At 59.7% G+C, this 56,009-nt stretch carries 56 protein-coding genes, 2 tRNA genes and 2 pseudogenes (2 of these 60 running past the window's edge); 40 read left to right on the forward strand and 20 right to left on the reverse strand.

The features are described from left to right. The 10 genes in view from RMV17_RS24645 to RMV17_RS24690 are tightly spaced (at most 52 nt apart) and all read left to right on the forward strand, a layout consistent with a single transcriptional unit that may run on beyond the window. Positions 1-807: the 3' portion of a DUF523 and DUF1722 domain-containing protein gene (locus RMV17_RS24645; RefSeq protein ID WP_311883220.1), read on the forward strand. It extends 156 nt beyond the left edge of the window; only the last 807 of its 963 coding nucleotides appear in the window; its start codon lies beyond the left edge, outside the window; the stop codon is at positions 805-807. Then, complete coding sequence (locus RMV17_RS24650) at positions 807-1,748, forward strand: MerR family transcriptional regulator (RefSeq protein WP_311883221.1); 942 nt, start codon at positions 807-809, stop codon at positions 1,746-1,748. Before RMV17_RS24645 ends, RMV17_RS24650 begins: the two co-directional genes overlap by 1 nt. A gap of 20 nt (positions 1,749-1,768) precedes the next feature. Then, entirely contained in the window at positions 1,769-3,214 is a 1,446-nt protein-coding gene (gene phrB, locus RMV17_RS24655) for a deoxyribodipyrimidine photo-lyase (protein WP_311883223.1), read from the forward strand. Then, positions 3,207-3,629, forward strand: coding sequence for a nuclear transport factor 2 family protein (locus tag RMV17_RS24660; protein ID WP_016987206.1), 423 nt, complete (start codon positions 3,207-3,209; stop codon positions 3,627-3,629). Before phrB ends, RMV17_RS24660 begins: the two co-directional genes overlap by 8 nt. Further along, entirely contained in the window at positions 3,626-4,408 is a 783-nt protein-coding gene (locus RMV17_RS24665; RefSeq protein WP_034156024.1) for an SDR family NAD(P)-dependent oxidoreductase, read from the forward strand. The genes RMV17_RS24660 and RMV17_RS24665 overlap by 4 nt, the downstream gene beginning before the upstream one ends. Then, the gene (locus RMV17_RS24670; protein WP_311883229.1) at positions 4,405-5,652 is read left to right on the forward strand and encodes an FAD-dependent oxidoreductase; all 1,248 of its coding nucleotides are present in this window, start codon (positions 4,405-4,407) and stop codon (positions 5,650-5,652) included. Before RMV17_RS24665 ends, RMV17_RS24670 begins: the two co-directional genes overlap by 4 nt. Then, positions 5,649-6,464 carry a DUF1365 domain-containing protein gene (locus tag RMV17_RS24675; RefSeq protein WP_311883232.1) on the forward strand — a complete coding sequence of 272 codons (816 nt, stop codon included), beginning with the start codon at positions 5,649-5,651 and terminating at the stop codon, positions 6,462-6,464. The genes RMV17_RS24670 and RMV17_RS24675 overlap by 4 nt, the downstream gene beginning before the upstream one ends. Continuing rightward, entirely contained in the window at positions 6,451-7,716 is a 1,266-nt protein-coding gene (locus RMV17_RS24680) for a cyclopropane-fatty-acyl-phospholipid synthase family protein (protein ID WP_311883233.1), read from the forward strand. The genes RMV17_RS24675 and RMV17_RS24680 overlap by 14 nt, the downstream gene beginning before the upstream one ends. Then, the gene (locus tag RMV17_RS24685) at positions 7,709-8,200 is read left to right on the forward strand and encodes a DUF2878 domain-containing protein (protein ID WP_311883235.1); all 492 of its coding nucleotides are present in this window, start codon (positions 7,709-7,711) and stop codon (positions 8,198-8,200) included. The genes RMV17_RS24680 and RMV17_RS24685 overlap by 8 nt, the downstream gene beginning before the upstream one ends. 52 nt (positions 8,201-8,252) lie before the next feature. Next, positions 8,253-8,558 (forward strand): YkgJ family cysteine cluster protein, encoded by a 306-nt coding sequence (locus RMV17_RS24690; protein ID WP_007912865.1) that lies wholly within the window; start codon positions 8,253-8,255, stop codon positions 8,556-8,558. A 132-nt stretch (positions 8,559-8,690) separates the two neighbouring features. On the opposite strand, the gene RMV17_RS24695 is transcribed toward RMV17_RS24690, so the two are convergent. The 6 genes from RMV17_RS24695 to hemA form a co-directional block, all read right to left on the reverse strand. Next, on the reverse strand, positions 8,691-9,209 hold the full coding sequence (locus RMV17_RS24695) for an acyloxyacyl hydrolase (protein WP_034156029.1): 519 nt from the start codon (positions 9,207-9,209) through the stop codon (positions 8,691-8,693). A 112-nt stretch (positions 9,210-9,321) separates the two neighbouring features. Further along, entirely contained in the window at positions 9,322-10,113 is a 792-nt protein-coding gene (murI, locus tag RMV17_RS24700) for a glutamate racemase (RefSeq protein WP_311883239.1), read from the reverse strand. Continuing rightward, entirely contained in the window at positions 10,106-10,861 is a 756-nt protein-coding gene (locus tag RMV17_RS24705) for a molybdopterin-synthase adenylyltransferase MoeB (RefSeq protein ID WP_034156031.1), read from the reverse strand. The genes murI and RMV17_RS24705 overlap by 8 nt, the downstream gene beginning before the upstream one ends. Beyond that, on the reverse strand, positions 10,855-11,685 hold the full coding sequence (gene prmC / locus RMV17_RS24710) for a peptide chain release factor N(5)-glutamine methyltransferase (RefSeq protein WP_311883242.1): 831 nt from the start codon (positions 11,683-11,685) through the stop codon (positions 10,855-10,857). The genes RMV17_RS24705 and prmC overlap by 7 nt, the downstream gene beginning before the upstream one ends. Then, positions 11,686-12,768, reverse strand: a complete 1,083-nt coding sequence (prfA, locus tag RMV17_RS24715; protein WP_311883244.1) for a peptide chain release factor 1 — start codon at positions 12,766-12,768, stop codon at positions 11,686-11,688. Beyond that, complete coding sequence (hemA, locus tag RMV17_RS24720; RefSeq protein ID WP_007951716.1) at positions 12,765-14,051, reverse strand: glutamyl-tRNA reductase; 1,287 nt, start codon at positions 14,049-14,051, stop codon at positions 12,765-12,767. The genes prfA and hemA overlap by 4 nt, the downstream gene beginning before the upstream one ends. A gap of 182 nt (positions 14,052-14,233) precedes the next feature. Here hemA and RMV17_RS24725 point away from each other — a divergent pair, with 182 nt between their 5' ends. The 8 genes from RMV17_RS24725 to ychF all read left to right on the forward strand — a co-directional run bounded on the left by RMV17_RS24725 (position 14,234) and on the right by ychF (position 21,155). Then, positions 14,234-15,958, forward strand: a complete 1,725-nt coding sequence (locus RMV17_RS24725; protein ID WP_034156034.1) for a tetratricopeptide repeat protein — start codon at positions 14,234-14,236, stop codon at positions 15,956-15,958. Positions 15,959-15,961: 3 nt separating this feature from the next. Then, the gene (gene lolB / locus RMV17_RS24730; protein WP_034156035.1) at positions 15,962-16,579 is read left to right on the forward strand and encodes a lipoprotein insertase outer membrane protein LolB; all 618 of its coding nucleotides are present in this window, start codon (positions 15,962-15,964) and stop codon (positions 16,577-16,579) included. Between the two features lie 3 nt (positions 16,580-16,582). Continuing rightward, a complete protein-coding gene (ispE, locus tag RMV17_RS24735) occupies positions 16,583-17,434 on the forward strand; it encodes a 4-(cytidine 5'-diphospho)-2-C-methyl-D-erythritol kinase (RefSeq protein WP_311883249.1) in 852 nt (283 codons plus the stop codon). Between the two features lie 36 nt (positions 17,435-17,470). Beyond that, positions 17,471-17,545: transfer RNA gene (locus RMV17_RS24740), tRNA-Gln, on the forward strand. 45 nt (positions 17,546-17,590) lie between these two features. Next, positions 17,591-18,532 (forward strand): ribose-phosphate pyrophosphokinase, encoded by a 942-nt coding sequence (locus RMV17_RS24745; protein ID WP_003171603.1) that lies wholly within the window; start codon positions 17,591-17,593, stop codon positions 18,530-18,532. Between the two features lie 141 nt (positions 18,533-18,673). Beyond that, positions 18,674-19,276 carry a 50S ribosomal protein L25/general stress protein Ctc gene (locus RMV17_RS24750; RefSeq protein WP_034156037.1) on the forward strand — a complete coding sequence of 201 codons (603 nt, stop codon included), beginning with the start codon at positions 18,674-18,676 and terminating at the stop codon, positions 19,274-19,276. A gap of 171 nt (positions 19,277-19,447) precedes the next feature. Beyond that, complete coding sequence (gene pth / locus RMV17_RS24755; protein ID WP_116031475.1) at positions 19,448-20,032, forward strand: aminoacyl-tRNA hydrolase; 585 nt, start codon at positions 19,448-19,450, stop codon at positions 20,030-20,032. A 22-nt stretch (positions 20,033-20,054) separates the two neighbouring features. Next, entirely contained in the window at positions 20,055-21,155 is a 1,101-nt protein-coding gene (gene ychF, locus RMV17_RS24760) for a redox-regulated ATPase YchF (RefSeq protein WP_034156038.1), read from the forward strand. 183 nt (positions 21,156-21,338) lie between these two features. Here ychF and RMV17_RS24765 read toward each other — a convergent pair whose 3' ends face one another. After that, positions 21,339-22,556 (reverse strand): MFS transporter, encoded by a 1,218-nt coding sequence (locus RMV17_RS24765; protein ID WP_129395496.1) that lies wholly within the window; start codon positions 22,554-22,556, stop codon positions 21,339-21,341. Positions 22,557-22,977: 421 nt separating this feature from the next. Between RMV17_RS24765 and RMV17_RS24770 the strand changes: the two genes are divergently transcribed. Continuing rightward, positions 22,978-25,035: a methyl-accepting chemotaxis protein gene (locus RMV17_RS24770; RefSeq protein ID WP_311883262.1), complete on the forward strand. Its 2,058-nt coding sequence runs from the start codon at positions 22,978-22,980 to the stop codon at positions 25,033-25,035. On the opposite strand, the gene RMV17_RS24775 is transcribed toward RMV17_RS24770, so the two are convergent. After that, the gene (locus tag RMV17_RS24775) at positions 25,028-25,930 is read right to left on the reverse strand and encodes a LysR substrate-binding domain-containing protein (protein ID WP_311883264.1); all 903 of its coding nucleotides are present in this window, start codon (positions 25,928-25,930) and stop codon (positions 25,028-25,030) included. The genes RMV17_RS24770 and RMV17_RS24775 overlap by 8 nt on opposite strands. Before the next feature lie 226 nt (positions 25,931-26,156). On the opposite strand from RMV17_RS24775, the gene RMV17_RS24780 reads away from it, so the two are divergent. The 6 genes from RMV17_RS24780 to RMV17_RS24805 all read left to right on the forward strand — a co-directional run bounded on the left by RMV17_RS24780 (position 26,157) and on the right by RMV17_RS24805 (position 31,768). Next, positions 26,157-27,275 carry an ABC transporter ATP-binding protein gene (locus RMV17_RS24780; protein WP_311883266.1) on the forward strand — a complete coding sequence of 373 codons (1,119 nt, stop codon included), beginning with the start codon at positions 26,157-26,159 and terminating at the stop codon, positions 27,273-27,275. A gap of 15 nt (positions 27,276-27,290) precedes the next feature. Further along, a complete protein-coding gene (locus RMV17_RS24785) occupies positions 27,291-28,211 on the forward strand; it encodes an ABC transporter permease (protein ID WP_158960221.1) in 921 nt (306 codons plus the stop codon). Further along, positions 28,211-29,017, forward strand: a complete 807-nt coding sequence (locus RMV17_RS24790) for an ABC transporter permease (protein ID WP_007912916.1) — start codon at positions 28,211-28,213, stop codon at positions 29,015-29,017. The genes RMV17_RS24785 and RMV17_RS24790 overlap by 1 nt, the downstream gene beginning before the upstream one ends. Before the next feature lie 27 nt (positions 29,018-29,044). Then, positions 29,045-30,091 (forward strand): extracellular solute-binding protein, encoded by a 1,047-nt coding sequence (locus RMV17_RS24795; RefSeq protein ID WP_311883271.1) that lies wholly within the window; start codon positions 29,045-29,047, stop codon positions 30,089-30,091. Positions 30,092-30,151: 60 nt separating this feature from the next. Beyond that, the gene (locus tag RMV17_RS24800) at positions 30,152-31,606 is read left to right on the forward strand and encodes an amidase (protein ID WP_311883273.1); all 1,455 of its coding nucleotides are present in this window, start codon (positions 30,152-30,154) and stop codon (positions 31,604-31,606) included. Between the two features lie 85 nt (positions 31,607-31,691). Further along, positions 31,692-31,768: transfer RNA gene (locus RMV17_RS24805), tRNA-Met, on the forward strand. A gap of 68 nt (positions 31,769-31,836) precedes the next feature. Here the strand turns inward: RMV17_RS24805 and RMV17_RS24810 are convergent. Further along, a complete protein-coding gene (locus RMV17_RS24810) occupies positions 31,837-32,235 on the reverse strand; it encodes a helix-turn-helix transcriptional regulator (RefSeq protein ID WP_311883275.1) in 399 nt (132 codons plus the stop codon). A 373-nt stretch (positions 32,236-32,608) separates the two neighbouring features. On the opposite strand from RMV17_RS24810, the gene RMV17_RS24815 reads away from it, so the two are divergent. The 3 genes from RMV17_RS24815 to RMV17_RS24825 are packed head-to-tail and all read left to right on the forward strand — an operon-like array spanning position 32,609 to position 34,390. After that, on the forward strand, positions 32,609-33,856 hold the full coding sequence (locus tag RMV17_RS24815; protein WP_311883277.1) for an S-type pyocin domain-containing protein: 1,248 nt from the start codon (positions 32,609-32,611) through the stop codon (positions 33,854-33,856). A 4-nt stretch (positions 33,857-33,860) separates the two neighbouring features. Beyond that, positions 33,861-34,115 carry a bacteriocin immunity protein gene (locus tag RMV17_RS24820; protein WP_108226006.1) on the forward strand — a complete coding sequence of 85 codons (255 nt, stop codon included), beginning with the start codon at positions 33,861-33,863 and terminating at the stop codon, positions 34,113-34,115. A 23-nt stretch (positions 34,116-34,138) separates the two neighbouring features. Beyond that, positions 34,139-34,390, forward strand: coding sequence for a bacteriocin immunity protein (locus RMV17_RS24825; protein ID WP_108226063.1), 252 nt, complete (start codon positions 34,139-34,141; stop codon positions 34,388-34,390). A gap of 75 nt (positions 34,391-34,465) precedes the next feature. Here the strand turns inward: RMV17_RS24825 and RMV17_RS24830 are convergent, their stop codons facing one another. Next, positions 34,466-35,578: a DUF2817 domain-containing protein gene (locus RMV17_RS24830; RefSeq protein WP_311883282.1), complete on the reverse strand. Its 1,113-nt coding sequence runs from the start codon at positions 35,576-35,578 to the stop codon at positions 34,466-34,468. 261 nt (positions 35,579-35,839) lie between these two features. Here RMV17_RS24830 and ggt point away from each other — a divergent pair, with 261 nt between their 5' ends. The 4 genes and pseudogenes from ggt to RMV17_RS24850 all read left to right on the forward strand — a co-directional run bounded on the left by ggt (position 35,840) and on the right by RMV17_RS24850 (position 39,638). Next, positions 35,840-37,672: a gamma-glutamyltransferase gene (ggt, locus tag RMV17_RS24835; RefSeq protein ID WP_311883284.1), complete on the forward strand. Its 1,833-nt coding sequence runs from the start codon at positions 35,840-35,842 to the stop codon at positions 37,670-37,672. A 396-nt stretch (positions 37,673-38,068) separates the two neighbouring features. Beyond that, positions 38,069-38,437 carry a DUF6124 family protein gene (locus RMV17_RS24840; protein WP_034156054.1) on the forward strand — a complete coding sequence of 123 codons (369 nt, stop codon included), beginning with the start codon at positions 38,069-38,071 and terminating at the stop codon, positions 38,435-38,437. A 119-nt stretch (positions 38,438-38,556) separates the two neighbouring features. Next, a pseudogene (locus RMV17_RS24845) lies at positions 38,557-38,763 on the forward strand (type II toxin-antitoxin system HigA family antitoxin); the annotation flags it as partial. Between the two features lie 62 nt (positions 38,764-38,825). Continuing rightward, positions 38,826-39,638, forward strand: a complete 813-nt coding sequence (locus RMV17_RS24850; protein ID WP_311883288.1) for a MerR family transcriptional regulator — start codon at positions 38,826-38,828, stop codon at positions 39,636-39,638. Positions 39,639-39,677: 39 nt separating this feature from the next. On the opposite strand, the gene RMV17_RS24855 is transcribed toward RMV17_RS24850, so the two are convergent. The 4 genes and pseudogenes from RMV17_RS24855 to RMV17_RS30235 form a co-directional block, all read right to left on the reverse strand. Then, on the reverse strand, positions 39,678-40,310 hold the full coding sequence (locus RMV17_RS24855) for a LysE family transporter (RefSeq protein ID WP_311883290.1): 633 nt from the start codon (positions 40,308-40,310) through the stop codon (positions 39,678-39,680). Positions 40,311-40,387: 77 nt separating this feature from the next. Further along, on the reverse strand, positions 40,388-40,987 hold the full coding sequence (locus RMV17_RS24860; protein WP_311883292.1) for a flavin reductase family protein: 600 nt from the start codon (positions 40,985-40,987) through the stop codon (positions 40,388-40,390). Positions 40,988-41,153: 166 nt separating this feature from the next. Further along, complete coding sequence (locus RMV17_RS30230) at positions 41,154-41,714, reverse strand: methyl-accepting chemotaxis protein (RefSeq protein ID WP_371748318.1); 561 nt, start codon at positions 41,712-41,714, stop codon at positions 41,154-41,156. Then, a pseudogene (locus RMV17_RS30235) lies at positions 41,694-42,518 on the reverse strand (PAS domain-containing protein); the annotation flags it as partial. The pseudogene RMV17_RS30235 and the gene RMV17_RS30230, both read right to left, overlap by 21 nt. A 191-nt stretch (positions 42,519-42,709) precedes the next feature. Here RMV17_RS30235 and RMV17_RS24870 point away from each other — a divergent pair. Beyond that, positions 42,710-44,080, forward strand: a complete 1,371-nt coding sequence (locus tag RMV17_RS24870; RefSeq protein WP_311883296.1) for a gluconate:H+ symporter — start codon at positions 42,710-42,712, stop codon at positions 44,078-44,080. A 39-nt stretch (positions 44,081-44,119) separates the two neighbouring features. Here RMV17_RS24870 and RMV17_RS24875 read toward each other — a convergent pair whose 3' ends face one another. Next, positions 44,120-45,433, reverse strand: coding sequence for an MFS transporter (locus RMV17_RS24875; RefSeq protein ID WP_311883298.1), 1,314 nt, complete (start codon positions 45,431-45,433; stop codon positions 44,120-44,122). A gap of 350 nt (positions 45,434-45,783) precedes the next feature. Between RMV17_RS24875 and RMV17_RS24880 the strand changes: the two genes are divergently transcribed. Next, positions 45,784-47,202: a TIGR00366 family protein gene (locus tag RMV17_RS24880; RefSeq protein ID WP_311883300.1), complete on the forward strand. Its 1,419-nt coding sequence runs from the start codon at positions 45,784-45,786 to the stop codon at positions 47,200-47,202. A gap of 36 nt (positions 47,203-47,238) precedes the next feature. Here the strand turns inward: RMV17_RS24880 and RMV17_RS24885 are convergent, their stop codons facing one another. Together RMV17_RS24885 and RMV17_RS24890 are read right to left on the reverse strand one after the other, a co-directional pair. After that, positions 47,239-47,583 (reverse strand): DUF86 domain-containing protein, encoded by a 345-nt coding sequence (locus RMV17_RS24885; RefSeq protein ID WP_175553209.1) that lies wholly within the window; start codon positions 47,581-47,583, stop codon positions 47,239-47,241. Further along, positions 47,580-47,870, reverse strand: a complete 291-nt coding sequence (locus RMV17_RS24890; RefSeq protein ID WP_026000487.1) for a nucleotidyltransferase family protein — start codon at positions 47,868-47,870, stop codon at positions 47,580-47,582. The genes RMV17_RS24885 and RMV17_RS24890 overlap by 4 nt, the downstream gene beginning before the upstream one ends. Positions 47,871-48,017: 147 nt before the next feature. Here RMV17_RS24890 and acpA point away from each other — a divergent pair, with 147 nt between their 5' ends. The 3 genes from acpA to RMV17_RS24905 all read left to right on the forward strand — a co-directional run bounded on the left by acpA (position 48,018) and on the right by RMV17_RS24905 (position 51,733). Further along, positions 48,018-49,721, forward strand: coding sequence for an acid phosphatase (gene acpA, locus RMV17_RS24895; protein ID WP_311883309.1), 1,704 nt, complete (start codon positions 48,018-48,020; stop codon positions 49,719-49,721). Positions 49,722-49,841: 120 nt separating this feature from the next. Then, positions 49,842-51,029 carry a hypothetical protein gene (locus RMV17_RS24900; protein WP_311883311.1) on the forward strand — a complete coding sequence of 396 codons (1,188 nt, stop codon included), beginning with the start codon at positions 49,842-49,844 and terminating at the stop codon, positions 51,027-51,029. 179 nt (positions 51,030-51,208) lie between these two features. Beyond that, complete coding sequence (locus RMV17_RS24905; RefSeq protein WP_034156063.1) at positions 51,209-51,733, forward strand: SET domain-containing protein-lysine N-methyltransferase; 525 nt, start codon at positions 51,209-51,211, stop codon at positions 51,731-51,733. Between the two features lie 7 nt (positions 51,734-51,740). Here RMV17_RS24905 and can read toward each other — a convergent pair whose 3' ends face one another. Further along, on the reverse strand, positions 51,741-52,385 hold the full coding sequence (can, locus tag RMV17_RS24910; RefSeq protein ID WP_007912954.1) for a carbonate dehydratase: 645 nt from the start codon (positions 52,383-52,385) through the stop codon (positions 51,741-51,743). Between the two features lie 141 nt (positions 52,386-52,526). On the opposite strand from can, the gene RMV17_RS24915 reads away from it, so the two are divergent. Beyond that, positions 52,527-52,931 carry a hypothetical protein gene (locus tag RMV17_RS24915; protein ID WP_016983591.1) on the forward strand — a complete coding sequence of 135 codons (405 nt, stop codon included), beginning with the start codon at positions 52,527-52,529 and terminating at the stop codon, positions 52,929-52,931. Between the two features lie 143 nt (positions 52,932-53,074). Here the strand turns inward: RMV17_RS24915 and rimI are convergent, their stop codons facing one another. Both rimI and RMV17_RS24925 read right to left on the reverse strand, forming a co-directional pair. After that, positions 53,075-53,527: a ribosomal protein S18-alanine N-acetyltransferase gene (gene rimI, locus RMV17_RS24920; protein WP_034156064.1), complete on the reverse strand. Its 453-nt coding sequence runs from the start codon at positions 53,525-53,527 to the stop codon at positions 53,075-53,077. Then, positions 53,520-54,269 carry a hypothetical protein gene (locus RMV17_RS24925; RefSeq protein WP_034156065.1) on the reverse strand — a complete coding sequence of 250 codons (750 nt, stop codon included), beginning with the start codon at positions 54,267-54,269 and terminating at the stop codon, positions 53,520-53,522. Before RMV17_RS24925 ends, rimI begins: the two co-directional genes overlap by 8 nt. A gap of 244 nt (positions 54,270-54,513) precedes the next feature. Between RMV17_RS24925 and mksB the strand changes: the two genes are divergently transcribed. Together mksB and mksE are read left to right on the forward strand one after the other, a co-directional pair. After that, a complete protein-coding gene (gene mksB, locus RMV17_RS24930) occupies positions 54,514-55,791 on the forward strand; it encodes an Mks condensin complex protein MksB (RefSeq protein WP_007912967.1) in 1,278 nt (425 codons plus the stop codon). Continuing rightward, positions 55,781-56,009: the 5' end (the start) of an Mks condensin complex protein MksE gene (gene mksE, locus RMV17_RS24935; RefSeq protein ID WP_311883316.1), read on the forward strand. It continues 473 nt past the right edge of the window; only the first 229 of its 702 coding nucleotides appear in the window; its start codon is at positions 55,781-55,783; its stop codon lies beyond the right edge, outside the window. The genes mksB and mksE overlap by 11 nt, the downstream gene beginning before the upstream one ends.

A 56,009-nucleotide genomic window follows, 5' to 3' on the forward strand; every position in this document is an offset into this window, starting at 1 on the left:
ATCGGCCTGGGCATTCCCCGCGAGCCGATCCGCCTCGTCGGTGATCCAGAACATCCTGAAGCCATCGGCACGGTAAACCCTGCGATCAACGTCACTCAGCCTTTGGCCGAATACGGCACAAAAATGGCCGCCGAACTCGATGACATCTGCGGCTACATCTTCATGCAGCAGTCGCCGTCCTGCGGCCTGGAACGGGTCAAGGTCTACCACGCCAATGGCGCCCCGGTGAACGGCGGCGGGCGCGGGATTTACGCTCAGGCGTTCTGCGCACAGCACCCGGATCTGCCGGTGGAAGAAGCCGGGCGCCTCAACGATCCGGTACTGCGCGAGAACTTCATCACCCGCGTATTCGCCTACAGCGAATGGCAACAAGTCCTCGCCAATGGCCTGAGTCGTCGCGCCCTCACCGAATTCCATTCGCGCTACAAATACTTGCTGATGGCGCACAACCCACTGCAATACAAAGCGCTGGGCAAACTGCTCGGCAACATGGCCGACACCGATCCCGTCGAACTCGGCCCACGCTACTTCAGCGAACTGATGGCAGCGCTGAAAAAATGCGCCACGCGCGGCACCCACAGCAATGTCCTGCAGCACATCAGCGGTTATCTGAAACAGGCGATCAGCGCCGAAGACAAACAGGAAATGCAACACGTCATCGGCCAGTACCGCCAAGGCATCGTGCCGCTGGTGGTGCCGTTGACGCTGCTCAAGCATCACTTTCGCCTCCATCCGGATTCGTACATCGCGCAACAGGTTTACCTGCAACCGCACCCGGAAAACCTCAGCCTGCGAAACGCAATCTAATGAACGACAAAATGGATACCAGCGCCCAGGAAGACCTTGGTGCTGATTTTAAAAAAGCCCTCGACGAGGGCTGGCTGCCGATTCGTGAAGTCGCCCGGCAAACCGGCGTCAACGCAATCACCCTGCGTGCGTGGGAACGCCGCTACGGGCTGGTCGTCCCGCAACGCACACCCAAGGGTCACCGGCTGTATTCGGCCGAACATGTGCAGCGAATTCTGACCATCCTTACCTGGCTCAACCGTGGCGTCGCGGTCAGCCAGGTCAAACCGCTGCTCGACACGCCACAGGCGTTCAGCGAAACGGTGGAAAACGACTGGCAACGGTTGCGCCAGACATTGCTGGCGGCCGTCACGCAACTCAATGAACGCAGCCTCGACGACAGCGTCAATCAGGCCATGGCGCTCTACCCGCCACGCACCTTGTGCGGGCAATTGCTGATGCCGCTGCTGGCGGAACTGGAGCAGCGCTGGCAAGGCCAGTTCGGCGCGCAGATGGAGCGAGTGTTCTTTTATTCGTGGTTGCGCAGCAAATTCGGCACACGCATCTACCATAACAATCGTCAGTTACATGACGCCCCGCTGTTATTGATCAATCATTCCGACCTGCCACTGGAACCTCATCTGTGGCTGTGCGCGTGGCTGATCAGCAGCGCTGATTGTCCGGTGCAAGTGTTTGACTGGCCGCTGCCGGCCGCCGAACTGGCACTGGCGGTCGAACATCTGCAAGCCCGTGGCGTACTGCTGTATTCCAGCAAAGCCATGAACCTTGCGCAGTTGCCGAAACTATTGAATGGAGTCAGTTGCCCGAAAATGCTGGTCGGACCAACGGTATGCATCCACCACGCCGAGTTGTCCGTAAGAACTTGCGAGATGGCTGATGTGTTCCTGGCTGAAGACGCGCTTGTAGCGCACCAGGTGCTTGTTCAGCGTGGGCTGATCTAATGGACGCAGTGAGTTCCGACATGCAATTGATCTGGCTGCGCAGCGACTTGCGCCAACATGACAACACTGCCCTCGCGGCTGCCGCAGCGCGCGGCCCGACGGTCGCCGTGTACCTGTTGAGCCCGCAGCAGTGGCTGGAACATGACGATGCGCCGTGCAAGGTCGACTTCTGGTTGCGCAACCTGCGTGAGCTGAGCGCCAGCCTTGGCCAACTCAACATCCCGTTGCTGATTCGCACTGCAACCCATTGGGATAAAGCCCCGGCGGAACTGCTCAAGCTCTGCCGGCAACTGAAGATTGCGGCGGTCCACGTCAATGAAGAATATGGCGTCCATGAAAGCCGTCGCGATGCAGCGGTAGGCGAAACACTAAAGGCCGAGGGCATCACCTTTCACAGCTATCTCGACCAGTTGCTGTTCAAACCCGGCACGGTGCTGACCAAGACCGACAGCTACTTCAAGGTGTTCAGCCAGTTTCGCAAAGTCTGTTACGAACGCCTGCATCGCTCGATGCCTGCGTTGGTCAAGGCCCCAGGTAAACAGGCAAAACTGGCGATAGACAGCGACCCGGTTCCCGACTCCGTCAAAGGCTTCGCCACACCGAGCCAATCCCTGCGCGATCTGTGGCCCGCCGGTGAACAGGAAGCACGACGCCGCCTCGACACCTTCACCGACGTGCAGATCGACTACTACCAAAGTGAACGCGACTTCCCGGCCAAACCCGGCACCAGTCAGCTCTCGGCGTATCTCGCTGCCGGCGTGATCTCACCGCGCCAATGCTTGCACGCCGCCCTGCAAAGCAATCAGGGCGAGTTCGAAAGCGGCAAGGTCGGTGCGGTCACCTGGATCAACGAGCTGCTGTGGCGCGAGTTCTACAAACACATCCTGGTCGGCTATCCACGGGTCTCGCGGCACCGCGCCTTTCGCCCGGAAACCGAAGCCCTCGCCTGGCGTGATGCGCCGGACGATCTCGCCGCGTGGCAAGAGGCGCGCACCGGTCTGCCGATCATCGATGCGGCCATGCGCCAATTGCTCGAAACCGGATGGATGCACAATCGCCTGCGCATGGTCGTGGCGATGTTCCTGACCAAAAACCTGCTGATCGACTGGCGCGAAGGTGAACGCTTTTTCATGCGCCACCTCATCGACGGCGATCTGGCGGCGAACAACGGTGGCTGGCAATGGAGTTCGTCGACGGGCACCGACTCGGCGCCGTACTTCCGCATCTTCAACCCGTTGAGCCAGTCGGAAAAATTCGACAGCGAAGGCCTGTTCATCAAGCACTGGCTGCCGGAACTGGCGGGCCTCGACAAAAAACAAGTGCATAACCCGGCCGACGTCGGTGGTTTGTTCGGCGCGGCGGATTATCCGTCGCCGATCGTCAACCTCAGCACCTCACGCCAACGGGCCTTGGCAGCCTTCAAGAATCTGCCTTCGCGTACGTCTTCAGGAGGTGATGATGAGTGAATTCCTGCGCCGCTTCGCCCGGCAATTTTCAGCGTTGAACAAAGACAACCTGCAAAGCCTGGGCGAGCTGTACAGCGATGACATTCATTTCACTGACCCGCTGCACGAGGTGCAGGGGCTGGCGCAGTTACGCGACTACTTCGGCGAGCTGTACGCCAATGTCAGCGAACTGCGTTTCGACTTTCATGGTTTCGACCAGATCGGCGACTGTGAAGGCTACCTGCGCTGGGTCATGAGTTATCGCCACCCGCGCCTGGCGGGTGGCCGCGTAATTCGTGTCAGCGGCTGTTCGCACCTGCTGTGGCACGACAAGGTTTATCGCCATCGGGATTATTTCGATGCCGGGGCGCTGCTGTATGAACACTTGCCAGTATTGGGCCGGGTCATCGCCTGGCTGAAAAGGAGAATGGGATGAGTCGTACACCTCCACGGCGTTATTGGTTGACCGGGGCCAGCAGTGGCATCGGCGCGGCGCTGGCTGAAGAGATCCTGAAAACCGGTGCGCACCTGGCGGTCAGTTCCCGCCAGATCGCTCCGCTCAAGGTCTTGTCGCAACGCTATCCAGGGCAGGTTTTGGTGGTGCCGGGAGATCTGACCAACAGCCAGACTGTGCGCGAAATCGGCGAGCAGATCATGCAGGACTGGGGTTCGCTGGACTCGGTGATTCTCAACGCCGGCACCTGCGAATACGTGGATGCCAAGCAGTTCGACTCCTCGATCATCGAGCATGTGGTGCGCACCAATCTGCTCGCCAGCAGTTACTGCATTGAGGCCGCGTTGCCACTGTTGCGCAAAGGCACCGCGCCGCATCTGATCGGCATGGCCAGTTCGGTAACCTATCTGCCGTTGCCACGGGCCGAAGCCTATGGCGCCTCCAAGGCCGGTTTGCGTTACCTGTTCGAATCGCTGCGCATTGACCTGGCCGATGAAGGCATTGAAGTCACCGTGGTCAGCCCGGGTTTCGTCGAAACACCGCTGACCGCCAAAAACGATTTCCCCATGCCGTTGAGCTGGCCTGTGGATAAAGCCGCGCGGCACATCTTCGCCAAGCTCAAGGATCGGCCGCTGGAGATCGCCTTTCCGGCGCTGTTCATGGCCGCGTTGTGGCCACTGTCGAAACTGCCGGCACGCGTCCAATTGGCGATCGGCAAGCGTATGGTGCGCAAGTCCCCACCGCTGACGGATCCGACATGAAAATTGCCATCGTCGGCAGCGGGATCGCCGGGCTGACCTGCGCCTACCTGCTCAATCGCCGCCATGAAGTGACGGTGTTCGAGGCGGGCGACTGGGTCGGTGGCCACACGCACACCGTGCCGGTGACCGTCGATGGCCGCCAATATGCCGTGGACACCGGGTTCATCGTGTTCAACGACTGGACCTACCCGAACTTTATCCGCCTGCTCAGCCAGCTTGGCGTAGCGTTCAAACCGACGGAAATGAGTTTCTCGGTGACCGACCCGGACACCGGCCTGGAATACAACGGCAACAATCTCAACAGCCTCTTCGCCCAGCGCAGCAACCTGTTGTCGCCGGGGTTCTGGGGTATGTTGCGCGATATTCTGCGTTTCAATAAAGAAGCCCAGCGCGACCTCGTCGAACTGCGCATCGCCGCCGACACCACCCTCGACGAATACCTCAAGGCCGGCGGTTACGGTGAACGTTTCATCCTGCATTACATCGTGCCGATGGGCTCGGCGATCTGGTCGATGCCGATGGCGGAAATGCTCAACTTCCCACTGCAGTTTTTTGTGCGGTTCTTCAAGAATCATGGGCTGTTGTCGGTCAGTGATCGTCCGCAGTGGCAAGTCATCGAAGGCGGCTCGAGCGCCTATATCGCGCCGCTGACGGCAGCGTTCAAGGAGCGGATTCGTCTCAATTGCCCGGTAACCCGGGTTGATCGTGACGTGCATGGCGTAGTTATCCACAGCCCGGCAGGCCTCGAACACTTCGATCATGTGGTGTTCGCCTGCCACAGCGATCAAGCGTTGAAACTGCTGGCGGTGCCGAGCGATGCTGAACGCGCGATCCTCGGCGCCCTGCCCTACGCCGACAACGAAGTGGTGCTGCACACCGACACCCGTTTGCTGCCGACACGCAAACTGGCCTGGGCGAGCTGGAATTATCGGCTCAGCGGCGCCGGCCACACCCACGCCGCCGTCACCTACGACATGAACATTCTCCAGGGCATTCAGAGCGACACCACGTTCTGCGTCAGCCTCAATCAGAGCGCCGGCATCAGCCCGGACAAAGTGCTCGCCCGTTACACCTACGCCCACCCGCAATTCAGCCTCGCGGCGGTGGCGGCACAAAACCGCTGGGGCGAACTGGATGGCGCGCAGCACACGCATTATTGCGGCGCCTATTGGGCTAACGGTTTTCATGAGGACGGTGTGGTCAGCGCCTTGCGCGTGGCCGCCGCGTTCGGGGAAACCTTATGAACAGCGCCCTGTACAGCGGCTGGATCGGCCATCGGCGCTTCTCGCCGCGCCGCCATGAATTCCGCTACCGGATCGGTTTGCTCTACCTCGATCTCAGTGAACAGGACGCGGTGCTTGCACTGTCGCCACTGGCCGGACGCAGTCGCTTTGCGCCGTTTTCATTTCGCGAAACCGACTATCTCAAGACTTTTACCAGCCGTGGCATGCGCCTGATCGATGCCGTACGCCAGCAGGTCGGCATCGCCATCGGCCATGAACCGCAAGGCTCGATCTGCCTGCTGACCCAAGCACGCAGTTGGGGGTTGTCGTTCAATCCGGTGAGTTTCTTTTATTGCCACGAGGCCGACGGGCAACTGGCGGCGATTGTCTGCGAAGTCACCAATACGCCGTGGCGCGAGCGTTATCACTACGTGCTGCCAGCACGCACGCCCGTCGACCTGCAGGATTTTCATCAGCACTTCGCCGTGGCCAAAGCCTTTCACGTTTCACCGTTTTTGCCGCGCGATCTTGAATACCGTATGAGTTTCAGTCCCGCCGCGCAAAACCTCGGTGTGCACATGGCCGACTGGCAAGGCGAGCACAAACTGTTCGACGCGACGCTCAATCTGCAACGCGAAAGCCTTGATCGCCACAGCCTGCACCGTCACTTGCGGCGCTTTCCGTGGATGACCGCAAAAACTGCCTTGGCGATTTACTGGCAGGCGCTGCGCCTGCTGCTCAAACGCGCACCGCTCTTTGCTCATCAGACTGCCGACGGCAGTTTTCAAACCGCCACTGTGCCTCCCAAGGAGCACCGCCATGAAATCCTCTAGTCTGTCGGTCAGTCGGCTCAGCACCAACGGTTTGACCGGGTCGTTGCTGCGCCGCGGCGTGTTGCGCCAATTGGCGCAGCTCAAACACGGACAATTGCTGGTGGTCGAGGATGGCGAACGGCTGATGTTCGGCACGCCGGGCAGTGCCTTGCTCGGGGAAATCCATGTGCTCGACCCGGCCGTCTGGGGCATGGTCGCGGGCAACGGTTCGATTGGTGCCGGCGAGGCCTTTATTCACGGTTATTGGAGTTCACCGGATCTGACGGCAGTGGTACGCGTATTCGTCAGCAATCTGGACGTGCTCGATGCGATGGAGGGCGGCCTGGCCCGTCTCGGCCGGCCGTTGGTGCAAGGCTTGCACTGGCTCAACCGCAATACGCGCAAGGGTTCGCAGAAGAACATCGCGGCGCACTACGACCTCGGTAACGATCTGTTCGAGCAGTTTCTCGACCCGACCATGATGTATTCGGCGGCGCAGTTCCTTACGCCCGAAGACAGCCTGGAGCAGGCGCAGTTGAACAAGCTGGAGCGGATCTGCCAGAAACTCGCGCTCAAACCCGGCGACCATTTGCTGGAAATCGGCACCGGTTGGGGCAGCATGGCGCTCTACGCCGCACAAAATTACGGTTGCCGCGTCACCACCACGACCCTGTCGAAAGAGCAGTACGCGTTTACCGCGCAACGTATCGAACAACTGGGTTTGCAGGATCAGATCACGCTGCTGCTCAAGGACTACCGCGACCTCAGCGGCGAATACGACAAACTGGTGTCGATCGAAATGATCGAGGCGGTCGGTCACCGCTTCCTGCCGACCTACTTCAAACAATGCGCGCACTTGCTCAAGAGCAACGGCCTGATGCTGATCCAGGCGATCACCATCCGCGAGCAGCGCTATGAACAGGCCAAGCGCGGCGTCGACTTTATTCAGCGCTACATCTTCCCCGGCGGTGCCCTGCCCTGCGTGCAGAAAATGCTCGAAGTGGTCAGCCGCGACACCGACATGAACCTGCTGCACATGGAGGATTTCGGCCTGCACTACGCACGAACCCTGCGCCTGTGGCATGAGAATTTTCGTCGCGCCCATGGCCGTTTGAGCGAGTTGGGTTACGACGATTATTTCCTGCGGCTGTGGGAGTTTTACCTGTGTTACTGCGAGGGCGGCTTCCTCGAACGCACCATTGGCACCGCGCAACTGTTGCTGGCGAAACCGGCCGCGATGACCGCGCCGTTGCTCGGACGCTTCGATGCTTGAGCGTGTCGCCAATGCTGTGCTGTTCCAGATCGGCTGGCTGACCTGCGTGCTCGGCGGCAACAGTTTGTGGTTACTGGTCGCGTTGGCGGTGCTGGTGATTCATCTGCGCTGGATCAGCAGTTGGGCGGCTGAAGGCCGTTTGATTTTGAGCGTGGTGATTGTCGGCACGGCGGTGGACAGTGTGTTGCGTGGTGTCGGGGTGTTCGAGTTTCAGGATCAGTCGCCGCTGATTCCGCTGTGGCTGATGCTGCTCTGGGCACTGCTGGCGACCACGTTGCGTCATTGCCTGGCATGGAGCGCCCGGCCGTGGTGGCTGGCCAGCGTGCTGGGTGCGGTCGGCGGCGCGTTGTCGTATTACGCTGGCGGGCGGCTGGCCGGAGTGCAATTTCCCTATGGCGAGTTACCGACATTGATCGGCATCGGCCTGCTCTGGGCGCTGCTGTTTCCGCTGCTGCATGCGATGGCTCGGCGGCTGGCACACTGAGCGTCTGTCAGACCTTTCACACGCACGGCGGCGACTGCCTTACACTGCCGCCATGAAAACCATTCCCCACCAGCAAATCACCGAGCCTGCGGTCACCTGCTCGACCTGCGCGGCGTGCTGTTGCCAGCTCGAAGTGATGCTGATCACCGACACTGGCGTGCCTGATCGCTTTATCGATACCGATGAATGGGGCGGCGAAGTGATGTTGCGTCTGGACGACGGCTGGTGCGCGGCGCTGGATCGCGACAGCATGATGTGCACGATCTATGAGAAACGCCCGCTGATCTGCCGCGAGTTCGAGATGGGCGCGCCGGAGTGCATTGAAGAGCGCAAAGGCATCACCACTGCCTACCGCTGATTTTTGAGCTCACTGAAAACAACTGTGGGAGCGAGCTTGCTCGCGAAAGCGGTCTTTCATTCAACATCATCGTTGAATATGAAATAGCTTTCGCGAGCAAGCTCGCTCCCACAGGGGTCAAGCGTTTAGCAGTTATAGCGGCATTGTGTAATGCAGCGAATAACTTTCTACACCGTCGTTGCTGCTGGCCAGGCCGGCGTTGGAATAGTGCGTCGCACGAATCCCGACTTCATGCCCGCCATTGAAACGCAGACCAAAACCGAAGCGGTCTTCAAACTGGAAAGAGCCGCCGAGATTGTTGGATTCGTACTTGGTATTGGAGAAAGCCGCGACACCAATCCCCGCCTCCACATACGGTTTGACCGATTGACCGGCAAACTCGTAAACAAATACCGGCGAGAAAGACAGGCTGTTGTTGCTGGAGGTCTTGTCACCTTCCCAGTAGGTGTAAGCCCCGCTCCAGTAACCGGTCAGACGACCGACGTCACTTTGCAGCCAGCTCTTGTCCCAGTCGAAATTCATGCCCAAGCGGTACGTCATGGTCGAATCGCTGGTGGCCCCCACCGCGAACTCCACACCGGCCGCTTGTGCAGTAATACTTTGCCCCATCAGTGCGGCCGCAATCGCGGCCAAGCAGAATAGTCGCTTCACGTTGAAACTTCCTTTTCCGGAACGATCGTTTGGTTTTCTAGATAACTCATCGCTATAGAAGCTAGCGCCTGCTCAGAAGTTCAGCTGAAGTTTTAGTTATTTCACAATTTTTTTACAAGCTGAAGTTTTGCACTTCGTCGGCAATCTGCCCCAGTAACGGCAGGATGTTTTTGAAGTACGCAGGATCGGCGCTGGTCCAGAATCTGACCGGCTGGTTCGGGCCGGCAGCGAGCAAATCGCGCTCCGCCAAAAGCCGCTGAAGTTGCCGTGCTACAGCCGCGCCGGTATCGATCAGGCTGATGTCCGCAGGGAGCATCGACTTGAGCATCGGCTTGAGAAAGGGATAGTGGGTGCAGCCCAGAATGATCGTGTCGCAACCGCTGGCCAACAGTGGCTCGACATAACCTTGCAGCAACTGGCGCAACTCGGCGCTGTGCAGATCGCCGCTTTCAATCAGCTCGACCAGGCCGGGGCATGGCTGGGTGATCACACGCACGTCAGTGGCAAAGCGATCAAGCAAAGCGGCGAACTTGGCGCTCTGCAACGTACCGGTAGTGGCGAGGACGCCGACCACACCGCTGCGGGTCGCGGCAGCGGCAGGTTTGACCGCAGGCTCCATACCGACAAGCGGCCAGTCGGGAAAATCACTGCGTAGATCGGCAACACCCGCGACCGTCGCGGTATTGCACGCGATGACCAAGGCCTTGGCGCCTTGCTCGCGGAAAAACCCGGCCATCACGTTGCAACGCTGGCGAATGAACTCCGGGGTTTTCTCGCCGTAGGGAATGTGCCCGCAATCGGCGACATAGAGCAGCGATTCGTTGGGCAGCAAACGCTGGATTTCCGCCAGCACCGACAAGCCGCCGACGCCGGAGTCGAACACGCCGATCGGCGCTTCACGCATGGCGCGAACCACAGACGCTGCACCCCGGATCGCGCTTGACGCGCAGTTCACGGAAACGCGAACCGAGGGCATCGATCAGCAGCAAGCGGCCAATCAGCGGCTCACCGAATCCGACCAATACTTTCAACGCTTCCAGCGCCTGAAGACTGCCGACCAGGCCGACCAGCGGCCCGACCACACCGGCCTCGCTGCAAGTCAGTTCGGCTTCGCTGCCGTGCCCGTATAAACAGTGGTAGCACGGGCTCTCGGCACGACGCGGGTCGAACACCGACAACTGCCCTTCCAGACGAATCGCCGCGCCGCTGACCAAAGGTTTGCACGCCGCCACACACGCAGCGTTGACCGCTTCGCGGGTGGAGAAATTATCGGAACAGTCGAGCACCAGATCCACCGCCGCCACGGCAGCCGCGAGAGAGTCTTCGTCCAGTGCCTGACGATGGGCGATCAATTGAATCTCTGGGTTGATCGCGCCCAGACGCTTGAGCGCCGAGTCGACCTTGCTCATGCCGACGCTGTCGGTGTCGTGAATGATCTGGCGTTGCAGGTTGGTCAGGTCGACGGTATCGAAATCCGCCAGATGCAATTGGCCGACACCGGCCGCCGCCAGATACAGCGCCACCGGCGCACCAAGGCCGCCGAGACCAACGATCAGCACGCGACTGTCCTTGAGCTTCAATTGCCCGTCGATGTCGATGTGTTGCAGCAGAATCTGCCGGCTGTAGCGCAGCAATTCCTGATCATTCAGCACGGCAGGCGCCCCAGACTGATGCGTTGATGACCGCCCAGATCGGTGCGGCTGTGGACTTCTTCAAAACCGCGCGTCAGCAACAGATCGCGCACGGCTTCGGCTTGATCATAGCCGTGTTCGAGCATCAGCCAGCCAGCGGCCTCCAGATGCTCCGGGGCCTGGGCGACGATCAGACGCAGATCGTCGAGCCCGTCTTCACCGGCGACCAATGCGCTGGTCGGCTCGAAGCGCACATCGCCTTCGACCAGATGCGGATCGGCGGCAGCAATGTACGGCGGGTTGCTGATGATTAACTGAAAACGCTGACCTTCCAGCGCGCTGAACCAATGGCTGCTCAGCACCGTGGCATTGTTCAGATGCAGGCGCTGCCGATTGCGCTCGGCCAAGGCTACGGCTTCGAGTACGCGATCTACCGCAGTGACTTTCCATGCCGGACGCTCGCTGGCCAAGGCCAGGGCAATCGCACCGCTGCCGGTGCCAAGGTCGAGCACTTTGGCTGGAGTCGCGGGCAGCAATTCCAGCGCCGCTTCCACCAGCAATTCAGTGTCCGGGCGCGGGATCAGCGTGTGTGGCGCGACTTCCAGATCGAGTTTCCAGAAACCCTGCTGCCCGAGAATGTAGGCCACCGGCTCACCGCCACGACGCCGTTGCAGGTATTCGGCAAAGGTCAGTGCCGCTTCACTCGGCACGATGCGCTCGGGCCAGGTGTGCAAAAAGCTGCGCGACTTGCCCAGCGCCGCGGCGAGAAGCAATTCAGCGTCCAGGCGCGCGGTGGGCGAGTCCGGCAGTTCGGCGGCGCGCAACAGGCTGGCAATGATGGTCATTTATTCACCTATCGCTGCAAGTTGGTCAGCCTGGTATTCGGCCAGCAATGGCTCGATCACCGCTTCAACGCCACCGGCAAGAATTTCGTCAAGGGAGTACAGGGTCAGGTTGACGCGATGGTCGGTGACCCGGCCCTGGGCAAAGTTGTAGGTGCGGATACGTTCGGAACGGTCGCCCGAGCCAACCAGCAATTTACGCTCGCTGGCGATCGCGTTGGCCGCCGCTGCGGTTTGCTGATCGTTGAGTTTGGCCGACAGCCAGGCCATCGCCCGAGCGCGGTTCTTGTGCTGGGAACGTTCTTCCTGACACTCGACGACGGTGCCGGTCGGTATGTGCGTGATGCGGATCGCCGAGTCGGTGGTGTTGACGTGCTGACCACCGGCCCCGGAGGAGCGGAACGTGTCGACGCGCAAATCCGCCGGGTTGATCTCGATGGCTTCGCGCTCGTCCGGCTCGGGCAACACCGCCACGGTGCAGGCCGAAGTGTGGATACGGCCCTGGGATTCGGTAGCGGGTACACGCTGTACGCGGTGCGCGCCTGATTCGAATTTCAGCTTGCCGTAAACATTGTCGCCTTCGATGCGCGCGATGACTTCTTTATAGCCACCGTGTTCGCCTTCGTTTGCCGAAAGAATCTCGACCCGCCAGCCGCGACGCTCGGCGTAACGCGAGTACATGCGGAACAGGTCGCCGGAGAAGATCGCCGCCTCGTCGCCACCGGTGCCGGCGCGAATTTCGAGGAAGACGTTGCGGCCGTCATTCGGATCCTTGGGCAGCAACATGCGTTGCAGGTCGGCTTCCAGGGTTATCAGCAATTCCTTGGCTTCGCGGACTTCTTCCACGGCCATTTCACGCATGTCCGGGTCGCTGTCCTTGAGCAGCGCCTGCGCGCCTTCAAGATCGCTTTGTACGCCGAGCAGCTTTTTATAGCCTTGTACCACCGGCTCGAGTTCGGCGTATTCCTTGGAATAAGCGCGGAATTTGGCCTGATCGGCAATGACTTCGCCGTCGCCGAGCAGCGCGGTCAGTTCCTCGAAACGGTCCTGGAGGATGTCCAGCTTATTGAGCAGTGACGCTTTCATTGCGGTTTTTTATCCGAAAAGCTATCCGGTGAGCCCTCGAGGGCAAAGAGTTCCTGGGCCATGGCCAGCGCATCGAGGCGGCCTTCGGCAGAAAGCTTTTTCAATTGCACGCTGGGCGCATGCAACAGTTTATTGGTCAGGCCACGGGCCAGTTGCCCGAGCACGTCTTCGGCGTTGCCGCCGTTGGCCAGCAGACGCAGGGCCTTTTGCAGCTCTTCGTCGCGCAGGCGTTCGCTCTGTTGACGATAAGCCTTGAGCACGTCGACCGCCGCCAGCTCACGCAGGCGCACCATGAAATCGTCAGCGCCGACCGAAACCATTTCTTCCGCCGCTTGGGCTGCGCCCTGGCGACTCTTGAGGTTCTCGGCGACCACTTCGTGGAGATCGTCGACGCTGTAGAGGTAAACGTCGTCCAACTCGCCGACTTCCGGCTCGATATCGCGGGGAACGGCGATGTCGACCATGAAGATCGGTTTGTGTTTGCGCAGCTTCAATGCACTCTCGACCGCGCCCTTGCCAAGAATCGGCAACTGACTGGCGGTCGAACTGATAACGATATCGCTGCGTACCAGTTCTGCCGGGATGTCCGACAGCAACACCGCGTGGGCGCCGAACTGTTCGGCCAGCAAACTGGCGCGTTCCAGCGTGCGGTTGGCGACGACGATGCGCTTGACCCCCAGCTCGTGCAAATGGCGGGCGACCAAAGTAATGGTCTCGCCGGCGCCGATCAGCAAAGCCTGACTACGCTGCAAATCACTGAAAATCTGTTTCGCCAGGCTGACGGCGGCAAACGCCACCGATACCGGGTTTTCACCGATGGCGGTGTCGGTGCGCACCTGTTTGGCGGCATTGAACGTTGCCTGAAACAGTCGCCCCAACAGCGGGCCGATGGTGCCGGCCTCGCGGGCCACGGCGTAGGCCGACTTCATCTGACCGAGAATCTGCGGTTCGCCCAGCACCAGCGAGTCGAGCCCGGAGGCGACGCGCATCATGTGACGAACTGCCGCATCATCTTCATGCACATAAGCACTCGCGCGCAGCTCATCGAGGCTTAAATGGTGATAGTCGGCCAGCCAGCGCAACACGATATCGGCAGAAAGCTGATCCTGTTCTATATAAAGCTCACTGCGATTGCAGGTGGAGAGGATCGCAGCTTCGCGGCTGTCGGTCAGTCGGCAGAGCTGCTGCAAGGCCTCCACCAGCTGTTCAGGAGTAAAAGCCACGCGCTCGCGGACGTCTACTGACGCAGTCTTGTGGTTGATACCGAGTGCAAGGAAGGCCATTCAAGGTCGCTGATGGTGACGTGAAGCCGGCAATTGTCCTACTTCGAAAGATTCAGAACAACTACCGCTGACTATTGTCCCAATCGTCAGTCCCTATAATGGGCACAATTGAGTCTCGGTTATGTTTGGCCGAAGGCTTGTGTCATGATGATCCGACCGCAGGTTAGTCGTCCTCTTCCTATATGAATAGATCTTCCGCGTTGCTCCTCGCTTTTGTCTTCCTCAGCGGCTGCCAGGCCTTGGCTCCCGTTTCGCCGGACGGTACGCCGTCGGTTGAAGACACCACGCCCGCGCCTGAAAAGCCCAAGGTTTACAGCTCGTTCAGCGAGGAAACCGTTTTCAGCCTGCTGAGCGCCGAACTCGCCGGCCAGCGCAATCGTTTCGACATTGCCCTGGACAACTACGTGACCCAGGCCATCAATACGCAGGATCCGGGCGTCTCCGAGCGCGCCTTCCGTATCGCCGAATATCTGGGCGCCGATCAACCGGCCCTCGATACCGCGCTGATCTGGGCGAAAAACGCCCCGGACGACCTCGAAGCGCAACGCGCCGCTGCCGTGCAACTGGCGCGCGCCGGGCGTTATGACGACTCGATGGTCTATATGGAGAAAGTCCTGCAGGGCAAGGGCGACACCCATTTCGACTTCCTCGCGCTGTCGGCAGCGGATACCGATCAGGAAACCCGCAACGGTCTGATGAAAAGCTTCGACCGTTTGTTGCAACGTCATCCGAACAACAGCCAGCTGATTTTCGGCAAGGCCCTGTTGTTGCAGCAGGATGGCGACAACAAAGCCGCGCTGGCATTGCTCGAAGACCACCCGCCGGAAGAAGGCGAGATTGCGCCGATCCTCCTGCGCGCGCGCCTGCTGCAACTGCTGAACCGCGGCGACGAAGCGCTGCCATTGCTGCAAAAAAGCATCAAGAAGTACCCGGACGACAAACGCCTGCGCCTGACTTACGCACGCATGCTGGTCGAACAAGACCGCATGGACGACGCCAAAGCCGAGTTCTCCAGCCTTGTTCAGCAATACCCGGAAGACGACGAACTGCGTTACTCGCTGGCCTTGGTGTGCCTTGAGGCCAAAGCCTGGGACGAGGCCAAGGGTTATCTGGAAGACTTGATCGCCCGTGAAAGCCACGTCGATTCGGCGCACCTGAACCTCGGTCGCATCGCTGAAGAACGCAACGATCCGCAAGGCGCGCTCATTGAGTACGCCCAGGTCGGCCCGGGCAATGACTATCTGCCGGCGCAATTGCGTCAGGCCGATATTCTGATGAACAACGGCAAGACCGCAGAAGCGCAAAGCAAACTCGCCGCCCAGCGCGACGAGCAGCCGGACTACGCGATTCAGCTGTACCTGATCGAATCGGAAACCCTGTCGGCCAATAAACAGGACGACAAAGCCTGGAAAGTCTTGCAGCAAGCCTTGCTGCAGTACCCGGACGATCTGAATCTGCTTTATACCCGTGCCATGCTCGCGGAAAAACGCAATGACCTGGCGCAGATGGAAAAAGACCTGCGCCTGATCATCAAGCGTGATCCGGACAACGCCATGGCGCTAAATGCTTTGGGCTACACCCTGTCCGACCGCACCACCCGCTATGCTGAAGCCAAGGCGCTGATCGAGCAGGCGCACCAGATCAATCCGGAAGACCCGGCGGTTCTCGACAGCCTCGGCTGGGTGAATTACCGCATGGGCAATCTGGATGACGCCGAGAAATATCTGCGTCAGGCGCTGGAGCGTTTCCCTGATCACGAAGTCGCCGCACATCTGGGCGAAGTGTTGTGGACCAAGGGCAACCAGCGTGAAGCCAAACAAATCTGGGGCAAATTCCTCAAGGATCAGCCCGACAGCACAATTCTGCGCAGCACCATCAAGCGCCTGACCGGATCCGAGACTCTTTAACTCATGTTTTTGCGCCACGTTATTGTTTTCAGCTTCATCGCCCTGCTCGCCGGTTGCTCGGGTTTTGGCACTCGCGAATCGGTCGAGGGCCACGGCAGCCCGGCTCAGTGGGCCGCGAACAAACAACAGCTGACCGGCCTCGATGGCTGGCAGATCGACGGCAAGATCGGTATCCGTGCGCCGAAAGATTCCGGTAGCGGCACGCTGTTCTGGCTGCAACGTCAGGATTACTACGACATCCGCTTGTCCGGCCCGCTGGGTCGTGGCGCCGCACGCCTGACCGGGCGTCCGGGCAAGGTGTCGCTGGAAGTTGCCAATCAGGGCCGCTATGAATCGCAATCGCCGGAAGCCCTGCTCGAAGAGCAGCTTGGCTGGAAGTTGCCGGTGTCGAATCTGGCCTGGTGGGTGCGTGGCCTGCCGGCTCCGGACAGCAAAAGCCGCCTGAATCTGGATGCCGACAGCCGTCTGGCCAGCCTGGAACAAGATGGCTGGAAAGTCGAATACACCGCTTACACCGAGCAGAACGGTTACTGGTTGCCGGAACGCATCAAGCTGCACGGCACTGACCTCGACGTGACGCTGGTGATCAAGACCTGGCAACCGCGCAAACTGGGGCAATAACCCATGACCGCTGCACGTCTGACCCTACCCTCGCCGGCCAAACTCAACCTGATGCTGCACATTCTCGGTCGCCGTGAAGACGGTTATCACGAGTTGCAGACCCTGTTTCAGTTTGTCGATTACGGCGATGAAATCACGTTTGCCGTGCGTGATGACGGCGTGATTCAACTGCACACCGAATTCGCAGGCGTACCGCATGACAGCAACCTGATCGTGCGCGCGGCGAAAATGCTGCAGCAACAGTCCGACTGTAAGCTCGGCATCGATATCTGGATTGATAAAGTCCTGCCCATGGGCGGCGGCATCGGGGGCGGCAGCTCGAACGCGGCGACGACTTTGCTCGGTCTGAATCATTTGTGGCAACTGGGTTGGGATGAAGATCGCCTGGCCGCACTGGGCCTGACACTCGGCGCCGACGTGCCGGTTTTTGTCCGTGGCCATGCGGCTTTCGCCGAGGGTGTGGGCGAGAAACTGACCCCGGTCGATCCCGAAGAACCGTGGTATCTGGTGCTCGTGCCGCAAGTCTCTGTTAGTACGGCAGAAATTTTTTCCGATCCTTTGTTGACACGTAACACGCCGCCCATTAAAGTGCGCCCCGTTCCCGAGGGAAACAGTCGAAATGACTGCTTGCCGGTGGTTGCAAGGCGTTATCCAGAAGTACGTAACGCATTGGATTTGTTAGGTAAATTTACCGAAGCAAAACTCACCGGAACTGGAAGTTGTGTGTTTGGGGGCTTCCCAAGCAAAGCTGAAGCTGATAAAGTCTCGGCCCTTCTGACAGAGACCCTTACAGGGTTTGTAGCAAAAGGCAGCAACGTTTCGATGTTGCACCGCAAGCTGCAAAGTCTGCTCTAAAGGAACCAGGTGCTCGGCACTTGATGCAACAGATACAGGGGCGTCGCCAAGCGGTAAGGCAGCAGGTTTTGATCCTGCCATGCGTTGGTTCGAATCCAGCCGCCCCTGCCATTTTCTATACTCATCCAGGTTACCCTCAGCCTCTAGGTACTGCGCGTGTCCAAGATGATGGTCTTTACGGGGAACGCTAACCCCGATCTGGCTCGGCGTGTCGTACGTCAGCTGCATATCCCTCTCGGTGACATCTCTGTCGGTAAGTTCTCCGACGGCGAAATTACTGCCGAGATCAATGAAAACGTTCGCGGTAAAGACGTTTTCATTATTCAGCCGACTTGCGCTCCGACCAACGATAACCTGATGGAACTGGTAGTGATGGCTGATGCCTTCCGCCGCTCCTCGGCTACTCGTATCACTGCTGTTATTCCTTATTTTGGTTATGCCCGTCAGGATCGCCGTCCGCGTTCCGCACGTGTGGCTATCAGCGCGAAAGTCGTTGCTGACATGCTTACCGTAGTCGGCATTGACCGTGTTCTCACGGTTGATCTGCATGCTGACCAGATTCAGGGTTTCTTCGATATTCCGGTAGATAACATCTACGGCTCCCCGGTTCTGGTGGATGACATTGAAGATCAGCGCTTCGAAAACCTGATGATCGTGTCCCCGGACATTGGTGGCGTTGTGCGTGCACGTGCCGTTGCCAAATCCCTGGGCGTGGACCTCGGGATCATCGACAAACGCCGTGAAAAAGCCAATCACTCTGAAGTGATGCATATCATCGGTGATGTCGAAGGGCGTACCTGTATTCTGGTCGATGACATGGTCGATACCGCCGGCACTCTGTGCCACGCGGCCAAGGCCTTGAAAGAGCATGGCGCAGCCAAGGTCTTTGCCTACTGCACACACCCTGTGTTGTCGGGTCGGGCCATCGAGAATATCGAAAATTCCGTGCTGGACGAGCTGGTGGTGACCAACACCATCCCGCTGTCCGCTGCAGCACAAGCCTGTGCACGTATCCGTCAACTGGATATCGCACCGGTTGTTGCCGAAGCGGTTCGCCGCATCAGCAATGAAGAATCGATCAGCGCGATGTTCCGTTAAGGGCCCTGCCCTTCTCGAAATGTCTCGTTGACGAAAAGCGCCCCGCCCCGGCATTCCTGTCGGGGCGGGGCTTTTTTGCCCATACCGTGTTCGGCGCTGGTCGCAAACGCCACTCGGTCATGGCTATTTTGGAGATACAAAATGAACGATTTTACTCTGAATGCTGAAGTGCGTTCCGACCTGGGGAAAGGTGCGAGCCGCCGCCTGCGTCGTCTCGCCGCTCTGGTTCCAGCTGTTGTTTACGGTGGCGAAAAAGCCCCTGAATCCATCAGCATGCTGGCCAAAGAAGTTGCCAAACTGCTCGAAAACGAAGCGGCTTACAGCCACGTTATCGAACTGAACGTTGGCGGCAAAAAGCAGAACGTCATCATCAAAGCTCTGCAACGTCACCCGTCCAAGGGTCACGTTCTGCACGCTGACTTCGTACGCGTCGTAGCCGGTCAGAAACTGACCGCTATCGTGCCTGTGCACTTTGTTGGTGAAGAAGCTCCGGTCAAGAAAGGCGGCGAGATCTCGCACGTCCTGAACGAAATCGAAGTAACTTGCCTGCCGAAAGATCTGCCTGAGTTCATCGAAGTCGACCTGTCGGCTCTGGAAATCGGCGCAATCGTCCACCTGTCCGACATCAAAGCCCCTAAAGGCGTTGAGTTCGTTGCACTGGCTCACGGTGACGACAAAGCTGTTGCAAACGTACACGCTCCACGCGTTGCTCCAGAAGCTACCGAAGAAGGCGCAGCAGAGTAATTCACTCTGTCATGCCTGAGTGAGCAAGTAACATCGCGGACTGGAACGTAGCGAGAAAGCGGGCGAGAACGCGGAGTTTACATCCATGGTAAATGAGCATTTTTCGTCCACTTTCGCCGCTTTCCCTGATCGCGGCGATGTTACTCACTACTCAAAGGAAGGGCCCCTATCGTGACTGCCATCAAACTGATCGTTGGCCTGGGAAATCCAGGCGCCGAATACGACCAGACCCGGCATAACGCAGGGGCCCTTTTTGTTGAGCGCATCGCCCACGCACAGAATGTGAATCTTGTGGTCGATCGCAAATATTTCGGCCTGACCGGGCGCTATTCGCATCAGGGTCAGGATGTTCGTCTGCTGATTCCCACCACTTACATGAACCGCAGCGGCCAGGCCGTGGCGGCACTCGCCGGTTTCTTCCGCATCAAGCCTGAAGAAATCCTCGTGGCGCATGACGAACTCGACTTGCCTCCGGGCGTTGCCAAGCTCAAGCAGGGCGGCGGCCATGGCGGTCACAACGGGTTGCGCGACATCATTGCGCAACTGGGTAATCAGAATACGTTCTACCGCCTGCGGCTTGGCATTGGCCACCCGGGCGTCGCCAGTATGGTTTCAAATTTCGTCCTGGGTCGTGCGCCACGCGCCGAACAGGAAAAACTCGATGCCAGCATCGACTTTGCCCTCGGCGTGCTGCCGGATATCCTCGCCGGTGAATGGAACCGCGCGATGAAAAACCTGCACAGCCAGAAGGCCTGACTCTACTCCGAGGGGAAACACCATGGGATTCAATTGCGGCATCGTCGGCCTGCCTAACGTCGGCAAGTCCACCCTGTTCAACGCCCTGACCAAATCCGGTATCGCGGCCGAGAACTTCCCCTTCTGCACCATCGAGCCGAACAGCGGCATCGTGCCGATGCCGGATCCGCGTCTGGAAGCACTGGCGGCTATCGTCAATCCAAAGCGCATCCTGCCGACCACCATGGAATTCGTCGACATCGCAGGCCTGGTAGCCGGCGCCTCGAAAGGTGAAGGCCTGGGCAACAAGTTCCTCGCCAACATCCGCGAAACCGACGCGATCGCTCACGTTGTGCGCTGCTTCGAAGACGAAAACGTGATCCACGTTTCCAACAGCGTTGACCCGAAACGCGACATCGAAATCATCGACCTGGAACTGATCTTCGCCGACCTTGACAGCTGCGAGAAGCAACTGCAGAAAGTCGCGCGCAACGCCAAGGGCGGTGACAAGGACGCCGTGGTTCAGAAGGCTCTGCTGGAGCAACTGATCGCGCACTTCACCGAAGCCAAACCGGCGCGCAGCCTGATGAAGAACATGAGCACCGACGAAAAAGCGGTGATCAAGGGCTTCCACCTGCTGACCACCAAACCGGTCATGTACATCGCCAACGTCGCTGAAGACGGTTTCGAGAACAACCCGCACCTGGACGTGGTTCGCGCCATCGCCGAAGAAGAAGGCGCCATGGTTGTTCCGGTCTGCAACAAGATCGAAGCGGAAATCGCCGAGCTGGATGACGGCGAAGAGAAGGACATGTTCCTCGAGGCCCTGGGCCTGGAAGAGCCTGGCCTGAACCGCGTGATCCGCGCCGGCTACGAAATGCTGCACCTGCAGACCTACTTCACCGCCGGTGTCGAAGAAGTCCGCGCCTGGACCGTCAAAGTCGGTGCCACCGCACCTCAGGCTGCTGGCGTGATCCACACCGACTTCGAGAAGGGCTTCATCCGCGCCGAAGTGATCGCCTACAACGACTTCATCCAGTACAAGGGCGAAGCCGGTACCAAAGAAGCCGGTAAATGGCGTCTTGAAGGCAAGGATTACATCGTCAAAGACGGCGACGTGATGCACTTCCGCTTCAACGTGTAAGCGTTACGCCCAAGAAAAAGCCGCGTTTGATACGCGGCTTTTTTGTGCCTGAAATTTATCGCTGTACACAATTCCCCTGTGGGAGCGAGCCTGCTCGCGAAGAGGGAGTGTCAGTCACATCTCTGCGGATGACACACCGCATTCGCGAGCAGGCTCGCTCCCACAGTTGGGGATTGTGTGGCGTCAGGCCTTTTTGGTGCGCGGCAAGAAGATCGCCAACACGCCAAACAATGGCAGGAACGAGCACAGGAAATACACGTACTCAATCCCGTGCACATCCGCCAGATGCCCGAGCAACGCCGCGCCGATCCCGCCAAAACCAAACATCAAACCGAAGAACACCCCGGCAATCATCCCGACATTGCCCGGCACCAGTTCCTGCGCATACACCACAATCGCCGAAAACGCCGACGCCAGAATGAAACCGATCACAACGCTGAGAACCGTGGTCCAGAACAGGTCAACGTGGGGCATCAGCAACGTGAACGGCGCCACGCCGAGGATCGAGAACCAGATCACCGCTTTACGCCCGATCTTGTCGCCAATCGGCCCGCCGAAGAAGGTCCCCGCCGCCACTGCACCGAGGAACAGAAACAAGTGCAGCTGCGAACTGGCCACCGACAGATCGAACTTCTCGATCAGGTAGAACGTGAAGTAACTGGTCAGGCTGGCCATGTAGAAATACTTCGAAAATACCAACAGCCCCAGCACCACCAACGCACTGGTCACCCTGCCCTTCGACAGCCCGTGAGTCGCTGCCTGACCGGCCTTGAGCTTGAACAGATTCAAGTGATGGGCGTACCAGCGGCTGATGCGGTACAGCACGAACAGCGCAAACACTGCGAACAAACCGAACCACGCCACATTGGCCTGACCGAACGGAATGATGATCGCCGCCGCCAGCAACGGGCCGAACGCTGAACCGGCGTTACCGCCAACCTGGAAGGTCGATTGCGCCAGTCCAAAACGTCCGCCCGAGGCCAGCCGGGCAATCCGCGAGGCTTCAGGATGGAACGTCGAGGAACCGATCCCGATCAGCGCCGCCGCCAGCAGAATCAGCGGGAAACTGCCGACCATCGACATCATCACAATGCCAATCAGCGTGCAGATCGAACCCGCCGGCAACAGCCACGGTTTCGGATGCCGATCGGTGTGATAACCGACCCACGGTTGCAGCAGTGAGGCCGTCAGTTGAAAGGTCAAAGTGATCAAGCCGACCTGAGTAAAGGTCAGGCCGTAATTGGCCTTGAGCATCGGGTAGATCGACGGCAGCACTGACTGGATCAGATCGTTGATCAAATGCGCCAGCGCCACCGCGCCGATGATACGCATCACCAATGGACTGCTTTGCGGAGCAGCGGGCGCCGAGGCAGCGGCGGTCTGAACGTTGCTGATAGCCATGGAAGTTTCCGGACAGCAGATGGGTGCACACAGGCAGGTGCGTCAATGTGCCATTTTTCGGTGCGCCAGCGCCATCCCCTTAGCCAGCTAACTAACTGACCTGACCGAATCATGCAGGAGCTGCCGCAGGCTGCGATCTTTTGATCTTGCCGTTAAAAACACAGATCAAAAGATCGCAGCCTTCGGCAGCTCCTACAAGGGATAGGTGATAGCGCAACGCCATGGTCTGAATCTTGCCTTGTTTCATCCCTTGAACGCGGGCGCCTTACAAAGGCGCCCGACAATGGGAAGTTTCGCTACAGAGCCGGCCTACAGAGCGGGCGAGAGTGAACTTTCGAGGCCTTTTAGCAGGGCACAACATCAACGTCGCACGACCGCGATGCACGCCATTGGTGCGTGGTGTCCAGAGGAGTCATGGGGCATGCAGGCTTTCCTTTCACCGGGGATCAAATTGCTGGGGCGGTTTGGCTTCGCCGGTAAATTCCAGTTGTTGTTTCTGCTGTTCATTCTGCCGTTGGCCGGCAGCCTGTTGATGATCGGCCAGGACTATCGCGACAAGCTCAATCTGATTTCCGGCGAACGTGCTGGCGTGCGTCAGTTGCTCGCACTCGATGCGCTGGACAACCTGCTCGCCGCGCAACGTGACCGTGCCGCCCGTTGGCGCGCCACCGAAACCAATCGCCAACCGACGCCCGCTACCCTCGCCGCCATGGGCGCGTTTGACGCAGTGCAACCGGCAGTTCTGCAAGCCACCACAGATTTGGGCACCGCCCTGAAAAATGAAGGTGCTGAAGGCGAAACCCTCACGCGCTATCAGGCGCTGCAAACCGCTCTGAATGGTCTGGATTCGAAAAGCCTCAGCGGTGTCGGTTGGTGGCCGGACGGTTACGATCGTTTCACCAACGCCCTCAGCGCCCTGCAAGCGTTGCGCGAACAAATCGTCATGGACAATCGCCTGACCCTCGCGCCCTGGCTGGAAACCTATCTGCTCACGCAGATTTCCACGCAGCACGCGCCGGACCTGATCGAACGCGTCGGCCGCCTCGCTGCGGTCGGCCAGGCCTCAGTGGTCTCCGGCCAATTCACCCTGCAAAGCCGATTGCAATTGCGCGACCTGCGCAGCCGCATCGGCGATGCCCGCGAGCAACTGGTGAAAACTGCCACGCTGCTCGAAGCACGCCTGCCGAAAGATCAGCAGAGCTGGGCCAGCCAATACCACGACAGCCTGAAACGCCTCGACAGCGGCCTGAAGGTCCTTGATGACGGCGTGTTCGGCGGCAGCATCACGCTCAAACCGGACGACTTCGAGCGCAGCCTCGACGCCTTACTGACCGACCTCGCCGCCCTGCGCCAGCAATCGCTGGTGTCGCTGGATCAAAGGCTCGACGCCTACCACAGCTCGGCGATCCGTCAGTTCATCCTCGTCGCAGGCATCTTCGGCTGCCTGCTGCTGGCGGCGCTGTACCTGTTCGTCTGCCTGCAAGCCTCGATCCGCCGCAGCGCCAGCGGCATCACCCTGCTCGCCGAAGCTCTGCGCGACGGCAACCTGAGCTTGCAAGTGCCGGTAGTAGGCCGCGATGAGCTGGCAGCGATCAGCACCGCACTCAACGTTGCCGTTGTGCAACTGCGCACGAGCATGCTTGGTGTCGATCACGAAACCTCGCAGTTGAGCCATGCCGTGCGCAGCCTCAACGAGCACTCCAGCGGCGCCCTCGGCGAAGTCGAAGCGCAGCAGTTGCAGATCAGCCAAATCGCCGCAGCTGCCACGCAACTGGCAGCGACGTCGCAAGGCGTGGCGCAGAGTTGCGAGCAAGCGTCCGGCAGCGCTCAGCACACCCGACGCATTGCTGCTGACAGCAGCCGCGACAGCCAGCGCACCACGGCGAGCATTCAGCAACTCAATCAACGCCTGAACGACACCGCTGCTGCACTCGGTCGAGTCAGCGAGCAAGGCCAGCAGATTCAATTGGTCGTCGACACGATTCGCGGCGTCGCCGAACAGACCAATCTGCTTGCGCTCAACGCGGCTATCGAAGCCGCGCGAGCCGGTGAGCAAGGTCGCGGTTTCGCCGTAGTCGCCGATGAAGTGCGCAGCCTGTCGCAACGCACGCAGTCGTCCACCGCACAAATCGCCGGCACGGTCGACAGCTTGCGCGCAACGGTCAACGAAGCCGTGAGTTTGATGGAAGCTGCCTGCGGCCAGGCGCAAACCGATGCCGAATCGGTCACCGGTCTCGGTGAGCGCTTGGGCGAAATCGCCAGCGCCGTGCAGAGCGTCACCGACACCCTGGCGCAGATCGCCACGGCGGTTGAAGAACAAGCGAGTACCGCCGATGAAGTCAGCGGTAATATCCAGCAGGTCGATCAGGCGGCCGTGCGCTTGCTCGAAGGCGCGCGGGCGGTGAATCTTGCCGCAGACACCCTGAGCCAGGGCAGCAAAGCGCTGAGCGACAACACCGCGCGTTTCCGCCTCAGTTGATCACAGCCTCGGGGAAGTCCGCTTCCAGTTCGGCCTTGAGCCATTGAATAAACCACGCCACATCCGCCGAGAGTTCGGCGGACGGCGTCAGCACGCGATAACTCTCAAGCTTCACCTGGGCGTCGACCGCGCGCACCAGTTTGCCGCAGGCCAGTTCATGCCGCACCAGCACCTCGTTGGCCAGCGCGATGCCCTGCCCGCTCTCGGCGACCGACAGCGCGTGGTCATTGTTGACGTAGAGCATGTCGGAATTGAGGTGGATATCGAGGTCGTGCGCGGCGAACCAGAGGTTCCACCATTCGCCGTCATCAACGTGGATCAGTTCGTGGCTGATCAGATCGGCCGGGCTGTTGATCGGTGCGATGCTGGCCAGATAGGCCGGCGTGCAGATCGGGAACACTCGCGGGCAAATCAGCGTTTCCCGTGAGTCGGCATACTGCCCGTCGAGGCCGTAGACGATACCGAGGTCGGCACTTTTTCCATCCACTTCGGTGAAGGTCGAGTTCGGCTCGATCGCCAGTTTCAATCCCGGGCGCAAATGCCGCAGCGCTTCGATCCTCGGCATCAGCCAACGCTTGGCAAAACCCGGCACCACCATGATCCGCAGCCAGCGCTCGGCATCTTTCGGTTGCGCCTCTTTGCCGGCCTCGATGATCAACTGCAAAGCGGCGCTGATCTTGCGGTGATACTTCTCCCCCGCCGGCGTCAGATTGACCCCGCGCGAGGTGCGCTCGAACAATTGAATGCCCAACCAGTCCTCGAGCAATTTCACATGGCGGCCAATCGCAGGCTGGGTCACGTGCAGGGCTTTCGAGGCTTCGACGTAGCTGCCCAAACGGGCGGCGGCATCAAAGGCGCGCACCGCGTTGAGCGGCGGCAAACGGTGGTCGGGCATGATTCCTGGCACCTTCGGCTGTTAAATTAACTAACACCTGCCATGTTTAAATTGAAGTGTCGCGCCGCGCAACCCCTGGCTGATAATCGAGCCACAGCAGAACAAAAAAACAGCTGGTTTCACACCCGAACGCAATCTCGATCCTGCCCAAAAAAATAATATCCATGGCCCGACGGCAACGCTTTTGCAAGCGAGTCGCAGGCGATGGGGGAATCGGAGGTAACGCATGAATGCCCTGCATTCGCTGCAAACGCTGGCGGTCTCGATCCGCTCAGTACGCAAGGTTTACGGTGATCCGCAGACCGGTCCGGTGGCGCTGAAAAGCATCGACCTGGACATCCGCGACAACGAATTCTTCACCCTTCTCGGCCCTTCCGGCTGCGGCAAGACCACGCTACTGCGGATGATCGCCGGGTTCGAATTTCCCACCGAAGGCGAGATCCTGCTCTATGGCGAAAACATCGCTGATCGCCCACCGTTCCAGCGGCCGGTCAACACGGTGTTCCAGCATTACGCGCTGTTCCCGCACATGACCATTGCCGAGAACCTGGCCTTCGGCCTCGAATCACAGCCGATGGGCAAAGTCCTCACCAAAGCGCAAATCACCGAGCGTGTGCGCGAGATGCTGGCGCTGGTGCAGATGGAGCGCTTCGCCAATCGCAAACCGGCGCAGCTGTCGGGCGGTCAGCAACAACGCGTCGCCCTCGCCCGCGCTTTGGCACCGCATCCGAAAGTGTTGCTGCTCGATGAGCCGCTGTCGGCACTCGATCTCAAGCTGCGTCAGGCGATGCGCGAAGAGTTGAAAGCCATCCAGGCCAAGACCGGCATCACCTTCATCTTCGTCACCCACGACCAGGAAGAAGCGCTGACCATGTCCGACCGCATCGCCGTATTGTCCGAAGGCGAAGTGCAGCAGGTCGGGCGGCCGGAAGACATCTACGAACGCCCGCGTAATCGCTTCGTCGCCGACTTCATCGGCGAAACCAACTTCATCGAAGGCTCAGTCACTCGCGTGGAAGACGGCTTGGCCTGGTTCGCCGGGCCTGCCGGGCATCCGCTGCCGGCGCAACCGTGCAGCGACGTGGCAGTCGGCGCCAGCGTGACCTTGTCGGTACGCCCGGAGCGCCTGCATCTGCTGCCGTCCAACAGCGAAAACGCGTTGCCGTGCCGGATCGAAGCGCAGATCTATCTCGGCACCGATCTGCAATATCAGGTCAGCCTCAGCGACGGTTCGCGCCTCACCGTGCGTACGCCAAATTGCGTCGATCAAAGCCTGCGCTTTGCCGTCGGCTCTCAGGCCGGTCTGTTGTTCGACCGTGGAAGCGCCAGCGTCCTGCACGATTGAGCCGGAGGAATTGCCATGCACGCCTTACCGATTGCCAATACGCTGGAACGGCGCAAAGCCTTCCAGAGCTTCCTCGGGGTCAGCCCGGCGCTGATCGCTATCTGTTTGTTTCTGGTGGTGCCGATTCTCATCGTCATCGGCTATTCGCTGATGGAGGCCAACCCCTACGGCGGGGTCAATAAAGTCTTCAGCAGTGACGCCTACACCTCGCTGCTGTTCGAGCGGCAACTGGACGACAGCCTCGCGTTTGCCGACTCGTATTTGATCATCGCGCTGCGCTCGATCGGCATTGCCGGGCTGACCACCATCATCACGCTGCTGATCGGTTTCCCGGTGGCGGTGTGGCTGGCCATGCAGCCGGCGCATCGACGCGGTTTGCTGATTTTTCTGATCACCGTGCCGTTCTGGGCCAACCTGCTGATCCGCACTTACGCGTGGATTCTGCTGCTGCGTAACACCGGGGTGATCAACAACAGCCTGATGGGCATGGGCGTTATCCATGAACCGTTGCAGTTGTTGTACACCGACGGCGCGGTGCTGCTGGGGCTGGTTTACACCTACGCGCCGTTCGTGGTGTTGCCGATTTACGCGACGCTGGAAAAGATGGACATCCGCCTGCTCGAAGCCGCGCAGGACCTGTATGCCGGCCGCGTGCGCACCTTGCGCAAAGTGGTGTTACCGATCGCCAAACCGGGAATTCTCGCCGGCGCCATCCTCACTTTCGTACCGTGCCTGGGCGCGATGATCGCTCCGGAATTGCTCGGCGGTGGCACGCGAATGATGCTCGGCAACCTGATCTTCCGGCAGTTCAGCGATGCGCGTAACTGGCCGTTTGGTGCAGCGCTGTCGCTGGTGCTGATGGCCGCCGTGATGCTGGTGCTGACCGTTTATGCCTTGCGCGCCGAGCGCCAGCGCATCGCCAAAGGAGGTGCGTAATGCTCGCGCTATTCAAACGCAAAGGGCTGGGCGTGCAGGACTTTCCCGGTTTCGGCGGCTTCAGTTTTCTGTTCTATCTGTACCTCTACGCGCCGATCGTGGTGCTGGTGGTGTTCTCGTTCAACGCCAACCAATCGGCCACGGTGTGGACCGGTTTCAGCCTCGACTGGTATCGCGCCGCGTTCGCCAATCAGGCCTTGCGCCAGGCCGCCGGCAACAGCCTGTTGATTGCGGTGTGCGCGAGCATGATCGCCACGGCGATTGCCACCCTCGCCGCCCTCGGCACCTCGCGCGGGGCCAAGTTCAAGGGCCTGCACTTGTCGATGGGCGCGATCATGTTGCCGCTGGTGTTGCCGGAAATTGTCGTCGGTGTGGCGACGCTGGCGCTGTTCTCGACCATCGGTCTTTCGCTGGGTTACGGCAACCTGATCATCGCGCACACGGTGTTCTGCATTCCCTTCGCCTATCTGCCGATTCGCGCGCGGCTGAACGACATGGACCTGTCGCTGGAACAAGCCTCGGCCGACCTCTACGCGGGCCCGTGGCGGACCTTTCGCAAGGTCACTTTGCCGCTGCTGATGCCAGGGATATTTTCCGGGCTGATGCTGGCCTTCATCGTCTCGCTGGATAACTTCGTCATCTCGATGATGGTCTCGCAGGCCGGCACCACGACCCTGCCGATCTTCATTTTCGGCCTGCTGCGGATGGGGGTGACACCCGACGTCAATGCCGTGTCGACGCTGATCCTCGGCGTCTCGGTGCTGTTCGTCAGCCTCTCTTACCTGTTGGGCAAAAAGAACGCCTGAACCTTCTACGACCTGTGGGGAAATAGCATGAGCAAGTGGATAAAAAGCGTCGGCACTGCGTTGTTCCTGACTGTGCCGCTGAGCATGGTCGCGAGTGTTCAGGCCGCCGAGAAACTCAACGTAGTGAGCTGGAGCGGCTATTTTTCGCCGGAAATTCTCGCCAAGTTCCAGAAGCAGACCGGCATCGAAGTCACCGTCGACTCCTACGATTCCAACGAGACGCTGCTGGCGAAATTGAAACAGGGTGGCGCCGGTTATGACGTGGCGATTCCGTCGCACCAGTTCGTGCCGATCCTGATCAAGGAAAACCTGCTCGAACGCTTCGACCCGGTCAAGGAGCCCTACTACGCCAGCGTTGTGGATAACCTGAAAAAACCGAGCTGGGACCCGCAAGGCGCGTATTCGGTGCCGTTCATCTGGGGCACCACCAGCGTCGTGTTGGACTCGGCGCGCTACAAAGGCCCGGCCGACAGCTACAAGGTTTTGTATGAGCCGCCAGCCGAGTTGCAGGGGCGCATCAACATGTTCGACTCGGTCAGCGACATGGTCGACATGGCCAGCCTTTACCTGAACATTCCGCTGTGCAGCGAAGACCCGAAACAGATGCAACAAGTGCTGACTTTGCTCAAGGCGCAGAAGCCGTTCGTGAAGACCTACAGTTCCAAGGCCGGCTCGATTCGCGAGAACCTGGCCTCGGGTGAAATCGACATGTCGATGTTCTGGGGCGGTTCGTCGATGCGTGCCCGCGAGATGAAACCGACGCTGAAATACCTCTACCCGAAAGAAGGCGTACTGGCCTGGGTCGACAACATGGTCATCCCTGCCGGCAGCAAGAATCCGGCGAATGCCAAGGCGTTTATCGCCTTCCTCAGTCAGCCGGAAAACTCGGCGATGACGCAGAACTTCCTCAAGCACCAGAGCCCGATCAAAGGCGTTGAACCGTTCCTCGACGCGGCGCTCAAGGACGCGCCGGAATTGCACATTCCCGAAGGCACTAACGTGGTGTTCAGCAAGACTTGCGGTGAAGGCGCGATCCGCCTCGCCGACCGTCTCTGGACCAACCTGATGCGTTGATATTTACCGCCCCGTCGCACCGGCGGGGCGCTTTTCCAGCCGTCTGAAAGGCCACGTGCAATGAACTCTAATAACATCAGCGAACTGGTCCTGTTGCAGGCCCACGAACTCGCCGAGCGCATCCGCCTGCGCCAGGTTTCCTGCCGGGAAGTGATGCAGACTTACCTTGCCCATATCGAACGTTTCAACCCGTTGGTGAATGCGCTGATCAGTCTGCAATCGCCGGAACATCTGCTGGCTCAGGCCGATGAACGCGATGCCGAACTGGCACGTGGCCAATACCGTGGCTGGATGCATGGCCTGCCCCATGCGATCAAGGATCTGTCGCTGACCCAAGGCATCCGCACCACGCTGGGTTCGCCGCTGTACAAGGACTTCGTGCCTGAGCGCGACGGCATCATGGTCGAGCGGATCAAGGCAGCCGGCGCGATCATTATCGGCAAGACCAACACCCCGGAATTCGGCCTCGGCTCGCAAAGTTACAACCCGTTGTTTGGTGCCACCGCTTGCGCGTATGACCCGAGCAAAACCGCGGGCGGCAGCAGTGGCGGTGCGGCGGCGGCGCTGGCGATGCACCTGGTGCCGGTGGCGGATGGCAGCGACATGATGGGCTCGCTGCGCAACCCGGCGGCGTTCAACAACATCTTTGGTTTTCGTCCGTCACAGGGTCGTGTGCCGTTTGATGACAGTGCCGATCTGTTTTTCGATCAGCTCGGTTACGAAGGGCCGATGGCGCGCAGTGTGAAAGATGCGGCGCTGCTGTTGTCAGTGCAGGCTGGTGGTGATGCTCGAGCGCCGTTGTCCATCGCCGAATCCGGCGAGGCGTTTGCGGCGCCGTTGGAGCGTGAATTCAAAGGTACACGTTTGGGTTGGCTGGGCGATTTCGGTGGTTATCTGCCGATGGAGCAAGGCGTTCTGTCGTTGTGCGAGAAGACCTTTGCTGATTTTGAGAGCCTTGGCTGCCACGTTGAGTCGGTTGAGCCGGGTTTCGCGCCTGAGCGGCTGTGGAGCAGTTGGCGGACGTTGCGGCACTGGATGGTCGCGGGGTCGCTGGGCGCGACGTATGCCGATCCACAAAAACGCGCATTGCTGAAACCGGAGGCGATCTGGGAAGTGGAGAATGGCTTGAAGCTGTCGGCCAGCGAAGTGTTTGCCGCTTCGGCGGTGCGCAGCGATTGGTATCGGGCGATTTCTCGGCTGTTCGAAAAGTACGATTACCTGCTGCTGCCCAGCGCCCAAGTGTTCCCGTTCGATAAAACCGAGCCTTGGCCAACGTCTATCGAAGGCGTGGCGATGGACACGTATCACCGCTGGATGGAGGTGGTCATCCCAGGCACGCTGTCGGGTTGCCCGGTGGCCAATGTTCAGGCCGGATTCAATTCGCACGGTTTACCGATGGGGCTGCAAATCATCGGCAAGCACCAGGCTGACTTCGCTGTCCTGCAATTGGCGCACGCGTATGAACAGGCCAGCCGCTGGTTCCAACGCTGCCCTTCGCCGCTGTTGAGGCAGTGATTTTGATAAACGGTTGAAAGCGTAGAAAAATTTTTAAATTTACGCTTGACGCTTTTCCATTTCAGGGGAATAATGCGCGCCACTTGGCTACATAGCTCAGTTGGTTAGAGCATAGCATTCATAATGCTGGGGTCCGGGGTTCAAGTCCCTGTGTAGCCACCAAGTACTAAAAACGGCTTACCGAAAGGTAGGCCGTTTTTTTATGCCCAGAGAAAAGTCTCGGTAATCTGTTACTTCAAAATATCCTTCTCTTCGTTGCTCGCTTTGGTCGCGGCCTGTGCGATTAGTGCGTCAAGCATCTGTGCAATGACCTTCTGTTGAACCTTCGAAAGCTCATTGATGGACTGCAGCCGCCGATACCACGTCGAGGTCAAGCTGCGTCTGGGCGTCTCCGTGTACGAGGGAACCCCGAGCAGGTCTTCAACAGGCACGCGAAGCGCAAATGCCATCTTCACCAGCGTCGTGACCGGCATGCTGCGGGTGCCCTCCTCGTAGCCCTGAAAGGTTTGCCGGGAAAGACCTAAAGCCCGTGCAAACCGCGTCTGTGTGATTTCGTGAACTGTGCGTAAGTGAGCAATGCGACTGCCCATCGCCATCAGAAAATCGCGGTCCTCATTGGAAATACTCATGACAATGGCCGACTGAAAATAGAGTTGATTGGCAACGGACTCATCCTTTTCATCTGAAATCCATCCTGGAAAAACAACAGAAAACATCCTCAGGTAAAGGCGCGTAAGTTGTCGACCTGAAAAATCTGTAGGAAAAATTCAGACGCGCCCTCCATCCAAAGCGAAAGACTACAAGCACGAAACACCGTTGGTTCATCTGAACCAATCGCCAATCAACAGGCCGAGAGAGCGCTGTAGGAAACAGTTCCGATTCAGGTACGAATTGGATTTTTCGTAAAACCACCCGCCTGAAACTCACCCCATCGGTTTGCCCGAATCCCCCATTGACCGACAAGCTTCCCTGGCTCGATTCAAAGCCATACAGGGAGTTGGCATGGCTCGATTCAAATCTCTCTTCGATGAAGATTGGCCTTGGGAACGTCCGAGATGGAACGGCTCGTGGGCGGCTTGGAATCCGCCTCCCCCGCCGGAGCCGGTGTACGTCGAAAAGGATGAATGGCCAACGCCCAAGCCGCGCGAAGATCAGGTGTTCGCCAAGTCCTGCACTGTGGATAACTGGTGCCGAACGGACGCCGGCACGGCACCCGAACCCACCAGCAACTTCGGCAAGGTCATGGTCGCCGGCGCCATGCTCTTGCCCTCTGCCAGCACCGCTGTCGCGACAGCAATAGGCGCCGATCTGGCCTTGGGGCGTTTGGCGGGCGGCGGAATTCTGCAACAGCGCCTCAACTGGGCAATTCGCGGCGCTGCTGGGCCGGCCAGCGTGTTCGTCCTCGGGATGCTGCCGACCCGCATGGGTGACGGCACGCTGCACACCGACGAACAACTGCGCCGCATGAGCCGCGCCGCCACTCGTGTGCGCTTCCAGTTTCGGCGTGATGCCGAAGGGGTCATGCAGGTTTACGGCATCCACTCCGGCGCTTCGGGCGATGACTCGGTGCGTACTGTCAAAGTCGAGTGGAATACCGACAAGACTGCGATGGAGGCCAAGCTCAACGGCATCACGATTTTGTGGACGCCACAACGCGGGCCACTCGGTTCAATGCCGCCGCTGATCTATCCCGAACACGGCGAGCAACTGAACACGATCCTTGTTCATCCGATTCCCGAGAACACGGATACCCAGATAGAAGGCCTGCCCGGCGAGGACATTACTGCCGAGGATTGTATTCTGGTGTTCCCTGCGGACACTGGGCTGAAGTCGCTTTATGTGGTGTTTTCGAGGCCGGCCAGACTGACGCCGGGTACGGTGACGGGGATTGGTGAGGATGTTTCGGGGATATGGCTTGCTGGGGCGGGAACGGGGATCGGTGCGCCGATTCCGACACGGATTGCGGACAGGCTGAGGGGGCGGGAGTTTTCAAGCTTCGATGCCTTCAGAAGAGCATTTTGGACTGAAGTTGTGAATGATCCAGATTTGCGCAGCCAGTTCATCCCGGACAATATTGAACGGATGCAGAATGGCAATGCGCCAAAGGCCCGTTATAGGGATTCCAATGGTTCAAAAGGCTCCTTTGAAATTCATCATGTCGATCCAATTTCAAAGGGTGGCGAGGTTTATCACGTAGACAATTTGCGGATCAACACGCCAAAAAACCACGCAGATATTCATCGGAAATAATTCAATGAAAACCAGCCTTTCTGACTATACCGAAGCAGAGTTTCTAAGCTTTCTGCAAGAGATTCGAGCCGCCAACAAAAACGCTCCCGATGAAGTTCTCGACCCGCTGTTAAGCCACTTTTGCACTATCACCGGACATCCAGATGGAACGGACTTGATCTACTACCCAGAAGCTGGGGCAGATAATTCCAACGAAGGAATCATCGAAACCGTGAAAAGGTGGCGCGCCGCAAATGGACTGCCTGGCTTCAAGCAGTGAATTTCCCGCCCACAGAAAAAATCGTGGCAAAAATATCCGACTACACAGAAGCCGAGTTTATGTGTTTCATCGAAAAGATGCGGACCGCCAATAGGAGCGGCTCAGACGCAGAGTTTGGTGAGTTGCTGGCACAGTTCAGGAAGGTTACCGCCCACCCGGATGGAACCGATTTAATTTTTTATCCCGAGCCAACAGCAGACAATTCTGCCGAGGGCATCACCAAGACTGTAAAGGAATGGCGAGCCGCAAATGGACTGCCTGGGTTTAAGCAATAAATACTAATTTACACCTCGAGATCAGCGAACTTTTGGCGAGAGGATAAACCTCCCCACCACAAGGCTGTGCCTGATCTACTCAGGCTTCTCTGCCAAAAGGACTGCCAACCCCTTCGCCCAAATCTGCCGAGTCCGCAGCCCCACCATCGCCCGCCAATCCGGATCAGCCGGATAGAACTGCTCGAGCAGATTCACTTTGATCCCCCGCCCCGTCGCATCCAGCGGATCGCCATGCAAATGCAGCCAGTGATCATCACGCAAATGCCGATGCACCTCCGGCCCCGGATACGTCCCGCACTCGATCACGAACGGCATCAACTGCACGTGCGGTAAAGCATTGAGCAACGCCTGCGAGGTGTACCCGGTAGCCGTCGCTGCCACTCCGGTTTCGCTCAAGGTGTCGGCGCCGGTGTGCAGGGTGTAAAGCCATGGACCATAAATCGCCTGGGCTTGCGCGAGTGCCGGGTACGGCGCCTGGGTGATGGTCAGCAACATCGGATGACCGTACTCACCGGCGCCGGTGTGCAGGTCGAAACACATCACGGTTTCAGCGCCAGCCAGATGCGTTTCGATGATTTGGTGCAACGTGCGGTTCGACCAGCTCGGCGCACGGCCACCATAGAACAGTCCATCGGGATGGCTGTGCTGACCGCCCTCGACAATCGACATCACCGCTGGCCAGCCGTGTTCGTTGATCTGCGCATCGAGCAAGGCATCGGCGCGATGGCGCTCGGGGCCGTGCAAATCGGTGCACGCGTAGATTTCATGCAGTGCGGCATAAGCGCTGTTATCTGGGAGAGGCCCGGTGAAATCGAGGTGATTGCGGTTGAGGTCGATGTTGTCTTCGTTGACCCGGCGTAACCACGCCGTGCCCCATGGATTGATCAGGTGCACCATGACCACCGCGACATCCTTGGGCAGAGAACCGGGTTCGAAGGTTTTCAGCCAATCGATCTGACAATCCGAGCCGTAATAGCCCTCGACGCCGTGCGTGCCGCTGAGCGCTACCAGCCGACGTTTGGCCTGCGGATCGCCGAGCACGGCGACGTCGGTGCTCAGGGGTTCGCCGAATGGCCCGCAACGTGGATGTGCGTAGGAGGTGAGCGCGGCGCCGGCGGCATTGGCGGCGGTGATGAACTGTTCGCGTTGATCGCGGTAGCTGGATTCGGTGGGGAACTCGCTGTGCATTCTTGGCCTCTTGTTGATCTTGTATTTGTGGGAGCGAGCCTGCTCGCGAAGCGGTGTTTCATTCAATATTCGGGCTGGCTGATACACCGCATTCGCGAGCAGGCTCGCTCCCACAGGGGCTTGCTTCAGTTCGATGAATTTGACATTGACCCTAGCGAACATCCGCCCTGAAAAGAAAGACAAAAATGCCCATCGGTTTGCGTCGCGACCGGGCGGTCGATAAAGTCCCTGAGACTTTTATCCCACGGACGGAGAGCCCGCGTGTTTTCAGCCTTGCCCTTGAGCCGCTTTCGCCTGCCTGCCCTGACGCTGATCATCAGCGCCCTGACCCTCACCGCGTGTAACGCCCCGCCCTCTTCGACCTTGCCGCTGGCACCGGAAGCCGCGTCCGGTTTCCGCACCGATCTGCAAACCCGTCACGCCAGCAAACACATGGCCGCCGCTGCCAATCCCTTGGCTGCTGAGGCCGGGCGCGAGATGCTGCGTCAGGGCGGTTCGGCGATTGATGCGGCGATTGCGATGCAAGCGGTGTTGACGCTGGTTGAGCCGCAGTCGTCCGGGATCGGTGGCGGCGCGATGATCGTGTTGTGGGACGGTAAACAGGTGCGCACATATGACGGCCGCGAAACCGCACCGGCCGGGGCGACCGAGAAGCTGTTCTTGCGTGCCGATGGCCAGCCGATGGCGTTCCCGCAGGCGCAGATCGGCGGTCGCTCGGTCGGTACACCAGGCGTGTTGCGCGCGCTGGAGATGGCGCATAAACAACACGGTCGCCTGCCGTGGGCGAAGCTGTTTGAACCGGCGATCAAACTGTCCGAGCAAGGCTTTGCGATCTCTGCGCGTTTGCATTCGCTGCTGGAATCAGATCCAGTCATCCGCCAGTCGCCGGACATGGCCAAGTACTTCCTCAACGCTGATGGCAGCGTCAAAGCCGTCGGCACGCGTCTGCAAAACCCGGCATTGGCCGCCGTGCTCAAACGCATTGCCACCGAAGGTGCGGACGCGTTGTACAAAGGCGCGATCGCCGAAGAAATCGTCGCCAAGGTGCAGGGCCACGCCAATCCCGGCAGCCTGTCGCTGAACGATCTGCAGCGCTATCAGGCCAAGGAACGTGCGCCGCTGTGCACCGATTACAAACGCTGGCAGGTTTGCGGCATGCCGCCGCCGTCGTCGGGCGGGATCGCCGTGGCGCAGATTCTCGGCACGTTGCAGGCGCTGGAAACCCTCGATCCACGCCTTTCCCTGACGCCGCTCAAACCGGTAAAAACCGACAAACCGGCCGGCATCGAACCGGATCCGCAAGCGGTTCATCTGATCGCCGAAGCCGAACGCCTGGCCTACGCCGACCGTGCGCAATATGTCGCCGACACCGACTTCGTACCGGTGCCGGTCAAAGGCCTGGTCGACCCGGGTTATCTCGCCAGCCGCGCGAGCTTGATCGGCGAGCGCAGCATGGGCAGCGCCAAACCGGGCACGCCGCCGGGCGTGCAGGTTGCCTACGCGCCGGACCGCTCGCCGCTGCGCATCTCCACCTCGCAAGTGGTCGCGGTGGATGACCTCGGCGGCGCGGTGTCGATGACCACCACCATCGAAGCTGCGTTCGGTTCGCACCTGATGGTTCAGGGCTTCCTGCTCAACAACCAGATGACAGACTTCTCGTTCATCCCCGAAGAGAACGGCCAGAAAGTCGCCAACCGCGTCGAACCCGGCAAACGTCCACGCTCGTCGATGGCGCCAACGCTGATCTTCGATCGCCACAGCGGCGAATTCGTCGCCACGGTCGGCTCGCCCGGCGGTTCGCAAATCATCGAATACGTGGCCAAAACCACCGTCGGCCTGCTCGACTGGAACCTCGACCCGCAAAGCGCCATCAGCCTGCCCAACTTCGGCAGCCGCAATGGCCCGACCGAACTGGAACAAGGCCAGTTCAGCCCGGCGCTGATCAAGGCGCTAAAAGACAAAGGGCATGCGGTGACTGAAATCGACATGACCAGCGGCACCCAGGCCATCGTGCGGGTCAAGGATGCGCAGGGGAAAGCGTCGTTGGAGGGTGGCGCGGATCCACGGCGGGAAGGTGAAGCGTTGGGGGATTGAGAGTAGTACGCAAACAAAAAAGGCTTACCGCGAGGTAGGCCTTTTGCTTAGCACACAGCGTATTTCAAATCGGGATGTTTAAAAGCTGCGAGGTAAACAGAGAACCGTCCCACAAGGTTTTCAGGTTGTCCGTCGGACGTCAGCTCTCTAGCCTGTACTCGTCGCTGCCAATTCAGTGACCGGGATTGGAAACCCCGAGTAGAACCGAGCGCACAAGCGCCTTTCATAACGTATCCTTGCGCATCTTCATGGTGTGCACTCCGTTATGGCGGCTGTGCGCGGGAGACCTTCGGGTCAACCGGGTTCTCCGTTCCCCGGGTTTCCAACCTGCGTACAGCTGCCACCTATTCGTTCGGAAACCGAGTCGGCCAGCTCCAATCCTGATCGGAGAACACCATGAAAAAACCAACACCCAATCCCCCCGAAACAAACACCGACCCAACATCCCCGTACGCAACCATCGACAGCAAAAAACTCAACGAAGCGGCCGACCGCGCCCTCGACCACTACCTCAAACCGACCATTCACATCATGGCGTCCGCCCGCGTCGCTGAACCCATGTACCTCGCCAACCCGGTTTACGACACCGAATCGCTGCTGGCCAATGCCAGTGAATCCTTGGGTTCAGTCACCGAGATGCTCAACAATTTCGCCGCCGTGCTGGATACCGCGCACCGCAAGACCGCGCTGGGTATCGCGCAAGTCGTCATGCTGAGTGAGTTGGCGGTGAATCAGGCGCTGGATAACGTTCAGCCGACTGCATAATTACTTCGACGTATAAAAAATCCGATGCCCGCACAGGCATCGGATTTTTCTTGTAGCCAAAGATCGGGCGAGGGGGTACCGCAAGCCGTAGTCATCGCCCGCTGAAATTAGAGCACCTCATGAACATACTTCCGATTCATACCGAAGAAGACTACCGTGCGGCGCTGCAAGACGTTTCTGCGCTTTTCGACAATGAACCGGAACGTAACTCCCCGGAAGGTAACTACTTCGAGGCCATGATCACCTTGATCGAAGCCTATGAAACCAAGCAATTTCCGCGCTATAACCCGACCGAAGCATTCAAATTCCGGATGGAACAATCAGGGGATTGAGTTTTCCCTTGGGGCAAGCTTTACCGTTGAGTCCAAGCAGCCAACAGGAGAGGTTCATGCTTACCATCGGACAAATGGCCCGCTGCCACGGGCTCACCACCAAGGCATTGCGTCATTACGACAGCATTGGTTTGTTCAGCCCGGCAGCCACCGGCCGAGACAACGGTTATCGCTACTATCGCCCGGAGCAAATCGTCACGCTTGGCCGAATCATCTGGCTCAAACAGTTAGGCATGGGACTCGACGAGATCAAAGTCTTGTCCGCCAATGGCGGGCTGGACAGTGTCGTCAATCTGCGCGAAACCCTCGAAAAGCATGCGCAGCAATTGAGGGCCGATATCCAGCGCAGCGAAAACGTTTTAGGGCAATTGAACCGTTATCTTGCACAACCGGACCGTCCGCTGCCGGCCATGCAAACGCCTGCACGTGTCGACTATCCCGCCCTGCGAATCATGGGCATGACCTGGCAACAAGATGACGAAGGCACCATCGCCGACATGTGGCAGCGGTTTGTACCACGGGAGGAAGAGATCGACCGTCTGCATGAACCGCTCGGCACTTTCGGCGTGTGCCAGCCGCTGGAAGACGGTCAATGGCGCTACATCGCCGGCCTGCCGGTGGGACACAGTGCCCCGCTGATTTCTGGCATGGTCGAATTGCAGATACCGGCTCGTCGTTATGCCCGCGTGGAGCACCACGGAACAGTCACAACGCTGCCGGAAACCTTTCGCGCCGCTTACAGCGAATGGCTGCCCGCTGCCGGTATGGCGCCAGACGAAGGAATTGAATTCGAGTATTGCGGCGAGCGGTTCTTCGGTCCGATGGACCCGCGCAGCGTGGTCGAGTTGTACATTCCGCTGAAGGGCTGATGCTCATGAAAAAGGCTGCATACGCAGCCTTTTTCACGATCAGCGATTCGCCACCAGATGCGCCCCAAACAGCAAATAACAACCACCGGCCAAGCGATCCAGCCATTGCCGCGAACGCTCATACACACCAGCGATCCGCCGACTGGCGAAGAACAGCGCCACGCAGCAATACCAGCTGAACGACAACGTCGCCATGGTCAGCACCGCCAGTGCCAGTAACAGTGGCGGGATGTGAGCCGGCATGGCGGTGGCGAAGATGGTGGCGACGAACAGTGCCGACTTGGGATTGGTCATGTTGCCCAGAAAGCCCCGCCCGTAAGCGCCGAGCAATGTCTGCTCCGAGGTATCGAGCGTGCCCGCGACAATCGGCGTCTTGCGCTTGAACTGCTTGAGCCCGAGGTAGATCAGGTAACAGCCACCGGCAATCTTGAAGCTCAGGTACAGCGTCGGCGCGGCGCTGAACAGCGACTGAATGCCCAGGCCACCCGCCAGCCCCCATAACACGGTTCCGCTGGCGACGCCGAGCGCCGCGACGACACCGTGTCGGCGGGAACGGCTGACCGCGAGTTGCGCGATGTTGAAGAAATTCGGGCCGGGCGTGACCACGGCCACCGTCCACAACAGGGCCAGCGACAGCAGCGGCGCCAGATAACTCGAAAGGGAAAAATCCATGGGGGTATGCGCCTGATTGGGTTCGACGATGCCCTCCACCTTGCAACATCCGGCAATGTTTTGCCATCAGCTGTCATTCAGACCGCTAACGTCTTGCCATCCACCGCATCACCAATCTTCAGGAAATGCCCGCCCGCCACGTGGTGCAAGGTGCGCAAACCATCGTGCCCTTCGAAATGCCAGCGCCCGTCGCTGAACACGCGTTCATCGGCCTGGGCGGCGATGACTTCGGCGAGAAACAGGTCGTACTGCTCGTGATTGCGCGGCTCCGGCAGCAAACGACATTCCAGCCAGGCGACGCAGCCGTCGAGCAGCGGTGCTTCGACTTGTTCGCCGGCAAACGTCTGCAAGCTGTAAGCCTGAAACTTGTCTTGCCCTTGGGTTTGGCTGATTTCCAGGCCCGACGTATTGCCGACGGTTTGCACGATGTCGGCCTGATTGACGCAAGGGACGTTGAGCACGAAGGTGCCGGACGCTTCGAGCAACTGGCGGGTCCAGGTGGATTTATCGAGGACGACGGCGACTTTCGGCGGTTCGAAGTCCAATGGCATCGCCCAAGCGGCGGCCATGATATTGCGCTGGCCGTCGTGGGCGGCGCTGACCAGCACGGTCGGCCCGTGGTTGAGCAAACGGTAGGCTTTGTTCAGGGGCACCGGGCGGCGGTGGGAATCGCTCATGGGATCTGCTCCGGGGGAAAAGGAGCCGATTGTAGCGCTGCCACTGAAGAAACACAGAACCTGTGGGAGCGAGCCTGCTCGCGAAAGCGGTGTGTCAGTCAACAGCACTGCTAAGTGAACTGACGCCTTCGCGAGCAGGCTCGCTCCCACAATGGATCAGTGGAGATTAGTGGGAGAGTTGATTGGCGAACTGGCCGACAGCATTCACGACCTTCTGCGCACCATCCTGAATCTCGACAATCACCGTACCCGCCTCTGCCGCCAGCGCCAGCCCCTGTTCGGCCTGAAGCTTGCCGTCGGTCATCAGCGCCACCGCATTGCGTGCCATTTCCTGGTTCTGCCGCACCACGGTGACGATCTCTTCGGTCGCCTGACTGGTGCGCGAAGCCAGTTGCCGCACTTCGTCGGCCACCACCGCAAAACCACGGCCCTGCTCACCGGCGCGCGCCGCCTCAATGGCAGCGTTGAGCGCCAGCAGGTTGGTCTGTTCGGCAATGCCGCTGATGGTTTTGACGATGGTGCCGATCACCTGCGACTGCTCGTTCAGCGCCTCGATGCCCTCACCCGCCGCCTGCATGTGCCGCGACAGATCACGCATCACATTCACCGCCTCGGTGACCACGGTGGTGCCACGTTGCGCCGTGCTGTCGGTTTGCTGCGAAGTGCTGTAAGCGATGCTGGCCGCGTCGGCGACGGCTTGCTCGCGGTTGACCTGATCGGTGATCACCGTGGCGAACTTCACCACTTTGTACAGTTTGTTGTTGGCATCGACCACAGGGTTGTAGGACGCCTCCAGCCACACCGTACGACCATGGCTGTCGACACGCTTGAAGCGGTCAGCGACGAACTCGCCATTGTTCAGACGACGCCAGAAATTCTGGTACTCGGCGCTGTTGTATTCTTCCGGAGCGCAGAACGTCCGGTGATGTTTGCCCTTGATCTGCGCCAGGCTGTAACCCATGCCGCTGAGGAAGCGATCGTTGGCGTTCAGCACATTGCCGTTGAGGTCGAACTCGATCACCGCCGTCGAACGCACCAACGCCCCGATCAGGTTTTCGTGTTCACGGGAGGCTTCGATAGTGCGGGTCAGGTCGCTGGCGAACAGCGAAATGTGCTTGATGCGCCCATCCGAAGAACGCACCGGTTGCACGATCGAACGCAGCCACGCTTCTTCACCATTGCCACGCAGCAGGCGCACGGCACCGGCGAAGTGCTCGCCGCGATTCATGGCATTTTTGAAGCGGTGATGAAATTCGTCAGACTTTACGTGGGCCGGGACGATGTCTTCAATGGCACGACCGATCAGGTCCTGACTCTTGTAGAGCATCTCGGTGAGGAAGTTCTGATTGACCGACTGAATGCGCCCGTCGGGCTCAAGGGTCAGCACCAGCATCTCGCTTTCCAGGCTTTCCTTCACTTGCACAAGGCTGGAGAGTTCTTCACGAAGAGCGGCCAGCTCTTGCTTCAAGCGTTTGTTGAACATGGGGAAGTACCGATGGGCAGGATAGAAAGCGGGATGCAGCCTAGCCATCGGCCTTGAAAATCTTTTCTGAAGAGCGTTTGCGACCGGTCAGTCAAAAATAATCTCGATAGGCCATCACCCCTCTCTACTCGCCTACCGGGAAGGTACAAAACCCAACGCTCTGGCCCGGCCACTTCAGGTATTCTCAAGGCAAATTGCAACAACATGTTGCAGCTATCCGCCCGATAAGGAGTCCCGTTTTGGATTTATCGACCGCTGCCTGGATGGTTCACGACACCCGCCTGATTCTCTGCTGCCTGCTGGCCATTGCGACGATCATCGTGTTGATCAGCGCCACCAGACTTCCGCCGTTTCTATCGATCCTGATCGGCACTTTCATCGCTGGTGTCGGCGCCGGTTTACCGCCCGAAGACGTGGCCAAGGCGTTCAGCAAAGGCGCCGGGGCGATTCTCGGTGAAGCGGGGATCATCATTGCGCTGGGTTCGATGCTCGGGGCGCTGATGGCCGAATCCGGCGCCGCCGACCGCATTGCCTCGACCTTGCTCGGACTGGGCAAAGGCAAGTCGCTGCCGTGGGTCATGGCGCTGGTGGCGATGGTGATTGGCCTGCCGCTGTTCTTTGAAGTCGGACTGGTGATGATGGTGCCGATCATCTTCGTCATGGCCCGGCGTTCGGGTCAGCCGCTGCTGAAAATCGCCATTCCGGCGCTGGCCGGGATGACCACGTTGCATGCGCTGATGCCGCCGCATCCGGGGCCGCTGATTGCGGTCAGCGCGTTGCATGCCGACCTCGGGCTGACCATGTTGCTGGGGTTCAGCATCGCCATCCCGGCGGTGATATTGGCCGGGCCGCTGTACGGCAACTGGCTGTCAAAACGCATGCATGTCGATGAGCCGGCTGAGCTTGGCGCCTTGTTCAGTGCGCCGCCGAAAGCGCCGCGTCAGCCGAGTTTCGGCATGTCGCTGTTGATCATTTTGTTGCCGGTGCTGCTGATGCTCGGCAGCACTCTGGCGAAAGTCGCGATGAGCCCTGAAAGCAGCGTCGCTCTGACCCTGAAGTTTCTCGGCGAACCGTTGGTGGCGCTGAGTATTGCGGTGATGGCGGCGGTGATCTGCCTCGGTTGGGCCAATGGCATGCCCCGTGAAGACGTCGGCGGCACCCTGCGCAAAAGCCTCGCGCCGATTGCCGTGCTGTTGCTGACCATCGGCGCTGGCGGCGGCTTGAAGCAGACCTTGCTGGATGCCGGCGTCAGTCAGACCATCAGCAAAGTCGCTGAAGGCGCGCATATGCCGTACCTGTTGCTGGCCTGGCTGATCGCTGTGGCATTGCGTCAGGCCACAGGCTCGGCGACGGTCGCGACGACCACGACGGCGGGGATTCTGGCGCCGATGATGGCAGGGCTCGCTGCGACGCAAAGTTCGTTGGTGGCGTTGGCGATTGGTGCCGGCTCGGTGTTCTTTTGTCACGTCAACGACGCCGGCTTCTGGATGGTTCGCGAGTACTTTGGCTTGCAGCTGAAACAGACGATCTGGGTCTGGTCGATCTTGCAAACCATCGTCTCGGTAGTGGGTCTGGCGGGGACGTTGTTGTGGTGGCACTGGCTGACGTAACGGCCTCGGCGGGTTGGCGCCGAGGCTGATAACCCGTTTTCAGGAACAGGGCGCCACGGATTGGCTGCCGACTCGGGGCATGCGCGCGCCAAAATACGCTGCGCTGAGGACGCCGACCACGCCCATCACCGCGCAGAACATCACGCAGATCCATGGGCTCCACGGCATCAGTCCGATCAGCAGCAGCGGTGTGATGCTCGCCCATGCGGCGTAGGCAATGTTGTAGGTGAAGGAAATGCCTGACACGCGGATACGCGCAGGGAACAAACCGACCATCACCGACGGCACAGCGCCGACGACACCGCACGCCAGACCAGCAATGGCATACGCCACCCCCACCCAATGGCCGCCCGTGATCAGGCAGCCGTATAGCACGCCGATGCCCAATGGCAGCAGCAAGCTATAGAGCATGACCGTGCGCCAGGCACCGATGCGGTCGACCAGCAGTCCGGCAATCACGCAGCCGACATTCAGGAAGACGATGCCCAATGCACTGAGCGCGAACGTGTGGCTGGCGGTCATGCCGAAGGTTTTCTGCATCATGGTCGGTGTGATGACGACGAACACCACCACCGCCGAGGTCAGCACGCAGGTCAGCAACATCGCCGGCAGCATCGCCAGCCGGTGCTCACGCAGCACCGTGCGCAACGGCAGTTCGACCCGCGCTTCACGCTGCGCTTCCATGGCCATGAACACCGGGGTTTCGCTCAGCCAGCGGCGCAGGTAAACGCCGATCACACCAAAAACGCCACCGAGCAGGAACGGATAGCGCCAGGCGTAATCAAGGATTTCCTCCGGGGTGAACACCTGTGCAAGGAACGTCGCGGTCAACGCGCCGATCAGGTAACCGAAAGTCAGGCCAGCCTGCAAAGAGCCCAAGGCATAACCGCGATGACCGGCCGGTGCGTGCTCGGCGACGAACACCCAGGCGCTCGGCACCTCACCGCCCACCGCTGCACCTTGCAGGATGCGCAGCGCCAGCAACAGCAGCGGTGCGAAGTAACCGATCTGCGCGTAGGTCGGCATGATCCCGATCAGCAGGCACGGCAGCGCCATCATCAGGATGCTCAGGCTGAAGACCTTCTTGCGCCCGAGTTTGTCGGCGAAATGCGCCATCAGAATCCCGCCCAGCGGCCGCGCCAGGTAGCCAGTGACGAAAATTCCGAAGCTTTGCAGCAGACGCAGCCACTCGGGCATTTCCGGCGGGAAGAACAGCTGGCTGAGGGTCAGGGCGAAGAAGACGAAGATGATGAAATCGTAGATTTCCAGCGCGCCGCCAAGGGCCGCAAGGCCGAGGGTCTTGTAGTCGGAACGGCTGAACGGCGCGGGTTTGGCCGGGGATTGGGCAGTCATGGCAAAGAACTCTGGATCAGGCAAAAAACCAAGGCGCCCATGGTCTACGCAAATGGCCGGATGGACAACCCGTTAGACCATAGTCCCGGTTTTGCAAAAGCTGCTCACAAAGCATCGGCAGTTGAATTACTGTTATTGCCTGTCCAGCGAGGCGACGCCAGCGCCGATCAATCGCAGTGAACCCCATGTGGGAGCGAGCCTGCTCGCGAAAGCGTCAGTTCAGGCAACCTCAATGTTGAATGTGCCGACCTCTTCGCGAGCAGGCTCGCTCCCACAGGGATCTCTGTGTTGTCGAGATCGACGAGCGTTCCCGCGGACCACAATAACCATAAAAATCCGAGGTACTCCCTGTGGCCGTTGATATCGAAGATAGCCGCTCTGCGCGCTTTGCCCTGCGCTGTTCCAATTTTGCCGAACGCTGGTTCCCCGACTCCTGGGTATTCGCCGCGCTGGCCGTGATCATCGTCGCCCTGGCCACCCTGGCCATGGGCGCCAAACCCACCGATGCCGCGATGGCGTTCGGCGACGGCTTCTGGAGCCTGATTCCGTTCACCATGCAAATGGCCTTTGTGGTGATTGGCGGCTACGTGGTCGCCAGCTCCCCACCCGCTGTAAAACTGATTGACCGGTTAGCACGGATCCCGAAAAACGGCCGCTCCGCCGTGGCCTGGGTGGCGCTGATCTCGATGGTCGCGTCCCTGCTCAATTGGGGCTTGTCGCTGGTGTTCGGCGGTTTGCTGGTGCGCGCCCTCGCCCGCCGCACTGATCTGAAAATGGATTACCGTGCCGCCGGCGCCGCTGCCTATCTGGGCCTTGGCGCGGTATGGGCGCTGGGTCTGTCGTCGTCGGCTGCGCAGTTGCAGGCCAACCCGGCCAGCCTGCCGCCGTCGATCCTGTCGATCACTGGGGTGATTCCGTTCACCGAAACGATTTTCCTCTGGCAGTCGGGCGTGATGTTGCTGGCGCTGATCGTGATCTCGATCATCATCGCCTACGCCACCGCCCCCGGGCCGAACTCGGCGCGTGACGCCAAGGCCTGCGGCATCGACCCGGCCTTCAATCTGCCTCCGCTGCAACCGCGCACCCGTCCAGGTGAATGGCTGGAACACAGTCCACTGCTGATCATTGTGCTGGTGCTGTTGGCGGCGGGATGGCTGTTCCACGAGTTTTCGACCAAACCGGCGATCACCGCGATTTCCGGCCTCAATACCTACAACTTCCTGTTCATCATGCTCGGCGCCTTGCTGCACTGGCGTCCGCGCAGCTTCCTCGATGCCGTCGCCCGTGCGGTGCCGACCACCACCGGCGTGTTGATCCAGTTCCCGCTGTACGGCTCGATTGCCGCACTGATGACGACGGTCAAAGGTGCAGATGCGCAAACCCTGGCGCACCACATCTCGACCTTCTTCGTCAGCATCGCCTCCCACGACACCTATGCGCTGTTGATGGGCGTGTACTCGGCGATTCTTGGCTTCTTCATCCCGTCCGGCGGCGGTAAGTGGATCATTGAAGCGCCGTACGTGATGCAAGTCGCCAATGACCTGCAATACCACCTCGGCTGGGCGGTGCAAATCTACAACGCCGCCGAAGCACTGCCGAACCTGATCAACCCCTTCTACATGCTGCCGTTGCTGGGCGTACTGGGGCTGAAGGCGCGGGATCTGATCGGTTTCTCGTTCGTGCAATTGCTGGTGCACACGCCGCTGGTGCTGCTGTTGCTGTGGGCGCTGGGGACGACATTGGCGTATACGCCGCCGGTGATGCCGTAATTTGAAGAGGTTGCACCTGCCTTAGTGCAGGTGCGATCAGTTCTGTTCGGTAGGGAGTACCGTTAATAGCTCGGGCAAAGCGACCTGAACCGTTTCCCACACTACATCCAGATTGATATCGAAGTAGCCATGAGCGATTCGATTACGCATTCCGCGCATGCTCCGCCATGGAATTTGCGTGTTCTGAGCAGTGAACTCGGGATAACGATCCATCACCTTGGTAGCCGCCTCGCCAATGATGACCAGACTCATAATGACTGCTTGCTGCGTTCGCTTGTCTTCGGCGAACTCTTCCTTATTCAGGCCTTCGATAAATATCAACGCATCGCTCGCGGCCTGCCGCATATGTTCGAGGTAATCGCCGAGCCGGTTTTCGATCATACGGGACGAGCCTGATCCAGAACCTGCTGCCGAAACTTCAGCGGTAGATCTCCTGGTGTCAGCAGATCGACAGTCACGCCTAACAAGTCCTCGAGCTCCACTTGCAGCCCACCGAGATCGAACAAGGTGGTACCGGGAAGTGGATCGACCAATAAGTCCAGATCACTGCCTTCCAGATCAGTCCCCAGTGCGGCGGAGCCAAATACACGGGGATTGGCCACACGGAATCTTCCGACAACCTCACGGATGGCAACGCGTTGCAAATCAAGAGCAGTGGAAGGCTTCATGGCGCACCCTGGCCAGATTCATTAATGCAGCAGTCTAGCAGTGCTGAAGGGCGCTAGACACCGCACCGTTTGTAACTCAACCGTCACATCCCCTTGCTAGCGTCCGCCCGAAACATACTGAAACATTTAAGCAAAACGGGCTGAGACATGAGCGACGATACAACCGGCATCGACATACCCTCTTCCGCTGATTCCGATACCCCCACCGACACCAGCCGCCGCCGCTTTCTAGGAGGCGTCGCGGTATTGGGTGTCGGTGCAACACTGGCCGGGTGCGGCAATACCACCGAGCAACCTGGCAAACCCTCCGAGCGTCCACTGACACCGGCAGAGCTGGACAAGGCCCTGCGCGATCAGGTGAAAACCGTGGTGGTGATCTACGCCGAGAACCGCAGTTTCAACAATCTGTTCGGTGATTTCCCCGGTGTCGAAAAGCCGCTGTCTGCGCTCAAGCCCACTGACTATCAACAACGCGATCGCGACGGCGCGCTGCTGCAAACCTTGCCGCCAGTCTGGGGCGGCGTGCTGCAGATCGGCCCGCAAACCCTCGATGGCGTGACCTATCCCAGCGCCACGCAATTTCAGGAAAACCTGCCCAACGCACCGTTCGCCCTCAAAGGCCCGAGCGGCGAGGACTTGCCGTTCGGTCTGGTGACCCGCGATTTGTGGCACGTGTTCTATCAGAACCAGATGCAGATCAACGGCGGCAAGAATGACGGCTTCGTGGCCTGGGCCGATTCCGGTGGCTTGACCATGGGTCATTACGCGCAGAGCCGTTATTCCCTGCGTCTGTGGGACGTCGCTCAGGAATTCGTGCTGTGCGACAACTTCTTCCAGGGTGCCTTCGGTGGCTCGTTCCTCAATCACCAATACCTGATCAGCGCCACCGCGCCGTTCTATCCGGGCGCAGCCAATTCAGTGGCCAAGTCGCAGATTGCCGCGCTGCAAAGCGATAATCCGGCCGATCCGCGCCTCAAGCCGCTGGACGCATCGCCTGCCAGCGCGATGACCGGCCCGCCGCAGTTCGGCCCGAGTGCGCTGACCCCGGATGGCTTCGGCGTCAACACCCTCGCCCCGCCCTACTGGCCGACGTGGATTCGCGATCCGGAGCGTCCGGCGTACTCCAAAGCGGATCTGCCCAACGTCATGGTGCCGCAGACCCACGAACACATCGGCGACAAACTGTCGAAAAAGAACATCGATTGGGCGTGGTATGCCGGTGCGTGGCAGGCGACGCTGGAGCAGTACAAGGATTCCGGCGGCATTCCGAAAATTCCCAACTTCCAGTATCACCATCAGCCGTTCAACTACTTCAAGCAGCAAGGCCCGGAGAACCCCGACGAGCGCAACAAGCGTCTGCGTGATGCTGGCTTGGGTGACGAATCGAGCAGCAACAAGTTCTTTGCCGATGCCGAAGCGGGCAAGTTGCCGGCGGTGAGTTTCTACAAACCCCAAGGCAACCTGAACATGCACGCCGGTTATGCCGACGTGGCTTCCGGGGATCGGCACATCGTGCGCGCGCTGAAAGTGCTGCGCGAAAGCCCGCAGTGGAAAAACATGGTGGTGATCGTCACGGTCGACGAAAACGGCGGCTGGTGGGATCACGTCGCACCGCCCAAGGGCGACCGGTGGGGCCCGGGGTCACGCGTGCCAGCGTTAGTGGTGTCGCCGTTTGCGCGCAAGGGCACGGTGGATCACACGGTCTACGACACGGCGTCGATCCTGCGGTTGATCACTCGGGTCTTCCAGCTGGAGAGCCTCGACGGCCTCAAACAGCGGGACGAGGCGATGATTGCCCGGGGCCAGAAACCCATGGGCGACCTAACCAACGCCCTGCATTTTCAGGCCTGAAAAGCAGCCCTGCGAGTTTGCGCAAAATTCTGCCGATGACGGCTTCTCTGTCAAACGCGGCTGATCCACTATGAGCCGCCCCCGATACGCGGGGGAGCCCACGCTGAAAAGGATCTGAGCATGTTCAAACTCGCAGGACTTACCCCCGTAGCACTGGCTCTCGCCGCGCTTACATTGAGCGCAGCCGCCCACGCCGATGTCGATCTGAAACTGGGCAGCACTGAGCGCGTCACCCGCCTCTTCGCTTATCCCAACAACTGCAGCGTGATCTGCTTCCGCAACTGGACGCTGGAACAGACCGTCGCCCATTACCTGAACCAGAGCGTGCAACGCGATGGTTATGCCGATGCCAAGGTGTTGGTAAAAACCGATAACGGCCAGCTCTACGCCGAAATCACCGGCGTGCCGAAGGGTTACGACAAACCCTTGTCAGCGCTGCTGGACGCGGGAGATCTGGCCTACTCCGGCGCCAGCAAACTCAACGCCGACGGCAAATGGGCCTACAGCTGGTATCTGTTCCTGCCACTGGGCATGGCCCTGGAAAACCGTAAAAGTGTCGAGTTGCTGCACTTCCCGCCGGATTACTCGCTGACCCAGGCGCAGGACTATCTGCGTTCGAACACCACCGATCGCTGGGCGACGCTGCTGACTGACAATGGCATTCCTGCCGAGCAGACGCCGGCCTATCAAACCATCATCGATATCGCCCCGATCGCTGCGCCGTCCAATGCTGGCAGTGATCTGGAAGGCGTGTATGACTACTTCAAGGACTACCAGACCACCCTGGTCAAACAATTCAGCCAGACCGCCAGCGGCACGACGCTGCCGATGGTCGCGTTCGGCGCGCCGGTGCGTAACTGGATCAAACAGCAATACGGGCCGACCGTGAATGTATTGGGGCTGGCGACGATCAGCCCGAGCGAAGGCGTGAAAGTGCCGGTGCTGGGTTCCAACCACCCAAGCTACATCTGGTACGCCGCTGACCCGAAGAGCTACACCGGCGACGATGCCCAGGCCAAGGCTGATGCTGCGGGCCTGAAGGTCATGGGCCAGGATTTGAGCGCGGCCTGCTGGCAGGCGGGCATGGGCAGCAAACCGGGCAGCGATGCACAGGCCACCCTCAACAGTTGCACGCAGACGTGGCAGGTCACGCAGAAAGTCAAAACCTGCGAGCTGTTCTATACCTCGATCCGCAACCTGACCCCGGAACAAGCCGTCGCCAAATGCGCGACCACCCCGATCAAGGCCCAACTGAAGCAACTGCAGGCACCGCTGCCAGCCACCGCCGTCCCCGCTCCGCACCTGTAATCGCTCCAGACATTCCCGTGTCAGCCAATGCTGACGCGGGAAAACGTCTAAATCGCCTGTCAGATCTGACAGTAGACCGGCTATACCTAATAAGACACGATTGGATCCAACCAGCAGCATTGCTGTACTGACAGGACGTCAACCCAAGGAAGTCGCAAAGCCTCACGACAAGGACTGATATGAATATCCACGCCATGGCGCAATCGTCGCCACGCGATACAGAGGGCATTTACCCCTTCGCCGGTCTTCCCGTGCGACTGGGTTTTCCAGCCAGTGCCGACTTCGAAATCATCCACGATGAGTACGGCACCCCGATGGCGGTGACAGCGCGGCGCGAATTCCTGCACACCCAGCGAATGTGCCGGGTGTCAGGACAATTGCTGCCCTATCGCTGTCGACAGACCCGACAATTGCTGACGGGCATCCACATCTACGATCCGCGCTTTTGCGGATTGATCGAACACGCCTGCGACCCTAACGTATTTCTCGACATGAGCGAGTTATGGCTGTGGGCGTTGAAAGATATCCACAGGGGTGAACGGCTGACCATGGACTACGCCGCCACCGAAGACAAACTCTTGCGCCAGTTCGCCTGCGGTTGCGGTTCCCCGCGTTGCCGCGGGTGGATCACCGGTTTCGACGAACCACCCAGCCTCGAAGGCCAGCACTTTCTACAGCGCTGGCGACATTCCGGTTTGCGCTGAAGGCGGATTACAACGCGCCGACCGGACGCAAACGATACTGCGGCGGCAATTGCTCGAAACCACTGATGGTGGTGTTGAGACTTTTCCAGCGGCCATCCTTGATGCCGTAGATGCAACCGTGGATCGACAGGCTCTGCCCGCGATGCCAGGCGTTCTGGATGATGCTGGTGTGGGCGACATTGGCCACTTGCTGGATCACGTTGAGTTCGCACATGCGATCGACCTGCTCTTCTTCGGTCGGCAGCTTGGCCAGCTCTTCGCGTTTTTCGTAGTACAGATCGCGGATCGAACGCAGCCAGCCGTCGATCAGGCCAAACTGGCGATCCTGCATCGAGGCGCGTACACCGCCGCAGCCGTAGTGGCCGGTGACGAGGATGTGTTTGACCTTGAGCACGTCGACCGCGTACTGGATCACCGACAGGCAGTTGAGGTCGGTGTGCAACACCACGTTGGCAACGTTGCGGTGCACGAACAGATCGCCCGGCAGCATGCCGACGATCTCGTTGGCCGGCACGCGTGCGTCGGAACAGCCGATCCACAGATATTCCGGCGTTTGCTGGCGCGCCAGTTTGGCGAAGAAATCCGGGTCTTCCTTGGTGATCGCGTCAGCCCAACGCTCGTTGTTATCAATCAGGTCTTGTAAGTCATGCATGCTGTAAGGCCTCAAGAAAGATGCGCTGGTATGACAGACGACCACCCGTCGGGGTCACGCCGCCACCGCAAGTGATTTCATTGGAATTCTCGTGTGCCCAGTGAGTCCACCTAAGTAAGGCCCACAGTATGAGGAATTGCCATGACTGATTCACGACGCCCTTACGATGCGGTGCAACCAGAGCCCATCGATGATAACGAAGACCGCATGGGTTCGGTGCATGAGCTGGATTTCGATGAAGACGAACCCAGTGCGAAAATCGGTGATGAGATTCCCGAGCGTGAACGCGAGCAGTTGATGCCGCGTGAACGGGTGCGCGAGGCGGGTATGACCGGGGCTTCAGTCAGTGATCATGAGCCGACTGACGATGACCTGAGCCCGGAAACGCTGATCCATGAAGATGGCGCGCGGGATGCCGAAGAGGCCGGGGAAGGCAATCAGGCCGATTGGGATCTGAGCATTGTCGATGAGGATGACATTGGCGGCGGCAATGGGCTGGATGAGGCGGAACTGGCGCGGCGCGATCCGCTGGATGGCAACCGCTGATCTTCGTTGCCTGACAGGACGCTTTCGCGAGCAGGCTCGCTCCCACAGGTTTTTGGTTTGATCACAAAAGTTGTGTGCGAATCAAATCCACTGTGGGAGCGAGCTTGCTCCGGGCGGCGTTCCGACGAAGCTTTTAAGGACGGTCAGTCAACCAGGGTGCAGGCCATGACCACGGCATCCTCACGCCCGCCCACCGCCGGATAATAATCCCGACGCCGGCCAATCTCGTTGAAGCCATAACGTTCATACAACTTGAACGCGCCCGTATTGCTGTCACGCACTTCCAGAAAACATTCCCGCGCCGAAGCCGCATAGGCCCGCGACATCAGATGCTCCAGCAACTTCAGCCCCAGCCCACGCCCCTGATTCTCCGGTTTGACGGTGATATTGAGCAGATGCGCCTCATCCAGAATGATCTGCACCACGCCATGGCCGACCTGTTGCTCACCTTCGAACATCAGCCAGATCTGGTACTTGCCCAGGCCGTCGAGAAAAATCCCCCGGGTCCACGGATGACTGTAAGCGGCGTACTCGATTTTCAGCACGGTTTCCAGATCCGCCTCGGTCATCGGGCGGAACGATACAGCGTCACTCATTCGATTCTTTCCAGCGCGCCATCAGCCGACGCATGGCTTGCCACACAGCGGCCTTGCGCTGTGGCTCTTCCATTAACAATTCCAGACCGGGAATGGCCCAGGCCGAACCCAGACCTTCGATCTGCAATTCACGATTGAACGCTTCGGCATCCGCTTCACCGGCAAAACGCACCGCCGGCAGGCCGATCAGCCACAGACAGGCGCACGGAGCGGCTTCCATTTGCACCGAAAGGAAACCCTGCACAAAGTCACGCGCCGCTTCCGGGCCTTGATCCATGGTGCCGCGATTGAGCCATGGCCAACGCACCGGTTCGCCGACAATTTGCGGTGCATCGGGCAGACCGGCGGCGCGCAACATGTCTTTGAGCAACAGATAAGCCGGATCGCGGCTCTGGAACGGTTCGCCTGTGGGTAACTCGACCAGCAGCAGGCAACGCCCGGCGCGCAGCAGTTGCAGGGCGAAACGCGGTGGGGGTACCGGTGCCGGTTTGGCGACGACTGGCGTGTCGTCGGCCTCTTCTACCGGTTTGGCACCGGTGCGGGTACTCGCCAACGACGGCCGCGGTACTTCGATTTTCGGCCGTTCGACCGGACGAGCGGCAGCCGTTTGCACCGGGGCTTCGGCCTGCGGAGCAAGCACGACCGGTGCCTCTACCTCGGGCTCGGGCATGTCCAGCAGCTCGGGGCGCGACGGTGCGGCGAAGGGCAATTCGGTGCGCGGCAGCCAATTGACCACCTGCATGGCGTTCAAATAGGCGCGGCGGCGGGACTCGATTAGCAAGGGTCGGCCACTTGTGGATAACTGAAGTGCGCTGATTCTACCGCCCTTCGCTCAAGATCGCCCGTTGTTGATCGATAGACTTGACCAACACCCTTTGCCGACGCGCTTCACCCATAGAAAGCAACAGTCCGTCCCAAGAGTGAATCGCATCCTTCGTGATGCAGTACAATCGCCGCTTTTCATTGCCAACCAGCCGGGCATTCCGATGATCGAACCCAAGCGCGTCTTGCGCGCCCTCGCTGAACACTGGGCACTGCTTGAGCCACTGTGTGAGCACTTCGACCAAGGCACATTGAGCCTCAACGAACTGCGCTCGCAACTGGCCGCCCAACAACTGGACAGCACGCCGCAGGACATTACCAGCCTGCTCGACGTGTGGATTCGCCTCGATATTCTGATTCCGGTGGCAAAAAGCCCGAACCGTTTCGAGCTGAACGCACAGATCCATGATTTCCTCGCTTATCTGCGTCGCGAGCACCGACTGGGCCTGTGCCTGGAAATCGAAGCCTATCTGCGCCACCTCGAACGTCTGGCCGGTTACATCCAGGACGCATTCGAAGTCCGCGATGGCCATGACCTCGCCCGCCAGTTGCGCCTGCTCGACATGCGCGTGCGCGACGTACTGAAGAAGCTCGACAACGACGAACAAGCGCTGGTCGCCGTCGCCGAACGCGCGAAGACCAGCGACCGGCAGATTCCCTTGCGTCAGCGTTATGCCGAAGTACTGGCGACCTGGGACGAATACGTCGAGCCGATGATCGATCTGGTGAACGCCGACGGCGCCTTCGAACAAGGCGTGCGCAAAGTCGAAACCGTATTGCTGAAGATGCTCAGCGAACAGCAGCGCCTCGGCCATCTGGTCGACGACGACATGCTGCTGCGCACCCACGCACGCATCCTCGAAATGCAGACCAGCGCTCAGCTGACCCTGCGCCACGCCCGCGAACTATTGCTGCCGCTGCGTGAAGAAGCGCGCCGGCACAACGCCGTGACCCGTGGTGCCGCGTTGGCCCTGGCGGCGATTCGCCGCAAAGGCATCGACGCCGTGCCGCAAGCGGCGATGCCGCTGTTCACCCGCCCGCAAAGCACCTTCCTCGGCAGCGCCAGTCAGGTCGAAGCCTACGTGTACGCCTTGGCGCGTTTCGAGCCGAAACCGGCGCGCTTCCCCAAGGCGCACAAGACGCAGAAAGGCGAAGCCCCACGCGCACCACGCACCGTGCGCGAGATGGTCGACCGTTGCGAAGAAGCCCTGCCGATGCCGGATCTGATGACCTGGCTGCTGGAACAGGAACCGGACGGCGCTACCGACGAATTGCTCTACTGGTTCTCGCGTCTATCGCGGGAAAAACGCTTCAAGCGCGAGCGGCTGGAACGCCGCGAATACCACACTCACGAGCACCAGGTCAGCCTGCGCTCCTTCGCCCTGCTCTCGGCCAGCGACAGCGCCGCCGAGAATTCTGCGAGCATCCCCAATGCATCTTGATCTTTCCGAACTGTCGCAACTCGCGCCGATCTTCCGCGAGCTGTTCAAGGGTTACCACGTCAGCCGCCGCGATCCGGAACTGTACGCACAACTGTCGAACTTCCAGGATCAATACCGCACGCTGTTCAAGGCGCTGGGTTTTGAGCTGGTCTGCGACACCCGTGGTTTCTACTACTTTGTGCCGGACATGGCCGCCGCAGCGGTGAACAAGACTGCGC

Origin of the sequence: Pseudomonas sp. VD-NE ins (genome assembly GCF_031882575.1) — a bacterium.
Classification (GTDB): Bacteria; Pseudomonadota; Gammaproteobacteria; order Pseudomonadales; family Pseudomonadaceae; genus Aquipseudomonas; species Aquipseudomonas fluorescens_BZ.

What these genes read in the sequence shown, in the direction of transcription:
- RMV17_RS24650 (WP_311883221.1), top strand. Translation starts at nt 807, where the DNA reads ATGAACGACAAAATGGATACCAGCGCCCAGGAAGACCTTGGTGCTGAT.
- phrB (WP_311883223.1), top strand. Translation starts at nt 1,769, where the DNA reads ATGCAATTGATCTGGCTGCGCAGCGACTTGCGCCAACATGACAACACT.
- RMV17_RS24660 (WP_016987206.1), top strand. Translation starts at nt 3,207, where the DNA reads ATGAGTGAATTCCTGCGCCGCTTCGCCCGGCAATTTTCAGCGTTGAAC.
- RMV17_RS24665 (WP_034156024.1), top strand. Translation starts at nt 3,626, where the DNA reads ATGAGTCGTACACCTCCACGGCGTTATTGGTTGACCGGGGCCAGCAGT.
- RMV17_RS24670 (WP_311883229.1), top strand. Translation starts at nt 4,405, where the DNA reads ATGAAAATTGCCATCGTCGGCAGCGGGATCGCCGGGCTGACCTGCGCC.
- RMV17_RS24675 (WP_311883232.1), top strand. Translation starts at nt 5,649, where the DNA reads ATGAACAGCGCCCTGTACAGCGGCTGGATCGGCCATCGGCGCTTCTCG.
- RMV17_RS24680 (WP_311883233.1), top strand. Translation starts at nt 6,451, where the DNA reads ATGAAATCCTCTAGTCTGTCGGTCAGTCGGCTCAGCACCAACGGTTTG.
- RMV17_RS24685 (WP_311883235.1), top strand. Translation starts at nt 7,709, where the DNA reads ATGCTTGAGCGTGTCGCCAATGCTGTGCTGTTCCAGATCGGCTGGCTG.
- RMV17_RS24690 (WP_007912865.1), top strand. Translation starts at nt 8,253, where the DNA reads ATGAAAACCATTCCCCACCAGCAAATCACCGAGCCTGCGGTCACCTGC.
- murI (WP_311883239.1), bottom strand. Translation starts at nt 10,113, where the DNA reads ATGCGTGAAGCGCCGATCGGCGTGTTCGACTCCGGCGTCGGCGGCTTG.
- prmC (WP_311883242.1), bottom strand. Translation starts at nt 11,685, where the DNA reads ATGACCATCATTGCCAGCCTGTTGCGCGCCGCCGAACTGCCGGACTCG.
- prfA (WP_311883244.1), bottom strand. Translation starts at nt 12,768, where the DNA reads ATGAAAGCGTCACTGCTCAATAAGCTGGACATCCTCCAGGACCGTTTC.
- hemA (WP_007951716.1), bottom strand. Translation starts at nt 14,051, where the DNA reads ATGGCCTTCCTTGCACTCGGTATCAACCACAAGACTGCGTCAGTAGAC.
- RMV17_RS24725 (WP_034156034.1), top strand. Translation starts at nt 14,234, where the DNA reads ATGAATAGATCTTCCGCGTTGCTCCTCGCTTTTGTCTTCCTCAGCGGC.
- lolB (WP_034156035.1), top strand. Translation starts at nt 15,962, where the DNA reads ATGTTTTTGCGCCACGTTATTGTTTTCAGCTTCATCGCCCTGCTCGCC.
- ispE (WP_311883249.1), top strand. Translation starts at nt 16,583, where the DNA reads ATGACCGCTGCACGTCTGACCCTACCCTCGCCGGCCAAACTCAACCTG.
- RMV17_RS24750 (WP_034156037.1), top strand. Translation starts at nt 18,674, where the DNA reads ATGAACGATTTTACTCTGAATGCTGAAGTGCGTTCCGACCTGGGGAAA.
- ychF (WP_034156038.1), top strand. Translation starts at nt 20,055, where the DNA reads ATGGGATTCAATTGCGGCATCGTCGGCCTGCCTAACGTCGGCAAGTCC.
- RMV17_RS24765 (WP_129395496.1), bottom strand. Translation starts at nt 22,556, where the DNA reads ATGGCTATCAGCAACGTTCAGACCGCCGCTGCCTCGGCGCCCGCTGCT.
- RMV17_RS24770 (WP_311883262.1), top strand. Translation starts at nt 22,978, where the DNA reads ATGCAGGCTTTCCTTTCACCGGGGATCAAATTGCTGGGGCGGTTTGGC.
- RMV17_RS24775 (WP_311883264.1), bottom strand. Translation starts at nt 25,930, where the DNA reads ATGCCCGACCACCGTTTGCCGCCGCTCAACGCGGTGCGCGCCTTTGAT.
- RMV17_RS24780 (WP_311883266.1), top strand. Translation starts at nt 26,157, where the DNA reads ATGAATGCCCTGCATTCGCTGCAAACGCTGGCGGTCTCGATCCGCTCA.
- RMV17_RS24785 (WP_158960221.1), top strand. Translation starts at nt 27,291, where the DNA reads ATGCACGCCTTACCGATTGCCAATACGCTGGAACGGCGCAAAGCCTTC.
- RMV17_RS24790 (WP_007912916.1), top strand. Translation starts at nt 28,211, where the DNA reads ATGCTCGCGCTATTCAAACGCAAAGGGCTGGGCGTGCAGGACTTTCCC.
- RMV17_RS24795 (WP_311883271.1), top strand. Translation starts at nt 29,045, where the DNA reads ATGAGCAAGTGGATAAAAAGCGTCGGCACTGCGTTGTTCCTGACTGTG.
- RMV17_RS24800 (WP_311883273.1), top strand. Translation starts at nt 30,152, where the DNA reads ATGAACTCTAATAACATCAGCGAACTGGTCCTGTTGCAGGCCCACGAA.
- RMV17_RS24810 (WP_311883275.1), bottom strand. Translation starts at nt 32,235, where the DNA reads ATGAGTATTTCCAATGAGGACCGCGATTTTCTGATGGCGATGGGCAGT.
- RMV17_RS24815 (WP_311883277.1), top strand. Translation starts at nt 32,609, where the DNA reads ATGGCTCGATTCAAATCTCTCTTCGATGAAGATTGGCCTTGGGAACGT.
- RMV17_RS24820 (WP_108226006.1), top strand. Translation starts at nt 33,861, where the DNA reads ATGAAAACCAGCCTTTCTGACTATACCGAAGCAGAGTTTCTAAGCTTT.
- RMV17_RS24830 (WP_311883282.1), bottom strand. Translation starts at nt 35,578, where the DNA reads ATGCACAGCGAGTTCCCCACCGAATCCAGCTACCGCGATCAACGCGAA.
- RMV17_RS24840 (WP_034156054.1), top strand. Translation starts at nt 38,069, where the DNA reads ATGAAAAAACCAACACCCAATCCCCCCGAAACAAACACCGACCCAACA.
- RMV17_RS24850 (WP_311883288.1), top strand. Translation starts at nt 38,826, where the DNA reads ATGCTTACCATCGGACAAATGGCCCGCTGCCACGGGCTCACCACCAAG.
- RMV17_RS24855 (WP_311883290.1), bottom strand. Translation starts at nt 40,310, where the DNA reads ATGGATTTTTCCCTTTCGAGTTATCTGGCGCCGCTGCTGTCGCTGGCC.
- RMV17_RS24860 (WP_311883292.1), bottom strand. Translation starts at nt 40,987, where the DNA reads ATGAGCGATTCCCACCGCCGCCCGGTGCCCCTGAACAAAGCCTACCGT.
- RMV17_RS24875 (WP_311883298.1), bottom strand. Translation starts at nt 45,433, where the DNA reads ATGACTGCCCAATCCCCGGCCAAACCCGCGCCGTTCAGCCGTTCCGAC.
- RMV17_RS24885 (WP_175553209.1), bottom strand. Translation starts at nt 47,583, where the DNA reads ATGATCGAAAACCGGCTCGGCGATTACCTCGAACATATGCGGCAGGCC.
- RMV17_RS24890 (WP_026000487.1), bottom strand. Translation starts at nt 47,870, where the DNA reads ATGAAGCCTTCCACTGCTCTTGATTTGCAACGCGTTGCCATCCGTGAG.
- acpA (WP_311883309.1), top strand. Translation starts at nt 48,018, where the DNA reads ATGAGCGACGATACAACCGGCATCGACATACCCTCTTCCGCTGATTCC.
- RMV17_RS24900 (WP_311883311.1), top strand. Translation starts at nt 49,842, where the DNA reads ATGTTCAAACTCGCAGGACTTACCCCCGTAGCACTGGCTCTCGCCGCG.
- RMV17_RS24905 (WP_034156063.1), top strand. Translation starts at nt 51,209, where the DNA reads ATGAATATCCACGCCATGGCGCAATCGTCGCCACGCGATACAGAGGGC.
- can (WP_007912954.1), bottom strand. Translation starts at nt 52,385, where the DNA reads ATGCATGACTTACAAGACCTGATTGATAACAACGAGCGTTGGGCTGAC.
- RMV17_RS24915 (WP_016983591.1), top strand. Translation starts at nt 52,527, where the DNA reads ATGACTGATTCACGACGCCCTTACGATGCGGTGCAACCAGAGCCCATC.
- rimI (WP_034156064.1), bottom strand. Translation starts at nt 53,527, where the DNA reads ATGAGTGACGCTGTATCGTTCCGCCCGATGACCGAGGCGGATCTGGAA.
- RMV17_RS24925 (WP_034156065.1), bottom strand. Translation starts at nt 54,269, where the DNA reads ATGCAGGTGGTCAATTGGCTGCCGCGCACCGAATTGCCCTTCGCCGCA.
- mksB (WP_007912967.1), top strand. Translation starts at nt 54,514, where the DNA reads ATGATCGAACCCAAGCGCGTCTTGCGCGCCCTCGCTGAACACTGGGCA.